This window comes from Caproiciproducens sp. CPB-2 (assembly GCF_036287215.1).
Classification (GTDB): domain Bacteria; phylum Bacillota; class Clostridia; order Oscillospirales; family Acutalibacteraceae; genus Caproiciproducens.
In genome coordinates this window covers 3,215,444-3,273,114 of sequence record NZ_CP142860.1, presented here as the reverse complement: position 1 = coordinate 3,273,114, position 57,671 = coordinate 3,215,444, and the positions used below count along the sequence as shown (strand labels likewise).

Here is a 57,671-nt window from a genome sequence, read left to right as displayed (position 1 = left end):
TTCCGGCATGACCTCCAGCTCCATCAACCTGCCGTTCATCACGGCGGACGCCTCCGGCCCGAAGCACCTTGACCTGACCCTGACCAGGGCGAAGTTCAACGAGCTGACCGCGGACCTTGTGGAAAAGACAATGGGCCCGGTCCGCCAGGCGCTTTCCGATTCCGGCTTGAAGATCGAGCAGATCAACAAGGTCCTGCTGGTCGGCGGTTCCTCCAGAATCCCCGCCGTGCAGGACGCTGTCAAGGGCTTTACGGGAAAAGACCCGTTCAAGGGCATCAATCCGGACGAGTGCGTCGCCATCGGCGCGGCGATTCAGGCCGGCGTGCTGGGCGGCGAGGTCGAAGGCCTGTTGCTTCTGGACGTTACTCCGCTGTCCCTCGGCGTAGAGACCATGGGCGGCGTCATGACGAAGATCATCGAGCGCAACACCACCATCCCGACCAAGAAGAGCCAGATCTTCTCCACCGCGGCGGACGGCCAGACCCAGGTTGAGGTCAACGTCCTGCAGGGCGAGCGCGAATTCGCCCGCGACAACAAGCAGCTCGGCCTGTTCAAGCTGGACGGCATTGCCCCGGCACCGCGCGGAATCCCCCAGATCGAGGTTACCTTTGATATAGACGCCAACGGTATCGTCAACGTATCCGCCAAGGATATGGGCACCGGCAAGGAGCAGAAGATCACGATTTCCTCCAGCTCCAACATGAGCAAGGACGACATCAACAAGGCTGTTCAGGAAGCCGAGAAATTCGCGGCGGAGGATAAGAAACACCGTGAGGAAGTCGACCAGAAGAACGAAGCCGAGAATATGTGCTACGCGGTTGAAAAGCTGATCAAGGATAACGGCGACAAGATCGACGAGTCCGACAAGACCGACCTGAACGCAAAGGTCGCTTCCCTGAAAGAGGCCATCTCCGCAGGCAATGTCGACGATATGAAGGCAAAGTCGGAAGAACTGCAGAAGGCGATGTACGCGGTCAGTGAAAAGCTCTACAAGAATGCGGCGCCGCAGCAGCCGGCAGACGGCCAGCCCGTACCGCCGCAGGACGCGAACGGCGGCAACGTGTACGACGCGGAGTACAAGGATGTAAACGACGACAACAAAAAGTAATCTCCGGCTTGCTTTTTACAATGAATAACGATTCATGAAAGATGAATGACTGTGGTGGCCAGCTCTTCGTTTGGGGGAGCTGGCAATCATGGGTTGAGCGGCAATTTCAGCAATAACAATAAAATGCATTTTGAAGGAACGCCAAGGGACTCTTCCTCCTTCATTTATTCATTTTTCATTATTTTAGGAGTGATTTGGTTTGGCTGATAAAAGGGATTATTATGAAGTAATGGGCGTGCCGAAAAATGCCACGGACGAAGAGATCAAAAAGGCTTACCGTAAGCTTGCGAAGCAGTATCACCCGGATTTAAACCCGGGGGACAAGACAGCCGAGGCAAAATTCAAAGAGGTAAACGAAGCATACGAGGTGCTTTCCGATAAGGATAAAAAAGCGCGCTACGACCAGTTCGGCCACGCGGGCGTCGATCCCAACTTCGGCGGCGGTACGGGCGGAGGAAGCCCCTTTACCGGCGACATTGATCTGGGCGACATATTCAACAGCTTTTTCGGCGGCGGTTTCGGCGGCGGCTTTGGAGGCCGTTCCGCCAGCCCAAACGCGCCGCGGCGCGGCAGCGACACCGAGGCGACGGTAAACATAAGCTTTGAGGAAGCGGCAAAGGGCTGCCGCAAAAATATATCCTACCAGAAGATAGATACCTGCAGCGACTGCGGCGGCACCGGCGCAAAGAAGGGGACCTCCGCCAAAACCTGCCCGAACTGCGGCGGAACGGGACAAGTGCGCATCAGCCAGCGCACACCGTTCGGCGTGGTACAGACCAGCAGAAGCTGCGACCGCTGCGGCGGGACCGGAAAGGTGATCGACAACCCCTGCGGAACCTGCGGCGGGACCGGACGGATACGCCGGCAGAAAACGATTGAGGTCAACGTCCCCGCCGGGATCGACAACGAGCAGATTCTCAGCGTAAGCGGACAGGGAAACGCCGGAACCAACGGCGGCCCGGGCGGAGATCTGCGCGTGTATGTCAATGTGCGGCCCCATCCCATTTTTGAGCGTCGCGGCAACGACATCTGGTGCGAGGTGCCGATTACCTATACCCAGGCGGCGCTCGGCGCGGAGGTCGTCGTGCCGACCATCGACGGCCGCGTCAGCTACCATGTGCGCGAGGGCACACAGCCCGGCGACGTATTTAAGCTGAAGGGCAAGGGCATCCCCCGGATCGGCGGGCACGGGCGCGGCGACCAGTTCGTGCGCATGACGATTGAGGTGCCGAAAAACCTGACCCAGCGGCAGAAGGAAATCCTGCAGGAGTTCGACAATGTCGCTGAGGAAAAGAACTATCAGAAGCGTAAGAATTTTATCGATAAGATCAAGGATATGTTCGGCGAATAAAATTATCAGGGGCCTGCCAGGCGGCGGGCCCTTTTTGTCGGCCTGCTTATTGCCTAACCCCCTGCCTCCCTCTTAGAGGGAGGCGGCGCGCCCGGCGCGACGGAGGGAGTTCCCCCAGGAATAACTGCCTGTGAACATCACCGTAGGCGCTTCCTGACCGGAAGGTCCGCTTCCCGACCGCATGGTCCCTCACCGGGAGTCAAAACTTTCGGACTCTGTATTGAACGGCGGATTTCCCGCATAGAATTGGAACAGGCAAAGGGAAATCGGGCTGCGGCGAAACACGCCGCGGCGGTCAGATGAGGAGGGCGGTCATATGGAGTATTTCGGCTTGTTTTTTCTGGCGGTCATTGTGGAAGGGGTCATTACCTATATCAACCAGTTCTTTGTCAAAGGGGTCCTGAAATGGGAAATGGTCTTTTCCATCCTGCTGGGCGTATTCGTTTCCGTCGCCTACGGGGTCGACATGCTGGCCATGGTGGGGATGAAAACCTCGGTTCCGCTTGTCGGCAGCATCCTGACGGGAATCCTCGTCAGCCGGGGCAGCAATTACGTGTTCGACCTGATCAAAACCCTCACTTCCGGACGTGGGGGAATGAAAACATCCAAATAGAAAACAGCATGGAGTTCAGCCGGACTCCATGCTGTTTCTATTTTGAGCGGGGCTGGATTATTCATCCCTGCCGCAGCATTTTTTATATTTTTTGCCGCTGCCGCACGGGCACGGGTCGTTGCGGCCCGGCTTCTTGCCTTTACGTATGGTGCGGTTCGTGTCGCTGCCGTCGCCGCCGCTGCTCATGGTCGGCGTGGCGACCTGCTCGCGCTTCGGTTCTTCCGCGGAACGGAGCTGGACGGTGAGCATCATGCGCGCGGTGTTTTCGCGGATGGTCGCGATCATCGCGTCGAACATGTCAAAGCCTTCCAGACGGTACTCGACCACCGGGTCGTGCTGGCCGTAAGCGCGCAGGCGGATGCCCTTCTGCAGCTCTTCCATGGCGTCGATATGATCCATCCACTCGGAGTCGACGTTTTTCAGAAGAATGACGCGCTCAAGCTCGCGGGCGATTTCCTCGCCGAACTGCTGCTCGCGTTTTTCGTACAGCGCTTTCGCCTTTTCGATCAGCTCGTTCTTGACATAATCGGGCTCCAGCTTTTCGATCTCTTCCTTGGTGTAAACAAGATCCTCCGGGGTGAGCAGCCAGCCCATGTAGTGGTCGCGCAGGCCCTGGAAATTCCAGTCGTCGTGCAGCGCGGTTTCGGGCATGTACTGGTGGACCTGGGACTCGATGGCCTGCTCGATCATCTTGATGATCTGGTCCTTGATATTTTCTCCGTTCAGCACCTGGTCGCGCTGGCCGTAGATGATTTCACGCTGGCGGCTCATAACGTCGTCGAACTGGAGGACGTTCTTGCGGATGCCGAAGTTGCGGCCTTCGATCTTGCGCTGGGCGCCCTCAATGGTATTGCTGAGCATTTTGTTTTCGATCGGGGTGTTCTCATCCACATTCAGGCGTTCCATCAGGTTATTGATGCGCTCGCCGCCGAACAGACGCATGAGATCGTCTTCCAGCGAAATGTAGAAACGGCTCATACCGGGGTCGCCCTGACGGCCGGAACGTCCGCGCAGCTGGTTGTCGATACGGCGGGATTCGTGGCGCTCCGTACCGATGATGTAAAGGCCGCCGGCGGCTTTGACCTCTTCCGCTTCCTGTTTGATCTGAGCCTTGTATTTTTCATCCAGCTCCGCAAAGGTCTTGCGGGCGTTTAAAATTTCTTCATCCGCTGTCTCGGAGTAGGCGGTGGATTCGCTGATGAGTTCTTCCGAGAACTGCAGGCGGCGCATTTCGGACTTCGCCATATATTCGCTGTTGCCGCCCAGCACAATGTCGGTGCCGCGTCCGGCCATATTGGTGGCGATGGTGACGGCGCCCTTGTGGCCGGCCTGCGCGACGATTTCCGCTTCCTTGTCGTGGTATTTCGCGTTCAGCACTTCGTGCCTGACGCCGCGGCGGCACAGCAGCGCGCTGAGCTCTTCCGACTTTTCAATGGAAATGGTGCCGACCAGAACCGGCTGCCCCTTTTCGTGATGCTCGATGATATCCTCGATGACCGCGTTGAATTTCGCTTTCTCCGTCTTATAGACAACATCCGGGAAGTCCTTGCGGACCATCGGCTTGTTGGTCGGGACCTCGACGACGTCCAGCTTGTAGATTTCACGGAATTCTTCCTCTTCCGTCATGGCGGTGCCGGTCATACCGGAAAGCTTGTCGTATAACCGGAAGAAATTCTGGAAGGTGATCGTGGCGAGCGTTTTGCTTTCATGCGCGACCTTTACGCCTTCCTTGGCCTCAATCGCCTGGTGCAGGCCCTCGTTGTAGCGGCGGCCGTACATCAGGCGGCCGGTGAACTCGTCGACGATGATGACCTCGCCGTCCTTGACGACGTAGTCGATATCCTTCTGCATGACGCCGCGCGCCTTGATCGCCTGGTTGATGTGGTGCTGGATCGTGATGTTGTCGGCGTCGGTCAGGTTGTCAAGCTTGAAATAGGCTTCGGCCTTCTTCACGCCGGACTGCGTCAGCGTGGCGGTCTTTGCCTTTTCGTCCACAATATAATCGGCGCCCTTGTACAGCTCGTCGTTGTCCTCTTTGTCGTTCAGCTCCGCGACCTTCACCATTTTCAGGGTCTGCGCGAAGTGGTCGGCCACATTGTAAAGCTCCGTGGACTTGTCGCCCTGGCCGGAAATGATCAGCGGGGTGCGGGCCTCGTCGATGAGGATGGAGTCCACTTCGTCGACGATGGCGAAGTTGTGGCCGCGCTGCACTTTGTTTTCCTTGTAAATGACCATGTTGTCGCGCAGGTAGTCGAAGCCGTACTCGTTGTTTGTGCCGTAGGTGATGTCGGCGTTGTACGCCTTCTTGCGCTCGTCGTTTTCCAGATCGTGTACGATCAGGCCGACGCTCAGGCCCAGAAAGCGGTAGATTTTGCCCATCCATTCGGAGTCGCGGCGGGCAAGGTAGTCGTTGACGGTTACAACATGAACGCCTTTTCCGGACAGGGCGTTCAGGTAGGCCGGAAGGGTGGCGACCAGCGTTTTTCCTTCGCCGGTCTTCATTTCGCTGATGCGGCCCTGGTGAAGCACGATCCCGCCGATGATCTGCACCGGGAAGTGGCGCATCCCCAGAACGCGGTCCGAGGCCTCGCGGCAGACCGCGAAGGCGTCCGGCAGGATGCCGTCGAGCGTTTCCCCGTTCGACAGGCGCTCCTTCAGCGCGGGGGTCTGGGCGATCAGCTCTTCGTTGGACATCCCTTTATACTTGTCCTCCAGTGCCAGAACGGCATCACAGACTGGCTGAATGCGCTTCAGCTCGCGTTTGCTGTAATTGCCGAAAAAGGCGGTCAGAATATTACTCATAAAGTCACCTCTGAAATATCGCAGAAAATCAATTATAGATTTTGCATATAAAATCAGTATATCATACGGCTTGATAAAAATAAAGAAGAATTCATGAATATTGGCCCCGCCGGGTCAGAAGAAAAAAAGACGGCGGAACCCCGTCCGCCGTCTGCGCTGAACCGATCAGTAACTTGCCGCCCCGATGGAAGAAAGGAGCGAAACGAAAGCCGCCCCGAAAATGATGCTGAGAACAACGCCGATCAACATCACGATCAGAAAGGCGCGGGCATAATTTTTGCGGTTGGTGTTGGCGCTGCCGCTGAACGCCCACACAAGCATCATGACGAGGCCCACCACGGGGATCGCCCCCACGAGCATCATGACCAGATAACTGCCGATGGAAAGAGGCGCGCTGTCTTCATAGACCGCAGGGTTTTGGTACGCGGAGTTCGGTTCTTGCATTTTTATCTCCCCAATATATTAGATTTGCCTTTATCGTAGCATTTTTCGACGGCTGATACAAGAATCCGACCTTTATTTTTTCATGGGAATTTATGGAAGAATTTCAGGGCGCGGGTTCCCCGGCTTCTATTTGTTAAATTATTAATTATTGGACATGTTTCTATTGATAAAAGGCAAAAAATCAACTATAATAAAACAGTATGTTTGGTTGTATGGAAATAAAACCAATACTGAAACCGAAAGGAGTACCGATATGAATTATTCCCCAGAAGTGGAAAAAATGTGTACTGTAACAAAGGGCCCAAAACACGGCCCCGCACCGATTCCTGAAGAAGGGAAATGGGTCAAGGCATATGAAATCAAGGATATTTCCGGTTTGAGCCACGGCGTGGGCTGGTGCGCTCCGCAGCAGGGCGCCTGCAAGCTGACTCTGAATGTGAAGGAAGGTATTGTACAGGAGGCTCTGGTGGAAACCATCGGCTGCTCCGGCATGACCCACTCCGCGGCGATGGCCGCCGAAATCCTGCCGGGCAAAACCCTGCTCGAGTGCCTGAACACGGACCTTGTCTGCGACGCGATCAACGTCGCTATGAGAGAAATCTTCAAGCAGCTCGCCTACGGCCGCAGCCAGACCGCGTTTTCCGAGGGCGGGCTTCCGATCGGCGCGGGCCTGGAGGACCTTGGCAAGGGGCTCCGTTCCCAGGTCGGCACCATGTACAGCACCGGCGCGAAGGGCGTCCGCTACATGGAAATGGCGGAAGGCTATGTTTTGAAAACCGCGCTGGATGAGAACAACGAGGTAATCGGTTATCAGTTTGTCAAGCTCGGCAAGATGATGGAGGACATCCGTCACGGCGTGAGCCCGGAAGAGGCTTATAAAAAGAATATCGGTCAGTACGGCCGCTTTGACAACGCGGCAAAGTATATTGACCCGCGTGAAGAATAATAAAGACCATAAAGGAGGACAAACTATATGGCTAACGATGTCATGTTTGAAGGAAAAGAAAGAAGAATGGCCAAAATAGAGAAGTGTCTTGCCGAGTATGGCCTTGCCAGCCTCGAAGACGCTCGCGACCTTTGCCTTTCCAAAGGGATCGATGTAGATAAAATTGTCAAGGGCGTACAGCCCATCGCGTTTGAGAACGCAAGCTGGGCCTATACCCTCGGCTGTGCAATCGGAGTCAAGACCGGCGTAAAGTCCGCCGCCGAGGCCGCCGAAAAGATCGGGGCCGGTCTGGAAGCGTTCTGCGTTCCCGGTTCCGTCGCCGAGCAGAGAAAAGTCGGCCTGGGCCACGGCAACCTGGGCGCCATGCTCCTGCGTGACGAGACGAAGTGCTTTGCTTTCCTGGCGGGCCACGAATCCTTTGCCGCCGCCGAAGGCGCCATCGGAATTGCCCGCACCGCGAACCGCGCCCGCAAGGAGCCGCTCCGGATTATCCTGAACGGCCTCGGCAAGGACGCCGCGTATATCATTTCAAGAGTCAACGGCTTTACCTATGTAAAGACCGATTTCGACTTCTTCAACGACGAGCTGAAGGTCGTTGAGACAAAGGCATTCTCCGACGGTGAGCGCGCGGCGGTCAAGTGCTACGGCGCGAACGACGTCCGCGAGGGCGTTGCGATCATGCAGGCGGAGGGCGTCGACGTTTCCATCACCGGCAACTCCACCAACCCGACCCGCTTCCAGCATCTGGTCGCCGGCACCTACAAGAAGTGGGCGCAGGAAAACGGCAGGAAGTATTTCTCCGTCGCCAGCGGCGGCGGCACCGGCCGCACCCTGCATCCGGACAACATGGGCGCCGGCCCCGCTTCCTACGGACTGACGGATTCCATGGGACGCATGCACGGCGACGCTCAGTTTGCCGGCTCCTCTTCCGTTCCCGCGCACGTGGAAATGATGGGGCTGATCGGCATGGGCAACAACCCGATGGTCGGCGCTACGGTGGCCTGTGCGGTTGCGGTTTTCGAAGCGCAGAAATAATCTTTCAGAAGAAGCAACGGTTACAGGTCTGTGACCATCCAAAGCAAATGATAACAATGATTACAAGGGCATGACAGTTTTGTCATACCCTTGTTTTGTACTTCCAAAAAAACAGGTTTTGAGGTATAATAGAACCCGTTGAAACGTTCCAAGATTAAGCACGACAGTGAGCGCAACAAATCGAGAGGGAGTATCGAATTACGGTTTTTCTGAATGGGAAATCAGAAAAATCGTTTGAAATATCGTCGCTTTATTTTGCAGATGGCTGTCAGTAAACGCGGGGTGCGGTTGGATGCAGGTTACAAGGTACAAACAATACAAAAGAAGGCGTTTTTTTCGAAGATTGGCCATTTGCATCTTTCTGGCGGGGGTCCTGTATCTGATCGGGCTGGGCGCCTTTGCCGCTTTCAGGGGAATCAGCCAGATGGTCCACGGCGCCGCGCGGCCGCAGAGCTCCGTTCCGGAGACGGTGAGCAGCGCGCCGCCGGACGGCGGTCCGTCAAAGGCGGAGCCGGCGGCCGGCCTTCCGCCCGAGGTGATTTCGTCGCCCGCCGTACCGCTCAGCAGCACCCCGCGGGACGCCGTCGCTCCGGCGGGATATTTTGACGACGCGCTGCTGATCGGGGACAGCCGGACGGAAGCGCTGCGAAATTACGACGGGCTGGACAACGCGGCCTACTACGCCGTGAAAGGGCTGATGGTCAGCACGATCTTCACGAAGCCGTCCATTGAGATCCGCGGAAAAAAATTGCCGGTGATGCAGGCGCTTAAAGAAAAGAAATACGGGAAAGTCTATATTATGCTGGGCGTAAACGAGCTTGGCTGGAGCAGCTTCAACACCTTTATCCAGGACTACCAGAAGGTCATTGACGGAATCAAAACCAGCCAGCCGGGCGCTGTGATTTACGTACAGTCCATCCTTCCGGTGACGGCGAAAAAATCCGGCGCGGATAAGGTGTACAACAATCGGAAAATCGAAGCGTACAATCAAGCGATCGAAGAGATGGCCGCGAAAAGCAAGGTGCGCTATCTCGCGGTCAATACGGCGGTTTCCGATTCGGAGGGGAACCTGCCCGAAGACGCTTCGGCCGACGGAGTGCATTTAAATAGGGAATACTGCAGAAAATGGTGCGAGTACCTGCGGGCGCACACGAATGGGGAAAGGGATTAGGAAGACAATGAGAAGAGCGGTCATGGTTATTCTGGCGTGCGCGCTGCTGTTTGCGGCGGGCTGTGCCGCGGACGCCCCGAAGCCGGTGGACACCGGGGAGGTCGCGGAAAAACTGATATCCTCGATCCGGTTTTCGGATCAAATGTCGAAGCTCGACGGCAAAACGGCGCTCAAGCTGTACGGGCTTGACGAAAGCGCCGTTTCCAAATCGGACGTTTATGAAAGCACCGGGGCCACGGCGGAGGAAGTGGCGGCTTTTGAGGCAAAGGACGAAGCTTCCGCCGGGAAGGTGGAAGAGGCCGCACAGAACAGAATAGAGGACCAGCGGGACGGTTTTACGGATTATCAGCCGCAGGAAATGGCGAAGCTGAAATCGCCCGTTCTGGTGAAAAGCGGAAAATATGTCATCCTGTGCGTGTCGGACGACAACGCCGGAGCGCAGAAAATCATCGACGGCTTTCTGAAATAGCCGATTCGCGGGAAGCGGCGTGCGCTGCCGCCGCGGATGAAAACAGAAAAAAGGCCCGGGCAGACGGAAAAAACGTCTTTTCGGGTCTTTTTTATTTGCTCATCAGGGGTTTCCTTTCCAGGGGAAACCATTTCGGCATCCGGTCGCCGAAAAATTTAATCAGCGGCCCCATGCAGAACGCGGTGATGACGGTGCCGATTCCCGCAACGCCGCCCAAAGAGGCGCCGAGAAGGACGGCCGTAACGTCGTAGCCGATGCGGCACCAGCGGTACTGCGCGTGAAGGAAGCGGACAAGGATGAAGCCGATGCTGTCGTAGGGCGAAACGCCCAGCTCGGGATACATGTAAAGCGCGGCGGTAAAAGCGAGAATGCCGACGCCCAGAAGCATGCAGGCGGCCCTGAGGAAGAGCGGCGGCTCCGGCGGCAGGAAAAAGGTGTAGAGCCAGCTGAAAAAGTCCACCAGGAAGCCGACGGCGACCATGTTGACGACCGTGCCGAAGCCGATCTTATCGCGGGCGAAGAAAAAGGTGAAAACCAGCACGATGCTGTTCATGATCAGCTGCCATACGCCGAAGCTCATGCCGAGCAGGCGCGCCAGCCCGGTGTTCATACAGGTGCAGGGGTCCGTACCCAGGCGGGCGTATACGGAAAGGGACACGGCAAAGCCCATGATCAGGGTGCCGGCGCACACCATCGCCATGCGCTTGCAAAGGTCTTTGTTCATATATTCTTTCTCACAATCCGTGTTAAAATCAAGGCTTGCGAAGCCTGGGCACGATCAGGATTGCCGCCGCCCAGAACAGCTCGTAAATCATCAGCGCGGTGACGGTCAGCTGGCCGAGCCCGGAGTAGCAGGTCAAAAACGCGACCAGCAGAAAGCCGAGGATCACCGCGACGTTCTGCAGGGCAAGCGCGATGGAAATGTTGCTGCGCTGGCGGACGCACGCCGTCAGCAGGCGCATCATGGCGGTCGGACGGCCCTTCGTGGCCATGACCGCTTCGGAACGCTCCTGCGGGGAAGCCGCCATTTCGGTATAGATGCTCCCCAGCCGCTCGGGCAGCACGCGCACGGAATGTTCGTCCAGCCCGAAGCATTCCGCGAGCAGAGCCGGGGTGATGTTCGGGTCGCAGGTGCGCACGATCAGGCTGATGCCGTTGTCCTCCATGCGCCTTAGCTCCATTGCGCGGCGGCGGTCGGAATTGTAGGAGACCACGAACATGGCGACCAGCTCCCCGCCGGAGGCCAGATAAACGATCCTCTTTCCGGTGCGGATGTATTTTTCCTCATAGTCGCGCGAGGGCGGCTCAATGCTGTGGGCTTCCATCAGCCTGCGGCTGCCCACCAGGATCCTTCGCCCGGAAACCCACCCGGTAACGCCCTTGTCGTCCTCGTAGACGGTATTGTCGATTTTCGGCAGCATGTCGCGGCGGCTCTTGATGATCTGGTCGAACAGGTCGCTTAACGGCCCGCCCACCGCGCACATCAGGGCGGTGGCGTCCACAATGGCGTCGTCGATGCGCTGCCCGCCGAAGGTCTTGATCGCGTTCAGCACGACGGTGCCCTTGGGAAACAGCTCTTTCGCGTCCACCAGCACGGCGTTGACCCCGCTGAACCGGTCGATCGCCGGATAGCCGACGATCATCGCGCCGCAGCGGGCGGCGATGCGGCTGACCCGGTTGACCGGAAGGTTGACGCTGAGCATATTGACAAAGGGGACGCAGATGCACGCGGCGGCCGCGAAAGCGGTCAGCGCGCAGAAAATATCCTTAAATAACAGGAGCGTAACGATGCACAGTATGAGAGAAGACACGAATCCGATAGGGGCCGTTATCTGTGAGGACTGCTCGCTTGGGTCCGGCTCATAGGAAAGGCTTAAAAATTGTTTTAAAAAATTCGTCTTTGCCTGATAGGCGATGACCGGCGCGTCCATCACGCAGCCGCTCGTCATCTGCAGCGCGATGTTGTGGTCGTCGAAAAGCTGTACGGCCTGTTTCTGGTCGGGAGAAGCGACAAAATGGAAATTGCGGTCGATCCGCCGGGCAAAGCTGAGCTTCCCCGCGGCGTTCAAAAACAGGGCCATGACCACGAGAATGGAGTACAGGTGCAGGTTCCCCGCCTGCAGGCTCTGCACGGAAAACAGCAGGGCAATATTCTGGATGAGCGCGGCGATATCCGCAACGGCGACGCCGCTGTCCGCGTTTGCCTGGAACGTGACCAGCCCCTTTAATCCGTTCAGGATGGGCGTGATGCTGAAAGCGGTGGCGGTCAGCAGGAATACAAGGTTCAGAATTATGTACGGCTGCGCTCCCGTCCAATCCCGGACCGCTTCCGGCAGCAGGAGGGAACCGTCCCGCAGGATACCGGAAAGAAGGAGGATCGCAAAGCTGATGCCCGTGACGGCCAGCCGGAGATACAGCGTCCGGATATTGGCGCTGAGGTCGTGGAAGATGGAGGGGGCGTCCGACGGGCTCTGGTAGTCGTCCAGTTCCTCCGGTTCGCCGGGCAGGTTGTCGGTGGAGTCGTTGTCCTCTTCTTCGTTTCCGAACACGCTGAAGCTTTTCTTTTTCGCCGGTTTGGCTTCGTCCGGTTCCTCCGGCCGGAAAGAGCTTTCGGGCGCTTCCCCTTCTTCGGGGTCCATGGCCAGGAAGGGAACGGGCTCGGGGAAGGGGATGGGCCGCAAAGCTTCCCCGGAAAATTCTTCCGCCTGCTCCGCGCCTTCCCCCGGCACGCCCGCGCCGCCGGACGGTTCGACGGGAATCCGGATCGGCGGCGGAGGCTGCTTCGGCTTGGCGGGCGGATAGCCCGCCGCCGCTTCAGACAAAACTTCCTCATAATTATTCAGCTGGATAAAATGAACGGGCTTTCTGAAATTCGCCCGGTAGCCGCGGACGTTTTCCGCCGACCGCGGCACCGGCTTCCCCGGTTCCCTGACGGGGGGCGGGGGCGGTACCTCTTCCTTTACCGCCGGCGCCGCCGCGGGCTCCTTGACCGGCTCTTCCGAAAGGCGGCAGCGGATGGAAGGAACGGCGTCGGGCTGGAACGGCGTCTGCGGGGTCATCGGCGGGGCCGAGGGCTGGAACACCGGTTCCGGGTGAGGCTCGCGTATTTCCGGCTGCGGCGCGGGGCCGGGCGCTATCTCCGGCTTTGGCTGGGGAGCCGGGCCGGGGGCGGGGTGCGGCGCGGGAGGAATCACGGTCGGAGCATACGGCTCCCGGGGTTCTTCCGGCTCCGGCGGTTCTTTCGACTTCGGGCCTTCGCCGGACGGCTGGTCCTCGTACAGGGAAAAGATATCGTCCTCATCCAGGCCGACCTGGCTCATGATTTTCTTCACGCGCTTTTTGCGCTCGCTGTGAAGACGCTCGAACCGTTCGGCAACCTCGTCGTCCACCACGTCGTCGCCGGTTTCACTGAAAAGATAGGAAAAGACCGGGTCTCCCTCTTTCTTTTCCGGATGGGGCACGGGGGCCTCTATTTTCCCATATTCTTCGCGGTAGTCCTCCAGCGACCGCAGCTGGAGGCCGTAGTAAATGTCCCCGTCCTCCTCCGGCTCCGGAAAGTCCCGCTTGCGGCGTTTGAAAAGTCCCCTGCCGCGGCCTTTTTTCTTTTCCGGTTCCGGCGCGGCGGGGTGCTCCGGAAGAGAGGACACTTTTGCGTCCAGAGCGATTTTTGCCTGCCGGGCAATTTCCTCCGGCGTGGCAACCGCTTTTTTTCGTCCCGGGTCAGCCTTTGCCTTTTGTTCGGTGGGCGCAGGCTCCTGTTTTCCTGTTTCCAAAGTGCGCGCTTCCGCTAAAATCTCGTCTAACGAAAATTTGTCGCGCGGAGCTTTTTGATTGTCGCCCATATTGATCGCTCCTGTATTATTTTGTCTTAATCCCACTGCGCTGGCGTGCAATTTCATAACAGATGATGCCGCAGGCGACCGAAGCATTAAGCGAATTTATTTTACCCTTCATCGGCAAAGATATGACAAAATCACATTTTTCTTTTACCAGCCGCCCGACGCCCGCGCCCTCGGAGCCGATCACAACGGCGGCCGGGCCGGAATAATCCACGCCGCACCATGGCTCTCCGTCCATATCGGCGGCGTAAATCCAGACGCCGCGTCTTTTCAGCTCGTCGATGGCGGCGGTGATGTTCGTCACCCTGGCCACCGGGACGTATTCCACCGCGCCCGCGCTGGCCTTTCCGACCGCGTAGGTCAGACCCGCCGCGCGCCGCTTGGGAATGATGACGCCGTGCGCGCCGGCGCACTCCGCCACCCGCAGAACCGCGCCCAGATTGTGCGGGTCCTCCAGCTCGTCCGCCACAATAATGAACGGAGGCTCGTTCCGCTCTTCGGCGAGCCGGAAAATATCGTCGACGGTCGCGTATTCCCTGACCGCCGCCACGGCGACCACGCCCTGATGATTGGCGTTGCCGCACAGGAAATCCAGCTTTTTGCCGTCCGCTTCCTTAATGGCGATCCCTTTCTCCTTTGCCTTGGCGATCAGCGCGCTCAGGCTGCCGGTGTGCGCCCCGCGGACGACGTAAAGGCTGTCGATGCTGCGCCCGCTGCGCATGGCTTCGCTCACGGCGTTCCTTCCCGCAATAATGTCGTCGCCGCGCTGCTTTTTTTCTTCGTTCATCTATTTTTACTCCCTGTTTTCATAAATATGGCACAATCTTCCAAAATTCGCCCGGAGTCCGGGAAAGGGCGGATTTTCCCCGCCTACTTTGAATTTCAAATTAACTATACATTTTCTATTTTAGCAGATATGGACATGCCCGTCAATGAGCGGAACTTCAAAACTTTTCCGGTGTGCTCATACTTTTCCCCGTCTGTGCATAGGAAAGATTCAGGAGGTACGGCAATCATGATCGTCATAAGACATAGTATTCCGCGAATTTTCATAAAAAAACGGTTTTGGGCAGCCGCCGGCATCCTGCTGCTGGTGCTTCTTCTGATTGTTTCCGCTGTAAAAAGCTGCGCCGGGCAGAAGGAAAGCCTGAGGGAATACGCGCTGGAAACAGTGTCGGAGGATTTCAAGCCTCTGGTTTCACAGGTGCTTCTGCGTACCCCGCAGGGGGAACAGATCAACACGAGGCTGCTGTACGCCGTCTACATCACCCTGTTCGACAACAGCCGGTATCCGGACAAAAGCGATGTGAGGGACCGCCTTGTAAAATGCTTCTATAGAGAGGAAAAGGATACGCCCATACCCCTTGAGGATACGGACGGGATTTTTGAGAGGATCGAGCTGGAATTCGGCCTTTCGGTCGACGGCGCGCAGAGAAAGTCCATTACCGGCATAAGTACGGAGCTGACGCCCGGGTATGTCGATTCCGTGTCCCTGCTGCAAAAAAACCTGAAGAGCGGGGACGGGCTGAAAAACAATATCGGCCTTGCCAATTTTGCCTGGAACGCGCTGGCCTGCAAAAGCGGCTACGTTTACGGGGCGGTCGGCCAGACGATCCGGATGCCCTTTCTGCAAAAACAGCAGCAGCGGTTCGACGGGGTGGACCGGGCGGACCTGACCGGGGAACAGATCAACGCCATCTACCTGAATTTTGGGGGAAGGCCGGGCTTCGACTGCAGCGGGCTGATCAAGGCGTACTGCTGGCTGGACGAATCGACGGGGGAAATCTCCGCAAAGCGGCAGGGCGCTCTGCCGGACTGTACGGCGGACGGCCTTTTCGAGTCGGCCGAAGTCAAGGGCGATATTTCCGCGATGCCGGACACCCCGGGGCTGGCGGTCCACAGGAGCGGCCATATCGGCGTTTATGTCGGCGGGGGAGAGGTGATCGAGGCCAGGGGGAACCGGTACGGCGTTGTAAAGACCAAGCTTGCGGGGCGCGGCTGGGAGCATTATCTGCAGGTACCCACCCTTACCTATGTCAGGGACGGAACCTACAGGATACAGGACCAGAAGGTCATTCTGTGCGGCGGGAAAATTGTGGGTACGAAGGAATAGAGCAAGAGACCGGCGCCAATGCGGAAGCATTGGCGCCGGTCTCTCCAGATGGAGGAAACTGTGCGTGAGTGAGATGGAGATGTATCATCATGAAATCTTGTAATCTTATAAATTTGCCTTAAAAAAGGCCTGCATGTTCCTGAATGCCTGTTCCTCGTCGGAACCTTCCACCGTAACCGTAACCTCTTCGCCCTTTTTGGCCGCAAGGCTCATAACGGAAAACAGTTTTTTTGCATTTCCCTTTTTCCCGCTTTTGCTGATGGTGACTTCCGAGGCGTGCTTCTGTGCTTCCAGAACCAAAAGGCCGGCGGGTCTGGCGTGGATCCCTTCCTTATCCTGAATGACATAGCGGAACTCTTTCATCTTTTTTCACCCCTTTATTGTTTTAAGCAGAGCGGAAACTTCTTTTCCGGTCGCAAGGTTTTCGGAAAATGCGCTGGCGCTTCCGGCGGCGATCCCGGTATGGAAGGCCTCGAGAAGGCTCCTGTTTTTCAGGTATCCCGCCAGGAAGCCGGCCACCATGGAATCCCCCGCGCCGACGGTGTTGACAACCCTGCCCTGCGGGGCCGCGCTCTGATAAACGCCGCCTGTTTCGCTGACAAGGATTGCGCCGTCGCCGCCCAGCGACACAAGAATGTTGCACGCGCCCAGCGCCTGAAGGTCCCTGCAGGCCAGGATGATTTCTTTTTCGCCTTTCAGCGCCCGTCCGCTCAGCTCTTCGAGTTCCTCCCGGTTGGGCTTGATCAGAAACGGCCGGAATTTCAGGACATTCAGGAGAAGCTGTCCGGTGGCGTCCACCACAATGCGGATCTTTTTTTCCTGCAGCCGTTCCATGATGGTCTCATAGGTGCCGGCCGGCAGGGAGGAGGGAATGCTGCCCGCGAGAACAAGGATATCTCCGTCGGAAAGGGAGCCGAGCTGCAAAAACAGTTCGCCGACTTTTTCCGGGGGAATGGGCGGGCCGCCGCCGTTTACCGCCGTTTCGCGTCTGGAGCGGATTTTCAGGTTGATACGGGACAGTCCGCCGTCCAGCCGGATGAAATCGGTGTTGCAGCCGAAGGACCGTACGCCCCGCTCGATTTCATCCCCGGTAAATCCGGCGATGAAGCCGAGCGCCGTGCTGTCGATCCCAAGGTTTTTCAGCACAATGGAAACGTTGATTCCCTTTCCGCCGCTCAGAATCTTTTCACCGCTGCTCCGGTTGATTTCGCCCTCGCGGAAATCCGGGACATCCGTGATGTAATCGAGCGCGGGATTAAATGTTACGGTATAAATCAATGGTGTGTACCCCCGCAGTCTCAGGCAGCCGATAAAATCGCGCAACCGCAAAATTGTTTTACAATTTTGCTTACTGCGTTGGCTGCGCTTGCACGATTTCTCGACGCCTGACATTCTAAGTTCTGTTGATCAGTTTTCAGCCGTTCAGCCCGTAATGCGCAAACAGAATCTGTTCCGCTTCGCTGTTCCACAGGCCGCTGTGCTTTTCGCAGCTGTCCGCCAGCTTTTTGAACAGCTCATCCTTTTCGCCCAAAGCGCGGAAATCGTCGATGGCTGTCAGAGGCAGATGGATATGGGTGTAAATCAGCTTTTTGCCGCCGGGGATGGAGGGCAGGTTTTCGGTTGCGTCGGCGACACAGTCCAGGCCGCCCACATGGGTGACCATCACCGACGGGTTGATGGTTCCGGCGGCGGACAGGTCGAGCGCTTCCACAAGGTCGTCGGTGTTGCCGCCGGTGGAGCCCATGATGTGGGTGCTTATGTAATGCGTGTTATACATATTGATATTGGCGGAAAACTTGTTGTCCGTCGGGCCGGCGAAGAAATTGAGGCAGCCGTCAAAGGCAAGCAGGCTGTCCGCCTGTTCTACCAGAGGACGGATGGGCGCCATGACGAGGATGTCGTCGTAGCCCTTGCCGCCGGTCAGCGCTTTCAGGCCTTCGTACTGGTCCTCAAGCTTGTTTGGATTGACGTATTTCAGCGTTACGCCCTGCGCCGCGGCCTTGGAAACCGGGACCACCGTTTCCGCGCGCGCGATGCGGTCCTCGCTGACGTCGGTCACAACGACCAGGCGGGGCTTTTTCTCAAGGCAGATGGCGTATTCCACTGCGCCGAGGCCCATGGGGCCCGCGCCGCCCATGATCAAAAGCGCGCCGTTTTCTTTGACGCCGGAGGCGTGGTCATAATTGCGCTTATTGGTGTGGTAGTTGGAATGGAAGCCGCCGATGATGCAGGACATCGGCTCGCCGAGCGAGGCCTCAAAGTAGCTGGGGCCGTGGTAGTGCAGCAGGCATCCCAGTTCCATCACCTCGTGCGGGATGATGCAGTAGGTGCAGTCCCCGCCGAAAAATTCGTAGGAATAGCCGGGGGAATTGAGGCTCCCCTTGTAGTTCAGGGCGGGCTGCTGGGCGAATTTTTCGCCCGGGGTGAATTCATGCTGCCACTTTGCTCCGACCTTTACAATGTCGCCGGCAAATTCATGCCCGACGATCACGGGATTCGTGTCGATATTCTGAGGGGCGCGCTTATGCTTTTTCCCCTGCTTTATTAGCTTATAGGTGGACATGCAGATACTGTCGCTGACAACCTTGACCAGTATTTCATCGTCCTTTATTTCCGGCAGCTCGAATTCCTCGAGCCGCAAATCGTCTGCTCCATACATTCTGACTGCTTTCGTCTTCATAGTGATTCCTTTCTCCGGCCCGTGCGGCCGGGAGCCAAAATTCAATCGCCGCTGAATAAACGGTAAATCTGATCGGCGTCCCCGCCTTTTACAAGGGTTTCCACCTTCTCCGGCGTATCCAGCTTCTCAACAATATTCCTTAAAATTTCCAGATGCTCGTCTCCGACCGCGGCGATGCCCACCACAAGGTAGACGGTTTCGCCGTCCCAGGGAATCCCGCCCGGATACACCAAGACCACCAGCCCGGAGGACGCGATTTCCTTTTTCACTTCGCTTTCTCCGTGGGGGATGGCAATGCTGTTGCCGATACAGGTGGAGAGCTTTTTCTCTCTCGCGAGCATGCCGTCGACGTAGGGCTTTGCGACATAGCCGCTTTCAACCAGCAACTCTCCCGCGCGCCGGATGGCTTCCTCTTTGTTTTCGGCGCTGCAGTTCAGGATAATGTTCCGCTTCATCAGAAGCTCCGGCTTTTTTGTGCTTTTCTTAAAAAACATAATGTGTGTACCACCTTCTTTGAATGGACGGTTTCATAGGTAGAGCTCTTTGATTTTCTGTGCAAAGTAGCCCTCCAGGATCTCCTGTATTTTTGCGTAGGAAACGTCCCGGTCCCCGGATTTGAGCGCGTTCAGAAAATCTTCGTCTTCAATCAGCGCGCTGCTGAGCTTTCCCATCATCTGGCTGTTCTCCTTACCGCCGGAGCCCGTGGGGATGAGCATGACGACCGCCAGTACGGCGCCCTTTAAATATTCGCTGCAGAAGGGAGGATGGTTGGGCAGGATCACGGAAAACACCGGCTTGCTTACGCCGCCGGTCCTTGCGTGAAGCAGGGCGAACTGATAGCTGGCAACCACCTGGGAACTGATTTTCTCCCTGGCGAGGAGATCGTTGAAAATCAGCCTGCGGTTTGTGTCGCTGTCGCCGAAGCGCTGGCTTGCCTGACTGACAAGCTCCGCGAAGCTGGTATTCTCATCCGTGTACGAAATCCCGAACTGGGAAAGCACGGACTGGATGTTTTCCGCCATATCCCAGGTTTTGTGCAGGTGGCCGGAGGAGCTCCCGCTCTTCGTTTCAGGCGGGAGCTGACCCGTTTCCACATAGGCACAGCGGTTGATCTCTTCGCGGATCTTTTCCAGATCCTCATCCGTAGGCAAGGGGCTGACCAGCAGATACGGGTACGGAACATCCCTGAGGGGGAAGGAGGAGACAAGGATATCGATATCCGGCGGGGTTCCTTCGGCCAGATCCTCCTGTGCGTATGTCTTTAGCAGAACATCCGCCTTGAACGTGTTTTTGATGCGGGAGGACATCAGATAGGAAATTCCGATCCCGCTTGCGCAGACAACGCCGATGGCGACGACCTTGCGCCGGAGCTTTCTTTCTTTCAGGCGGATGACCGCCGCCCCGAAATGGGTGGCAAGGTAGCCTGTTTCCGCGTCGGGCACGGCAAAGCCGTAGCTTTCCCAGATGACCTGCGCGGCATTTTTGCTTTTCTCAAAGATATCCGGATACATGGCGCGGATCTGGTCCAGCATATTGTTCTGGATGGCCATGTTGTGCTTGAGCCGGATCAGGGTGGGGTCCAGATGGACGATCAGCCCGCTCAGCAGGACCTCATCCGTTTTCAGCTCCTGAGCCATGTCCGGGTCGAACCGCTCGATCATCCGGTAAATCATGCGGATCAGGTCATAATGGTCGATAAAGAAATCGTCGTCCGGATTTTGGTCAATATATTTTTGTTTTGCGCTTTTGATATGAATACAGATATATGCCCTTTCCTCGTCGCAGATTTTGAACTGGAAAGAATCCTCCAGCATATCCGCGATGGTGTCGGCGAGCACATAGTCCTCAGTCGCTTTCAGTTTTTCGATGGTTTCCGGTTCCATGGAGATTGTTTTCTGCCTGATAATTCTTTCTACCGCGATGGAAAGATAGATGACCAGCCTGAAGCGGGAGGATTCCGTGAACCGTTCCAGCTTCCTGCTCGGAATCGTTTTCAGCGCGGAGATCACCTGATTGAAAATTTTGGCATCCAACAGGGGATAAACGTCTATTTGCTCAGCCGGTTTTCCGTTTGCACCGGAAGATGCCTCCCAGTATTCCTCCCGGCCGATATTTTCATAAATAAATTGGGAAAGCGCCCGGCGGTAGGCTTCCTCGGTGCCTTCCAGAGCAACACCGTACCCCTGCCGCCGGGACAGATCCAAATCGTTTTCCCGGAACCAGTCAGCAATGACGTCCATGTCATTGCTGATGGTCCCTTCGCTGACCTTGAACAGATTAGAGTAATAGTAAAGCTTCTGTACGCTTTGATTTTTCAGAATCTCCAGAATCAGGCGTTTCCTTCTGGATTCCTTGTCCATGGGTTCCGGTTCCTCTTCACTGAGAAGCGCCTGGGCAAGTTTTTCCCTGTCCTGTTCGCTTCCTTCCAGCCGGATTCCCACCCCTGACTTTGCGTTGATTTTCAGGTGAAAGGCGCGAAGCTGGGAGTCGACGTTTTCCATATCGCGGAAAAGCGTCCGCTTGCTGGTGTTCAGCAGGGAAGCAAGCTCGCTTACAGAAACGGGCTCCGTATTTTTCAGTAAAATACGGAACAAATGATTTAAACGCGGTGTAAAAGTCATTTGTAACCCCTCCTGATACCCAATGGTACTATTTTTTGCGCGCTTCGTATACCGTGTTTATGTACGGATTGAACCCGGTTTTCTTTGCTATATTGCCGAAGCGAGGCCGTTCAGCTGATTGACCAGCTCGTCATACTCCGGTGCCGCCATAAAGTTGGTGATGGTTACGAGCTGCGCGTTCGGAACGGCTTTCTTCACTCTTTCCATCAGCTCGTGATGGGTGACGACGATCTGAACGTCGCGCGGGATGTCTTCGATCGAGGAATGGAGAACCTGAATGTCCAGACCGGCTTCCCTCAGCTTTTTACTGAGAACGGTTGCGCCCATTGCGCTGGAGCCCATGCCTGCGTCACACGCGAAGACGATTTTGCTTACGTTGACTTTACGCAGAGCGGGCGCGGCTTTTCCGGATTTTCCGGCCTTCATTGCCTTTACCTTGTCTTTGGCTTCGTCAAGGTTGTCTTCGTCCTTCGCCGTTGCCTTCAAAAGTACGAACGAAAGCGCGAAGCTGACTGCCGCGGCGCATGCCACGCCGAGAATGGTTCCAAAGAAGCCGCCCTTCGGGGTCATCAGCAGGAAAGCGATGATGCTTCCGGGGGAAGCGGCCGCGACCAGGCCCGCGCCGAGGATTCCCTCAACAAAGGAACCGGTGATGCCGCCGGCGATGACCGCAAGGATCAGGATCGGGTTCATCATGACATAGGGGAAGTAGATTTCGTGGATACCGCCGAGGAAATGGATGATCACGGCGCCGGGAGCGGAGCTCTTCGCCGTGCCCTTTCCGGCGATGCAGTACGCAAGCAGCAGCCCAAGGCCGGGGCCCGGGTTTGCTTCGAGCATAAAGAAGATGGATTTGCCGACCTTGCCGGCTTCCTCAATTCCGAGCGGGGTCAGGATACCATGGTTGATCGCGTTGTTGAGGAACAGGACCTTCGCGGGCTCGATAAAGATCTGCGCCAGCGGCAGCAGGCCCGCCTTTACAAAGAAATCAACGCCGGCGGCCATGCCGTTGGTCAGAGCCACGCACAGCGGGTTGATCAGCAGGAACGCGATGATCGCGAGGATGCCGCCGATGATGCCGGCCGAGAAGTTGTCGACGAGCATTTCAAAGCCCGCTTTGACCTTGCCCTGGATCGCTTTGTCAAACTGCTTGATGCAATAGCCGCCCAGAGGACCCATAATCATGACGCCGAGGAACATCGGGATGTCCGCGCCGATGATCACGCCGATCGAGGCGATGGCACCGACAACGGCGCCTCTTTGTCCGCCGACCATACGGCCGCCCGTGTAGCCGATCAGGAGCGGGAGCAGATACTTCAGCATCGGGTCCACCATCGCCGCAAGCTTTTCATTCGGCGTCCAGCCGGTGGCGATAAACATTGCGGTGATAAGGCCCCAAGCAATGAAGGCCCCGATGTTCGGCATGACCATGCCGCTTAGGAATCTTCCGAAGCTTTGAACTTTTTCTTTCATTTTTACTCCGCCTTTCAACAAATAGTTCCGAAATATTTCTGCTATGATTATAAGCCGGAGCGCCATACTTTCTCAAGAGAAACAAAAACAGATTTGGCACACGGAAATGATGCCAAATTTTAATAACTGGAATTCCGTATTTTGTGCAATCTGCTGAATATGGTTTTTGCAGAGGCAAAAAATCCCCATGGAATCCCATTTTGAAGCGCCAAAGAATTCAGGACAAGCCGCCGCCTTTTCGGCTTTTATCCAGAGAGTAACTAAAATATGCGCCGCTTTTTTCCAGGCGTGGAGCCATTTATACACACAGTATTTGCAAAAGTTTACATAACGTCGTGGAATACTCGCGATTCTCTGTTGAAAACTCGGTTGAAAATGTTAATAAGTGTGGAGACCACCCCGCTTTCCCGATTGTGAATAGGAAAATGTATACATAATTATGTCAACCCACTATTGAAAACTTTAAAAACAATCAGTATTCTAACCTTTACCTAACTGTGCTATAATCATTTTACGACGCATGAAGACGATCAAGTGGATTTTCTTTTTCCGGACAAGTCTTTCGACACTCTCGCGATGAAAGGCTTTTCCGCGTAACGCTTTGGAAGGGAGGACGGACCTACGAGGAAGAAAACAGACAGCTTCGACCTGGAGCAGACGCTGGACTGCGGGCAGTGCTTCCGCTGGGAAAAGCAGAAGGACGGCTCCTACACGGGCGTCGCCTCCGGCAGGATTTTAAATATTTCTGAAGAAAACCGGGAACAGGCGCTGCGGGACCCCTTCTGGCGGAATTATTTTGATCTGCCGCTCGACTACGGGAAAATCCGGGAAGACCTGGCGGCAGGCGACGCCGCGCTGGCCCGGGCGGCCAAATTCGCGCCCGGCATGCGGATCCTGAATCAGGAGCCGTGGGAGGCGCTGTGCTCCTTCATCTTTTCCCAGAACAACAATATCCCGAGAATCAAGGGAATCGTGGCACGGTTCTGCGCCGGCTTCGGCGAAAAGATCGGGGATGGCTTTTTCGCCTTTCCGAAAGCCGAAAAAATCGCGTACCTGCGGGAGGAAGAGCTTGCGGAAATCCGCTGCGGGTTCCGCGCGAAATACATTCTGAGCGCCGCGCGCAAGGTGGCGCAGGGAGAAGTCGACCTGGAAGCGCTCAAAACCGCGCCGCTCCCCGAAGCCCGCGATCGCCTGATGACGATTCACGGCGTGGGGCCGAAGGTGGCGGACTGCACCCTGCTGTACGGGCTGCACCGGCTGGAGGCGTTTCCGATGGATGTGTGGATGAAGCGCGCGATGCGGGTGCTGTTTCCCGGCAGGGAGCCGGAAAGCTTCGGCCGCTACGCCGGGATCGCCCAGCAGTACATCTTTCATTACAGCCGCAGCAATCCGGCGCTGTTTGAAAAGGACGCCTGACGCCGGAACGTCCGGTTCGAAGGGATTTTGCGGGTTGTTAAAATTTAATCTTTCCCTTTCCCTTTTTTTGGGATATAATAGTCTTATCATACATTGGGAGGTAATTACCATGCCATTAGTCAATACAGTAGAAATGTTCAAAAAAGCATACGCCGGGGGATACGCCGTCGGCGCGTTCAACGTCAACAACATGGAAATTGTTCAGGGTATTACCGAGGCCTGCCAGGAACTGAAAGCACCGGTCATTCTTCAGGTTTCCGCGGGCGCGCGTAAATATGCGAACCACACCTATCTGACAAAGCTTGTCGAAGCAGCCGTGATCGAAAACCCCGATATCCCGATTGCCCTGCACCTTGACCACGGTTCTTCCTATGAGCTGTGCAAGGACTGCATTGACGGCGGATTTACCTCCGTGATGTACGACGGTTCCTCCAAGCCCTATGAGGAAAATGTGGAGGAAGCCCGCAAAGTAGCGGAATACGCGCACAAATACAACGTGACCGTCGAAGCCGAGCTGGGCAAGCTGGCCGGCGTGGAAGACGACGTAAAGGTGGAGGACGACAAGGCCCAGTTCACCGACCCGGACGAGGTGCAGGACTTTGTCAAGCGCACCGGAGTGGATTCCCTTGCGATCGCGATCGGGACAAGCCACGGCGCTTATAAGTTCAAGCCGGGCCAGAAGCCGAAGCTCCGCCTGGACATCCTGCAGGAGGTCGCCGACCGCCTGCCGGGCTTCCCGATTGTGCTGCACGGCGCTTCCTCCGTCATTCCCGAGTTCGTACAGCAGATCAACCGGTACGGCGGACAGATGCCGGACGCCATCGGCATTCCGGAGGAAATGCTCCGCGAGGCCGCGAAGATGGCGGTCTGCAAAATCAACGTGGACTCCGATCTGCGCCTTGCCATGACGGCGAGCATCCGCAAATATTTCGCGGAAAATCCGAGCCATTTTGACCCGAGACAATACCTTGCTCCCGCACGCACGGCAATCAAGGACATGGTAGCGCATAAGATCACTACCGTTCTGGGCTGCGCGGGCAAAGCATAAAATAGTTCGTTTCCATGTAAAAAGGTCCGTCCGGTTTCCGGGCGGGCTTTTTTACGTTTTCGGCCGAAAAACGCCCGTTTTGGCCGCGCGCGGCGGCAAAGGCGCTTTCCGGGGCAGATTCTTGCATGAAAAGCTGAAATTTTAGCAATTTGGGATTGTAATCATTGTAAAAACAAGCTATAATTATCGTAAATTTGGTTGCACAATTGTATGGTTGTAACAATCAATCCCTGAAAGGAGTATCTATAATGAAACAGTATCATGCAAAGAATATTCTCAACATTGCAATTGCGGGACACAGCGGCGCCGGGAAAACCAGCATCGCGGAGGCTATGCTGTATCTGTCCGGTGCTACCGACCGTTTTGGCAAGGTCGGCGAAGGAAGCACCGTCTGCGACTTTGACCCCGAAGAGATCAAGAGAAAAATCACCGTGACGACTGCGGTGGCCCCTTTGGAATGGAAGAATCATAAAATTAATCTGATAGATGCTCCTGGCCTTTTCGATTTTGAGGGCGGCATGTGCGAGGCGGTCCGCGCGGCGGATTCCGTCCTGATCGCCGTCTCCGGCAAAAGCGGCGTGTCCGTGGGTACGGAAAAGGCGGTGGAAGCGGCGAACAGGCGCGGCCTTGCGAAAATTTTCTTTGTCAACGGCCTGTGCGACGAAAGCGCGCGCTTCTACAAGGTGTTTGAGGATCTGAAGGCCGGCTTCGGCCCGTCCGTCTGCCCCGTTGTGGTTCCGTTTATTGAGGACGGCAAGGCGAACATCTACATCAACATGCTGGAATACAAGGCCTATGATTACCAGAACGGCAAACCGGTGGAAGTGAAGATGCCGGACATGGGAACCAGGCTGGAAGGGCTGCGCACCGCGATTTACGAGGCGGTTGCGGAGACCAGCGACGAAATGTTTGAAAAATATTTTTCCGGCGAGCAGTTTACGCCGGAGGAAGTGATCGTAGGCGTCAGCAAGGGCGTGAAATCCGGCGCGATCAGCCCGGTGTTCTGCGGGGACGCGCTGCTGATGAGGGGAATGGAGCAGTTCTTGGACGGCCTGACCTGGCTGGCGCCTTCCGCGGAGGAAAAAAGCGGGGAAATCGGCTCGGATGTGGACGGCAACCCGGTGGAGCTTTCGGTCAATGACGACGCTGCCGCCGCCGCGATTGTGTTCAAAACCATCGCCGACCCGTTTATCGGCAAGCTGTCCTATCTGAAGGTGATCTCCGGGAAAGTGGCGACGGATTCCCAGCTGCTCAATATGCGCACGGGAAATGTGGAGCGCATCGGCAAGACGGTCATGATGCGCGGCAAGAAGCAGGAGGACGCCCCCTGCATCGGCGCCGGCGATATCGGCGCGGTACTGAAGCTGCAGGGCGTCAGCACGGGCGACACGCTCTGTTCTCCGGCAAGAAAGGTCACGCTGGAAGGGATCACTTACCCGAACGCCACGCTTTCCATGGCGGTGGTCCCGAAGAATAAGGGCGAAGAGGATAAGGTCGCACAGGGCATTTTCCGCCTGGTGGACGAAGATCCCACCATAAAATTCACAACCAACGCGGAAACGCATCAGATGGTGCTGTCCGGTATGGGCGAGCAGCATCTCGATATTATCATTTCCAAGTTAAAGAATAAATTCGGCGTGGAGGTCACGCTGCAGAAGCCGCGCGTACCTTACCGCGAAACCATCCGCAAGAAGGTGCAGGTGCAGGGCCGGTACAAGAAGCAGACCGGCGGACACGGGCAGTTCGGCGATATCTGGGTCGAATTTGAGCCCTGTGACAGCGAGGGCCTTGAGTTCGGCGAACGCGTCGTGGGCGGCGCGGTGCCGAAAAACTTCTTCCCCGCGGTGGAAAAGGGGCTGCGCGAGTCCATTTCGAAAGGGCCGCTCGCCGGATACCCGGTGGTCGGGTTAAGGGCGACGCTGTACGACGGCTCGTACCATCCGGTGGATTCCTCCGAAATGTCCTTCAAAATGGCGGCGAACCTCGCTTACAAAGCGGGGATGCCGATTGCGAACCCCGTGCTGCTGGAGCCGATCGGCACGCTGAAATGCACGGTGCCGGACGCCAACATGGGCGATGTTATGGGCGAGGTCAACAAGCGCCGCGGCCGCGTGCTGGGGATGAACCCGGCGGAGAACGGCAGGCAGATCGTGGAAGCCGAGGTGCCGATGGCGGAGATGCACGATTTTACCACCTTCGTGCGTCAGTCCACCCAGGGCAGAGGGTCCTTCACCTTTGATTTCTGCCGTTATGAGGAGGCCCCGCCGCAGGTGGCCCAGAAGGTGATTGAGGAAGCGAAAGCCGCGGAAGCGCAAGAATAACAGACGAATGCAAACAGCCGCCGGAAACGGGGGCTGTTTTTGCATTTTTTCCCGTCTCCCCGCATATTTATCTTTATACAAGGGGGCGGGAATATGTTTATTTTTTCGATTAAGGCCGGCAGAAAAAAGATATTGATCGGGCTGGCGGCAATTTTACTGGTGGTGACCGCGGCGATTGTCGTGACGAAGCTGTTTCATTCCGGACCGGTTGCTTCGGCCGGCGGGAAGAAGTATACCCTTACCGCAGGCTCGAACGACCAGCGCGTTTCCTTTCTGGAACAGTTTGGCTGGCAGGTAAACACCGAACCGATTGAAGTGAAGGACGTGGCGATTCCGGCGCAGTTCGATGACGTCTATCTCCAATATAACAATATTCAGAAAGAACAGGGGCTTGACCTCACCCCCTACGCGGGGAAAACCTGTAAGCAGTGGATCTATGCGGTCACAAACTATCCGCAGGCGACCGATGTGCGGGCCACCCTTCTTGTTTACGACAACAGGGTGATCGGGGGCGACCTGAGCACCGTCCAGCTTGACGGCTTTATGACCGGTTTCTCCGGGGAGAAGAGCAGCAACGATTACGGGGAGCCGATCCAGGAGAATCCCAACGCGGCTTCCGCTGATCCGAACGCGGCCTCGGCGGACCCCAACGCGGCTTCCGCGGCGCCCAACACGGCTTCCGCCGGACCGAACGACGCTGCCGCCGCCGCTGCTTCTGAAATCCCGGCAAACGCCTGGCCCACGGACTGAACGGGCGGGGGCAAAGTCCGCATTGACCGGAGCGCCGCAATCGTTTAAACTAAAGGGACAGTGAAAACACGGAGGATGAGCAAATGAGCATGGAACGGCTCGACAAAATACTGGCTTCGCAGAACCTGGGCAGCCGCAGGGACGCCGGGGCGATGATTCGCCGCGGCGTTGTTGCGGTGAACGGCAGCGTGGTCAGAAAAGCCGACTATAAGGTGGACACGCAGTCCGACGAAGTGACGGTGAACGGGGAACCCCTGAATTTCCGGGAGTTCCTTTATCTGATGATGAACAAGCCCGCCGGCGTGCTCTCCGCCTCCCGGGATACGCGGGCGCGGACCGTGGTGGATCTGCTGCCGCCGGAGCAGAGGCGGCGCGGGCTTTTCCCCGCGGGGCGGCTGGACAGGGACACGGAGGGACTGCTCATCATTACCGACGACGGAGCGTTCGCCCACCGGATGCTCGCGCCGAAAAGCCATGTGTACAAGCTCTATGAGGCGGTTCTGGCCCGCCCGGTTGTCCCGGAGGACATCGCCGCGTTTGAAAACGGGGTGGAGCTGAAAGACAGGACGTGCCTGCCGGCGCGGCTGGAGGTCCTGGAGGACGGGGAACGCCCGCTTGTCCGCGTACAAATCCGCGAAGGGAAATTCCACCAGGTGAAGCGGATGTTTCTGGCGCGCGGCAACGAGGTGCTGAAGCTGAAGCGGGTACAGATCGGCGGGCTGAAGCTGGATGAAAAGCTGGCTCCGGGAGCCGCGCGGGAGCTGGACAAGTGTGAGAGATCCGCCATTTTCAGCCAATCTTCGCTATCCAATATACACTAAATTCGGGACCTGTTTTTGTGTTTTATCAGATTTCCATAATTCCAAAACGCAAAGTTTGGATAAAAAACGCCTGTTAATCCCCGGTCGCATCTGTTATCATGAATTCACGAAATGAGAAACGGTTTGATTTACAGCGGTCCATTATTCCCCCAAAGTGCCGATTGGGTTTCTTCCCTAATGGAAATGGAAACGCTGTGGGAACCGTTCAGACGAACAGTATGAGATTCAGGAGGATTATGATGGCAAACGTTACATTAAAGCATATTTACAAGGTCTACGAAGGAGGCGTGACCGCGGTTACGGATTTCAATCTGGAAATCGCGGACAAGGAATTCATTATTCTGGTCGGTCCGTCCGGCTGTGGAAAATCCACTACCCTGCGGATGATCGCGGGACTGGAAGAAATCAGCAAGGGCGAGCTGTATATCGGGGAGACGCTTGCGAATGATATTGCGCCGAAGGACCGCGACATCGCGATGGTGTTCCAGAACTACGCGCTCTATCCCCATATGACGGTTTTTGACAATATGGCTTTCGGCCTGAAGATCCGCAAGGTGGCGAAGGAAGAAATCAAGCGCCGCGTGGAAGAGGCCGCCAAAATTCTGGACATCTCCCATCTGCTCGACAGAAAGCCGAAGGCTCTGTCCGGCGGCCAGCGCCAGCGTGTCGCGCTTGGACGCGCCATTGTCCGCGACCCGAAGGTTTTCCTTCTGGACGAACCTCTTTCCAATCTGGACGCCAAACTGCGCGCGCAGATGAGGACGGAAATTTCCAAGCTGCACAAAAGGCTGGGCACCACCTTCATTTATGTAACGCACGATCAGACCGAGGCCATGACCATGGGCGACCGCATCGTGGTGATGAAGGACGGCTTTATCCAGCAGGTCGATACGCCGCAGAACCTGTACGATTACCCGGTAAACGAGTTTGTGGCCGGCTTTATGGGTTCCCCGCAGATGAACTTTATCGACGCGGAGGTCGAAAACAGGGACGGCCGCTTCTTCCTGAAATTCGGCAGGTACAGCGTTGCCGTTCCCGAAGGGAAGGACAAGGACGGCGTGCTGAAGGATTATGCGGGCAAAACGGTTGTGTTCGGCATCCGTCCCGAAGACGTGCACGACGAGCCGGACTTCCTCGCAAAGGCGACGGAAGGCATTGTAAAGGCCGGGGTGGAGGTAACCGAGCTGATGGGCGCGGAAACCTATCTGTACCTGAGCTGCGAGAACAGCGACATTACGGCCAGGGTGGAGCCGACCTCCACCGCCAAGACGGGCGACACCATTGAGATTGCCTTTAACCTTCAGAAAATGCATCTGTTTGATAAAGATACGGAAAAGACGATTCTGAATTGACGAGTCTCCCTCACGGAGGGAGGTTTTCCCCTGACCGTCTTCCTGCAATTTTTCGCCGCCTGACAGTTTTCCGACATTCCCGGGGCCGTGTGAACACGGCCCTTTATTTTTATACAGAAAAATAAAAATATTTTTCCGCCGGCAAAGAAATAAATTATGGTAAAAAAAGGGGATTTTATCCCCAGATTTCTCCTGAAAATGATATTTTTTTATTTTATGTTCAATACATAGTTGAAAAATGCATTGAATTTATGTAAAATGTATGTAGCATACTATAATATTTCAGCAGATTCCACAAGTTATATAAAGTGAGGGAGAGCTATGTCAAATAGATTATTTCAGGGAGTTATCCACCAAATGCGCGACGCAATCGACCGTACGATCGGTGTGATCGATGAGACCTCGGTTATCATAGCTTGCAGTGAGCTTGGCCGTATCGGCGAAGTGAACGACAGCATTACCGCCGAGGTTCTGGCGACGCCGGGAACTTTTGTGGTCAACGGCTATACTTTTAAGTCGTTCGGCAGCCGCCCAAGGCCGGAATACGCCGTTTTTGTTTCCGGCAGCGATCCGGAGGCCGGCCGCTACGCTTCCCTGCTGGCTGTTTCACTGAGCAGCATCAAGCAGTATTACGATGAAAAATACGACCGCAGCAACTTTATCAAGAATGTGATTCTGGATAATATCCTGCCCGGCGATATCTATTTGAAAGCCCGGGAGCTCCGCTTTAACGCTGATGTGAACCGCGTGTGTATGCTGATTAAAATTACGAGCAAATCCGACATTTCCGCTTACGATGTGGTACAGAACCTTTTCCCGGATAAAAACAAGGACTTTATTATCAATATTAACGAAAACGATATCGCGCTGGTCAAGGAAATCCGCGCCGGCATTGAGCCGAAGGATTTGGAAAAACTGGCGAGTTCCATTGTGGACACCCTTTCCAGCGAGTTCTACACCCACTGCGTGGTCGGGATCGGCACCACGGTGACCGGAATCAAGGATCTGGCCCGTTCCTTCAAGGAAGCCCAGGTCGCGCTGGAGGTCGGCAAGGTGTTCGACACCGAGAAGCCGATCGTCAGCTACGACAACCTCGGGATTGCCCGTCTGATTTACCAGCTGCCGACGACACTGTGCGACATGTTCCTGAAGGAGGTCTTCAAGCGCGGCTCGATCGAATCGCTGGACCACGAGACCCTGTTCACCATTCAGCGCTTTTTTGAAAACAACCTGAACGTTTCCGAAACTTCCCGCAAGCTGTTTGTCCACCGGAATACGCTGGTTTACAGGCTGGAAAAGATCAAGAAGATCACCGGTCTGGATCTGCGCGAGTTTGAAGACGCCATTGTTTTCAAGGTCGCTCTGATGGTCAAGAAGTATCTTTCTTCCAACCCAGTTAAATTCTGACAGGGAAATGAAAAAAGAAATCAGAAATATTACAGATTTATTACAATTTAATTCTATTAGAGAATAATAAATCCGTCGCCCATTGGTATTATGTAAACATGCCAATGGGTTTTGGTTTTTTTGGCTTTTTATGGTGAATTTTGTGGGAAATGAATCCTTGTCCTGACTTATCATTTACTCAATGAAAGATCAGTATGAATGAATTTGATGGAGCGATTACATTGATAGAATTTCAGAATGTAAGCAAAACATATTCCAATGGGACAAAAGCGCTCAAGGACGTGAACCTGAAAGTGGACAAGGGCGAGTTTGTCTTTATTGTCGGCTCTTCCGGCGCGGGGAAAAGCACCTTCCTCAAGCTGATTATGTGTGAGGAGAAAGCCAGCGAGGGCGAGATCATCGTCAACGGCAGAAGGCTTTCCACGCTGAGAAAGCGGGACGTGCCGTATATGCGCCGGACGATGGGGATCGTCTTTCAGGATTTCCGGCTGATCGACAATATGACGGTGTTCGACAATGTGGCGTTCGCCATGCATATCGTCGGCGCGACCAACAGGGAAATCCGCAAACGGGTCCCGTATATCCTGAGCCTTGTCGATCTTCAGAACAAGGCGATGTGCCATCCGGCGGAGCTTTCCGGCGGGGAGCAGCAGAGGGTCGGGCTTGCGCGGGCGCTGATCAACAACCCCAAGCTGATTATCGCGGACGAGCCTACGGGCAACATTGACCCCGCCCTTTCCTTTGAAATTGTGGACCTGCTCAACGAAATCAACCGCCGCGGCACCACCATCCTGATGGTGACGCACGAGCATTCGCTGGTCAAGCACTTCCACCGCAGAGTGGTGGAAATCCACGGCGGAAGCATCGTGGCGGACACCGCTTCGCAGAAGGAGGCGCGCCATGAGGATTAACGGACTGGGGTACCTGATGAAAGAGGGTATCAAGAATATCTGGAATAACCGCACCATGAGCTTTGCGTCTGTCGGCGTGCTGATCTCGTGCCTGCTGCTGACGGGCGCGGCGGTGCTTTTTTCCTATAATATCGATTCCGCTATGAAAACGCTGGAGGGCAGCAATTCCGTCAGGGTCTATATGACGCAGGACCTGCCCACGCTTTCCGCCATCAAGGTCGGGGAAGAAATCAAAAAGCTCGATAATATCGAAACCTGTGAATTCGTGCCGAAGGACGACGCCATCCAGCAGTATATGGATATTTTAGGCGATAAGGACGGCACCATGCTGCAGGGCATGACCGGGAAGGAAAACCCGCTGCCGGACGCTTTCAAGGTTTCGTTCAAGGACCTTTCCAAATATAAGGAAACCGCGGCGCAGATTCAGAAGATTTCCGGCGTCGCGAGCATCAACGATTATTCGGACGTGGCGCAGAAGCTGACGAATCTGGACCGGATGATCACCATGGTGGGCTTCTGGATCATCCTGCTGCTCAGTCTGGTTTCCCTGTTCATTATTTCCAATACCATCCGGGTCACCATGTTTTCGCGGCGGGTGGAGATCAGCATTATGAAGTCCGTCGGCGCGACGAACTGGTTTATACGCGTCCCGTTTATTGTGGAGGGCATGATCATCGGAGTCCTTTCGGGGCTGATTTCCAGCCTGATCCTGCTTTTGCTCTACAATAAAATGATTACCTCCATTACCTCCATTATGATGTTTTCTCCCGTTGACATACAGCCCCTCGCGTGGAGCATTACCCTGGCGTTTATTCTGGCCGGAATGCTGTTCGGCGCGGTAGGCGGAGTGATTTCCATCAGCAAATATCTGAAGAAGGAAGGAGGGGAGATCGTTGGCTGGTAGAAAATGGGTCAAAGGATTGCTCGCCGTCGTTCTGGCGCTGGCGATGATTTTTGCTCCTCAGGCCGCCATGCCGGCGTCCGCCGCCAAAAGCCTGAGCCAGCTGCAGAAGGAGCAGGCCGATCTGAAGAAAAAACAGGCGGAGGTTGCCGCCAGGCTGAAAACGCTGAAAGCGGACAAGGCCCAGAAGCAGCAGTATAAAGCGGCGCTGGACACGCAGGCAAGCACCGTGCAGAGCCAGATCGACGTTTTGAATCAGCAGATCAATACTCTGGACGCGGACATTTCCCAGAAGGAATCGCAGATCGCCGATAAGCAGAAAAATATCGACGCGAACTACGAACAGCTCAAGCAAAGGCTGCGCGCGCTCTATCTGACGGGCGAGGCGTCCAACCTTGAGGTTATCCTCAGCGCCAAAAACGTGGTGGATCTTGCGGATAAAACAGAGGCGATTCAGGCCATTACCACGCATGACACCAATTTGATCAATACGCTGAAGTCCGATATGGACAGTATTAAGGCGCAGAAATCGGAGATTGAGACCAACCGCAAAAGCGTTGCCGAAGCAAGGGTGGCGCTGGACACAAAGCAGGGCGAGCTCACTTCGCTGGTCAATGAAACAAAGGCGGTCATTGCGGAGATTTCCCAGAACGAATCGAGCGCCAATCAGGAAAACGCAAAGCTTGCCGAACAGCGCAAGAAGGCGGACGCCGCGATCGACCAGTGGTATAAGGATTATTACGCTTCCCAGAAGGGAACCGGCGGCAGCGGCGGGTACGTGAGCAAGGGCAACTTTGGCTGGCCTCTTCCGGGCGTTACCAATATTACCAGCGGCTACGGCTACCGGTGGGGCAGCCTGCACAAGGGAATCGACATTTCCTCCGCCGGCGTTTACGGCAAGCCGATTGTCGCGGCCGATTCGGGCAAGGTGATGATGGCGGGCTGGGGCAACTACGGCACCGGCTACGGCGGGTACGGCAACGTGGTGGCGATCGACCACGGCGGCGGGTACTCCACCCTGTACGGCCACTGCAGCAGCGTGGCGGTCAGCAAAGGACAGACGGTGAAAAAGGGACAGGTGATCGCCTACGTCGGCAACACCGGGGATTCGCAGGGGGCGCATCTTCATTTTGAAATCCGCGTGAACGGCGTGGCGAAGAATCCGCTGAACTGGTTCAGCAGATAGGCGGAAGGAAAATCCAGAATAAGGAATGATTGATTCGATATGAGCAGAAAGCTGACCTGGGGCGCGGCGGTTGCCCTTGTTGCCGTTACGGCCTCCATTACGGTTTCCCTCACCTACGTTTACGCGATGAGAAACTTCAACACCAAGGTCGCGGATGTCAACGCGCGCCAGGCGATGTATACCAAGCTGAGCGAGATCGACCAGAAGGCAAGGCAGGACTACATCGGAGCAGTGGATGAAACCGCTTTGAACGACGGCATCTGCGCCGGATACGTGGCCGGGTTGGGGGATTCCCAGGCAAAATATTTGTCGGCGGAGAAATATAAGGCGTATGTCAGCGGAAACAGCGGAAAGAATATCGGCGTGGGCATCAAGACCGCCCGCGACAACGACGGCAATATGGAAGTCATTGAGGTAATGCCGAATTCGCCCGCCGAAAAAAGCGGGATCAAAAAGGGCGACACCATTGTCAGCATGGATGATAAGGAGATCGTGCGCATCACCTACGGCGACGCGCTCAACAAGCTGGACGGTGTTTCCGGCTCCAGGGTGAAGTTCGGCATCCTGCGCAGGACGGAGGACGCCGGGGCTTCCGGCGGGATGGAGGCGAAAACCGAAAAGCTCAGCATTACCGTGACCCGCGCGGAGTATACCGAGCGGACGATCACTTCCTCCATGATCAACGGCAACGTGGCCTATCTGAAAATCAGCGAATTTACCGATAACAACGCGGAGCAGTTCAACACGCTGCTCGCCCAGCGCATCAAGGAAGGCGCGGCGGGCGTTGTCGTCGACCTCAGAAGCAATTCCGGCGGAAGCGTGGGCGGGATGGCAGCAATGCTGGACACCCTCCTGCCCGCGGGCAATACGGTCAGCTACAGGAACAAGGCCGGAAAGGTCACCGTGGAGCACACCTCCAATGCAAACGAGGTCAGCCTGCCCATTTCGGTGATTATCGACCGGAACACCTTTGGCGCGGCGGAAATTTTCGCGTCCGATATCAAGGACTATAAAAAAGGACTGCTGGTCGGGGAAAAGACGGCGGGCTTCGGCACAAAGGATGAAGTGATGCCGCTTTCCGACGGGTCGGCGATTATCCTTTCCGTGGCAAATTACCTGACCCTGAACGGCAATGTCTTTAACGGCAAGGGCATTGACGCGGATGTCAGCAAAGAGCTCACCGACGCCCAGCGCGAGCTGCTGGCGAAAAATCAGCTGGCGGGCGAGCAGGACGCGCAGCTGCAGGCCGCGGTTTCCGCGCTGATCCGGCAGGGAGCGAATGTTTCCCAGGCCCCCGGCGCCGCTGCGGAGGTACCGGTGGAAAGCGGAGCCGCGACGGACTGAAGCGGTCTTGGGGATATGCGTTTGCATATCCCTGTTTTTTCCGGAAAATCCGCCCGCCGGGGCGGATTTTATTGACAGAACGGTACGGTATCACTATAATGTATTTATTATAGAAAAAATCAGCAATTCTGTTTACAGTGACAGGTGAAAGTGTTCCTCCCCCGCCGAAAGCGGGGGAGGAACATGAAATTATTCTGCCATTGTGTGGGAAAACGCTGTGGAAAAACTGCAAGAAAATTGCATTGAAAAGGTGGTTATTATATATGGTTAAACAGGTAATCCTGACAAAAGAAGGCCTTGAAAAGCTTGAAAACGAGCTGGAAGAGCTGAAAAGCGTCAAACGCAAGGAAGTGGCGGAGAAAATCAAGATCGCCCTTTCCTTCGGCGACTTGTCTGAAAACAGCGAATATGACGAGGCGAAAAACGATCAGGCGATCGTGGAGGCCCGCATTGCGGATATTGAAGTCATGCTGAAAAACGTCAAGGTGATCGACGAAGACGAGCTCAGCAATGAGAATATCCATATCGGCTCCAAGGTGGAGGTAAGGGTAACGAACCCCTCGACCGGAAACAGCGGCGTCGCCAACTATAAAATTGTCGGCTCGAACGAGGTCGACCCGGTGAACGGAAACATTTCCGACGAATCGCTGGTCGGGAAATCCCTTCTGGGACACGGCATCGGGGATAAAATTGAAATTGAGGTTCCCGCCGGAACGATGGAATACGAGGTTCTCACCATCTCCAAATAACGTTTTTCAGCAGAAGTGAATCTATGATTTAGGAGAGTTACAAATGAGCGAAACGATCAATGAGACGAAGGAAACCTGCCAGCCGGAGCAGGATATCAGCGAACTGCTGCAGATCCGCAGGGATAAGCTGACCGCGCTTCAGCAGGCCGGCAGGGATCCGTTTGCCATTACGGTCTGCCCGCGGGATACGACCGCGCAGGAAATCCGCCAGTCCTTTGAAAAGCTGGAAAACAGCGACGTATGCATCGCCGGCCGCATGATGAGCTGGCGCGACATGGGCAAGGCGAGTTTTCTGGATATCCACGACCGCACCGGCAGGATACAGGTTTATCTGAAAATCGACCAGGTGGGCGAGGAAAGCTATAGCGACCTGAAAAGCTACTGGGACCTGGGCGACATTGTCAGCGTAAAGGGATATGTTTTCAAAACCCGCAGGGGAGAAATTTCCGTTCACGCCAAAGAAATCAGGCTGCTCTCCAAATCGCTGCTGCCCATGCCGGAAAAATTCCACGGGCTGAAGGACACCGATCTGCGCTACCGCCAGCGCTACCTTGACCTGATCGTCAACCCGGAGGTAAAGGATACCTTTATCAAGCGCAGTGAAATCATGAGGACCATCCGCAGCTTTCTGGATGAAAAAGCCTATATCGAGGTGGAGACGCCCGTGCTCAGCAACATTGCGGGCGGCGCCGCCGCACGGCCGTTTATTACGCATCACAATACGCTGGACATCGATATGTACTTAAGGATCGCGACGGAGCTGCATCTGAAAAGGCTGATCGTCGGCGGGATGGAGCGCGTCTACGAAATCGGCCGCATTTTCCGCAACGAGGGAATGGATGTCAAACACAACCCGGAATTCACCACCATCGAGCTTTACGAAGCGTACACGGATTACCGCGGGATGATGGAAATTACCGAGAATATGATCCACGAGTGCGCCGTGAAGGCGTGCGGGTCCGATCAGATCACCTATCAGGGCGAGGACGTCAGTCTGGCCCTGCCGTTCAAGCGCCTCTCCATGAACGACGCGATCAAGGAATACGCGGGAATTGATTTCCTCTCCTTCAAGGGCGACACCGAAAAGGCGAAAGCGGTCGCTAAGGAGCTGGGGCTTGTAACCAAGAGCACCGACAAATGGGGCGATATCATGTCGCTGGCGTTTGAGGAAAAGGTGGAGGAGCATCTCCTGCAGCCGACCTTCATCTATGATTATCCGGTGGAGGTCTCTCCGCTGACCAAGCGCAAGCAGGACTGCCCGGAGCTGGTGGAGCGGTTTGAGCTATTTATTACCCGCCGCGAGCTGGCGAACGCCTACTCCGAGCTGAACGACCCGATCGACCAGCGCGGCCGTTTTATGCGCCAGATGGAGCTGCGCGCCGCGGGCGACGAAGAAGCCAATATGATCGACGAAGACTTCCTGACCGCTCTGGAGTACGGTATGCCGCCGACCGGCGGGATGGGTATGGGCATCGACCGCCTGGTCATGCTCCTGACCGACAGCGCGTCCATCCGCGACGTGCTTCTGTTCCCGACGATGAAGCCGAAGGAATAAAATTACCCCATAAGGTGCCGGTTTTTGGGCTGCTGACCGGAAATTGTGCAAATCTGTATATTAAGGATTATATCCAAAAGTAATCCTTGTGTACGACGCAATTTTGCATAAATTTATGATGCTTTTTTGTGAAAAAACAGTATTGAAAAAGGAAAAAGCCTTTGCTATACTAACAATAAGTTATTCAGTTGGACATGTCACTGGTAATGCAGGCAGGATCCGGCGGAACAAATGAGACTTTTATGCGATGGCCGCAGTAAAGGTTGAGTGTTGTTCTGTTGGGTCTTTTTCTTTTGATGTTTTGGGCCAAAACAGAAAAGGAAGATGGATAAGTGTATGGAGGTTTTTAATGAAAAACTATAAGCAAACCGCAGCGGATGTTCTGCATCTGGTCGGCGGTAAAAAAAATGTGGTACAGTTGGAACACTGCTCTACCCGGCTGCGTTTTACTCTTGTGGACCCCGCAAAGGCAGATACCGCTGCGTTGAAAAAAACGCCCGGTGTTATGGGCGTGATTAGCAGTGGACCCCAGTGCCAGGTTGTCATTGGCAACGATGTGATTGAAGTATATAATGAGTTGATGAAGCTTGGTGACTTTGCTAATGGAAAAGTCGTTTCCGTTAGCAAAGGTGGAAAAAAGAACATCGGTGGTATCATTCTGGATTATATGGTCGGTATCTTCCAGCCGCTGGTTCCCGCAATTGCCGGTGCCGGCGTACTCAAGGCTATGTTGACCATCTTTACCACCTTTGGCTTGCTGACCACCGATATGGTGGCGTACAAGGTATTTGCCGGCGTGGCAGATGCCGCACTATACTATTTGCCTGTTCTGGTCGCCTTTACCACCGCAAACAAGTTCAACTGCAACAAGTTGGTGGCCGTTTCCTTGGCTGCCGCCATGATTCACCCTAACACTGCGGCGTTATTGGGCACGGAGGGCGGTGCTTATCTGTTCGGCTTCAAGCTACAAAGCATCGGCTATACCGGTCAAGTGTTCCCCTCCGTCCTGATCGTCATGTTTATGGCGTCTTTGGAGCACTGGTGCAATAAATGGTGCCCCAAGGTCATCCGCATCTTCTTTGTGCCCCTGTTGTGCCTTGCCGTCGGATTCCCGGTCGGCCTGCTGGTGCTCGGACCTTTGGGCTACAACATCGGCGCCTTGCTGACTGCCGCTATTCTGGCTTTGTATAACACTTTGGGCTGGTTGGCCGTTGCCATCGTAGCCGCAATTCTGCCCTTTATGGTCTCCTTGGGTATGCACAAGGCGCTGGTGCCCTACGCTGTCTCTTCCATCGCAAGCCCTGGCTTCGATATGCTGTACCTGCCTGCCTCTCTGGCACACAATATCGCTGAAGGCGGTGCCTGCCTGGCGGTTGCCCTGAAGACCAAGGATGAAAAACTGCGCTCCACCGCTATTTCCGCCGGTATCTCCGGTCTGTTTGGCATTACAGAGCCCGCTCTGTATGGTGTAACCTTGCAGCACAAAAAGGTGATGACTTCCGTGGTGGCCTCCAGCTTCGTCGGCGGCCTGTTCATCGGCCTGATGAAGGTCAAAGCTTTTGCTGCCGTGGGCCCCGGCATTGCCTCCATGGCAATGTACATCGATGCCGGTAACAGCATGAACTTTATCTGGGCAATTGTGGGCTTTGTTATTTCTGTTGTGGCCTCCTTCGTGCTCACCCTGATTCTGTATAGGGACGATGCAGGAGAGCCTTCTAAGGAAGCTGCACCCGGGGTTGTTACCGATTCTACCGTTTGTAGTCCTCTGCAGGGCAAGACGATTCCCCTGAGCGAAGTAAAGGACGAGGTGTTCTCCAAGGAAATTCTGGGTACCGGCATGGCGGTAGTGCCCGAAAGGGGTGAACTGTATGCCCCCGCTGATGGCACAGTTGAACAGGTGTTAGAGTCCAAGCACGCCATTTCCATGGTTACCTCCACTGGCGCCGAATTGCTGATTCATATTGGCGTAGATACTGTCAAGCTGGAAGGCAAGGGCTTTGCGCCTCAGGTAAAAAACGGTGATGCTGTGAAACAAGGCCAGCTTTTGATGAAATTTGATATTGATGCTATCAAGGCGGCGGGGTACGATGTAACTACACCCATTGTTGTGACAAACGGTGATTCCTTCATCATGACTCCGGCAGCCGAGGGTGTAGTGGCACCCGGTGTTGCCCTGATGAAACTGGAGGCTGTAAAATGAGTTTTCCCAAAGGCTTTTTCTGGGGTGGAGCCCTGGCTGCAAATCAGGTGGAAGGCGCCTGGAACGTAGACGGAAAAGGACCCAGCGTGGCGGATGTCGCCACCTATAAGCCCGGCACGGATGTGAAAGATTACAAGGCTCACGTAGCCATGAACGACGAGGTAATCGCAGTCGCTTTGGCGGACCCCAATGACACCTACTACCCCAAGCGCCGCGGTATCGATTTCTATCACCGCTATAAGGAAGACCTGACACTGTTCGCCGAGATGGGTTTTACCATGTTGCGTATTTCGATCGCATGGAGTCGCATCTTTCCAACGGGAGAAGAAACCAAGCCCAACGAAAAGGGCTTGCAGTTTTACAGCAGCCTGTTTGCGGAAATGCACCGCTTGCACATTGAACCTCTTGTGACTCTGAGCCATTACGAGATGCCCTTGGCCCTGGCCACCAAATACAACGGCTGGGCTGACCGCAGGGTGATCGAACGTTTTGTCCGCTTCTGCCACGTTTGTTTTGAGAGATACAAAAATGATGTGAAATATTGGTTGACCTTCAATGAGGTGGACAGCGTTATCCGTCATCCCTTCACGACGGCGGGCATTGTCCCCAGCCGCGTGCCTGAAGATAAGCTGCTGGAAACCTGCTATCAGGCGCTGCACCACCAGTTTGTGGCCAGCGCGCTGGTAGTCAGGGACTGCCATCAGATAATCCCCGGCAGCAAGGTAGGCTGTATGCTGACCAAGCTGACCACCTACGCCCGTACCTGCGCCCCGGAAGATGAGCTGGCGACTCAGGCGAAAAACCTGGAAAACCTGTTTTATGCCGATGTTCAAGTTTGGGGGGAATATCCGCGCCTGATCCTGAAAATGTTCGAGAGAAAGGGCATAAACCTGAAGACCGAACCGGGCGACGCCGAGATTCTAAAAACCGGCTGTGTGGATTTTGTCTCTTTCAGTTATTATATGTCGATGACGGAATCAGCAGATCCCAAAGCCGAGCGAACCCCGGGCAACACCGTGCTGGGCGTAAAGAATCCGTATCTGCCTACCAACGACTGGGGCTGGCAAGTGGATCCGAAGGGGCTGCGGTACAGCCTGATTGAGCTATATGACCGGTATCGCCTGCCGCTGATGGTCGTAGAAAACGGCATTGGCGCCAAGGATACAGTGGAAGAGGACGGCTCTATTCACGACTTTTACCGCATTGAATATTTTCGTCAGCATATCAGCGAAATGAGCAAAGCAATTGATGAAGGCGTGGAGATGCTGGGGTACACCAGTTGGGCACCCATCGACCTGATTTCTGCCTCTACCAATCAGATGAGTAAGCGGTATGGCTTCATTTATGTGGATCAGGACGATATGGGTCAGGGTTCCCTGACCCGCAGCCGCAAAGACAGCTTTGCATGGTACAAAAAGGTGATCGCAACCAACGGCGGAGATTTGACCTGACCTGTTCAGGATAAGAAAAGGAGGGGGAGACGAATGCAAATACGGAAGGTGCTGAACAGCAGCGTTGTGCTGGTGGCTGATAATGCCGGGGAAGAGTCTATTTTATTGGGCAAGGGTATTGGCTATGACCGTAAGGCCGGGGAGGAGATCGCCCGTCAGCCTTCCGACCGGGTATTTATCCCTTTGTCTAATCCGGATGCGCAGCCAATGCTAAAACTGTTTTCGACGATTCCTTCAGTGTATCTGGAACTGACGCAGGAAATTGTTGCCGATGCCGAGAAAACTTTGAACGAAAAGCTATCATCTCATATCTATCTGATGCTGACAGATCATATGCATTTTGCAGTAGAGCGGCAGCAAAAAGGATTGATTGTAACAAATCGTGTTTTTTGGGAGATTAAGCATTTCTACCGCAAGGAGTTTGATGTGGGGGTACGGGGACTCCAGCGGACGAAGGAACTTTTGAATGTTGAACTGCCGGAAGAGGAGGCGGGCAACATAGCGTTCCATATCGTGAATGCCCGCAAGGACATTGGCGCGGGTTTTGATGCCATGCAGGCTGCCAGGCTGATTAGAGATTTGGCCAACATCGTTACTTATAGCATACATTATCAGGGAGACACGGATAGTATCAATTATTCCCGCTTTATCAGCCACCTGCAATTTTTTGCGGAACGCTTTTTTTCGGCTAAGTTGATGGACAGCAAAGACGATTTCCTGTATCAACAGATGCAAAAGGCCTATCCTGAGGCTATGGCTTGTGCCGAAAAAACCAGGACCTATGTTTTGCGGAATTATAATGTGTTTCTGCCCAACGAAGAGGTTGCGTATTTGGCGCTGCATGTGGCCCGTTTGGTTGATACATCCGAAAAACACGAGCTGACAGAGCAGCCGGGCGAAGGATGAACCGATTTCCTTCGGTACGCAGTGGGACCGATGCGGCTTTATTCTTCGATAAAGCCTTTCAGCCCCGCTTCATCTAAAATTTCCACCTCCCGGTAGCGGGCGGCGGTCCAGCCCCTTTGTGCGAACCGGGTCAGGATGCGGCTGACGGTCACGCGCGACACGCCCGCGAGCCCGGCCAGATCGTCGTGGGTGGCGGACACGGTTCCGTTTTTTTCCAGGCTGAGCAGCAGCCGCGCAAGCCGCTGGTCGGCCTGCAGAAAGGTCATGGAATTGACCTGGGCGGAAAGCATGCGGATGGTCTGCGACAGATAGGTGAGCAGATACATGGCGAGCTGCGGCTCCCGGCGGATACAGTCCATCAGGCTTTGCCGGGTGACCGTGATGATCTCGGATTTTACCAGCGTTTTGGCGCTGGAAACTCTCGGCATCCCGTCGAAAAAGGCCGCTTCGCCGAAGATGCTTCCCGGCTCCAGAACGGTGAGGGTTTTTTCCATGCCGCTTTCCGAGCTGAGGAAAATTTTTACCTTTCCGCGCTTTAAATAATAAAATTCACCGGCGGGGGCCTCCTGCCAGTAAATCATACGGTCTTTTCCGTAGCTGCGGGGCGTGTGGGATCTTTCCAACACGCCCCCTATGTTTTTTTGCGGAAAAAGCTCCATTTTCCATCCCTCCGGTTCGTTCTTTGTGCCAATCTGCGGCTGCAAAACCAAATCGGCGGTTCTCCCTGTTCCGAACGGGGGAGAAACGGTCATTTTGGGTTGATATCCAATTGATCGGCACGATAATATTTGCATAATTGTATCACATGTTACATTCTTTTTTCAAGTTTCCTGCCATAATACGATTAATGACACGGACGCAGTCCGCCGCCCGATGCGGGAACGGTGCGAAGGCGGACGGATGATAGGAGGATATCGCGATGGGAATGACGATGACGCAGAAGATTCTGGCCGCGCACGCCGGGCTGGAGCATGTGGAGGCCGGGCAGCTGATCGAGGCGAAGCTGGACCTGGTGCTTGGCAACGACATCACCTCGCCGGTGGCTATCAACGAGTTTGAAAAATGCGGGGCTTCGTCGGTTTTTGATCAGGATAAGATCGCTTTAGTGCTGGACCATTTTACGCCGAACAAGGACATCAAAGCGGCGGAGCAGTGCCGTCAGGTGCGCGGCTTCGCGGAGAAATACAGCATTACCAATTTCTTCGACGTGGGGCAGATGGGCATTGAGCACGCGCTGCTGCCGGAGCAGGGACTGGTCGGCCCGGGCGACTGCGTCATCGGCGCGGATTCCCACACCTGTACCTACGGCGCGCTCGGCGCGTTTTCCACAGGCGTCGGTTCCACCGACATGGCGGCGGGCATGATTTCCGGAAAGACATGGTTCAAGGTCCCTTCCGCCATCCGGATTGTGCTGAAAAACAAACCCGCCAAATGGGTCAGCGGCAAGGACGTGATCCTGCACCTGATCGGAACGATCGGGGTGGACGGCGCGCTGTACCGCTCGCTGGAATTCACCGGCGAAGGGGTGAGGGCGCTTTCGATGGACGACCGTCTCAGCATTGCGAACATGGCGATCGAGGCCGGGGCCAAGAACGGCATCTTCCCGGTGGACGAAGTGACGCTTGCCTACGAAAAGGACCGCTTCCAGCGGGAGCCGGTGGTCTACGCGGCGGACGAAGACGCCGTTTACGACGAGACCTATGAAATCGACCTGTCGCAACTCAGGCCGACGGTTGCGTTTCCGCATCTGCCGGAGAACACCAGAGTCATTGACGACGTGGGGGAAATCAGGATCGACCAGAGCGTCATCGGCTCCTGCACCAACGGGCGGATCGAGGACCTGCGCATCGCGGCTTCCATCCTGAAGGGCAGGAAGGTGGCCAGGCACGTGCGGTGCATCGTCCTGCCGGGCACACAGGCCATTTATCTGCAGGCCCTGCGCGAAGGGCTGGCGGAAATCTTTGTGGAGGCCGGCGCCGTGTTCAGCACGCCGACCTGCGGCCCATGCCTCGGCGGGCATATGGGGATTCTGGGCAAAGGGGAACGCGCGGTTTCCACGACGAACCGCAATTTTGTGGGCCGCATGGGACATGTGGAATCGGAGGTATATCTTGCCAGCCCGGCCGTTGCCGCGGCGAGCGCCGTGGCGGGCTGTATTGCCGACCCGGATAAACTGGACTGAGGAGGGCTTGAAATGAACGCACACGGATTTGTACACAAATACGGGGACAACGTCGACACGGACGTGATTATTCCCGCGAGATACCTGAACACCGCCTCTCACGCGGAGCTGGCGTCGCACTGCATGGAGGATATCGACAGGGATTTTGTAAAGAATGTAAAAAAAGGCGACATCATTGTCGCGGCGAAAAATTTTGGCTGCGGCTCCTCGCGCGAACACGCGCCGATCGCGATTCAGGCCAGCGGGGTGTCCTGCGTGATCGCGTCCACCTTTGCCCGCATTTTTTACCGCAACGCCATCAACATCGGGCTGCCGATTCTGGAATGCGCACAGGCCGCCGAGGATATCCGGGCGGGCGACGAGGTGGAGGTCGATTTCGACACCGGCGTGATTAAAAACCTGTCCAGCGGGAAAAGCTATAAGGCTCAGCCGTTTCCGCCTTTTATTCAGAATATCATCGCAAAGGGCGGATTGTTAAACAGCATCATGAAATAACGGGGCCATACGAATGGAATTTCGATGGGAGCGCTGCGGCGCTCCCTTTTTTCATGGTGGAAAGCCGTGCGCTGCGAAACTGTGCTGATATGCTACCCCCAGATAGGACAGTGAAATAAAAAAGCACTGTTCTTCAGTCTGGGGGTAAAATTATGCCGAATAGGAAGAAGACAACAGCCGAAGAAAAGATCCGTATTGTAGAATTGTATTTGTCAGGCAAAATTGGATACAGCGAAGCAGGAAAACAGGCGGGAGTAGATTGCAAGACGATTGCGCGTTGGGTCAGTCGGTACAAGACGGAAGGGCCTGCGGGGTTTCTGACCCACGGACACGACCGGGCATACGGCAAGGAAACGAAACTATCGGCAGTTTTGGATTATCTTGCTGGGAAAGGTTCTCTTCAGGAAATCTGCGAAAAGTACGGAATCCGTGATACCCGGCAGCTCAGGGATTGGCTGAGGGTATATAATTGTCATGAAGACTTCAGGATACATACGGGAGGGAGTCGCATGACGAAGGGCCGGGATACAACCGCGAAAGAACGGATGGAGATCGTAAAAGCGTGTATCGTCAACGGGAATGATTACGGCGGTACAGCGCTTAAGTATCGAGTTTCTTACCAGCAGGTTTACACCTGGACGAGGAAATACCGAAATATGGGCAGGGCGGGGCTGGAGGACCGGCGGGGACACCGGGCCGGGACGCTTCCGAGCCGGACGCCGGAAGAAGAACTCAGAGACAAGGTTGCTCAGCTTGAACGGAAAAACTATGATCTGGAAATGGAGAACGCTCTGTTAAAAAAAGTGAAGGAATTGGAGAGGAGGCGACGTTGAGCTTCATCAGGCATCCGGCGGCTTACGGCGCGGTAAGCACGCTGTCTGCGGAACGGGTATTCCCTGTTTGGAAACTCTGCGGCTTTCTGCACATCACGCGCTCGGCGTATTACAGATGGCTGAAGCACCCGAAAAGCAGCCGCGAGTTGGAAAACGAACTCATCGCAGGCGAGGTCGAGAAAATCCATAGCCTGCATACGGATATGGGATACCGCAGAATACGGGATGAGTTGGACAGGCATCATGGCATTCATGTCAACGACAAGCGAGTACTCCGCATCGACCGTGCACTTCATATTCAGTCCAGCGTCAAATACCGTCGGCACGGGTGCACAAAAAGTGCGGCATCGCCGGAATACATTGCCAAAAACTATTTGAACCGCAAATTTTATGCGGACGCTCCGAACCGAAAATGGTTGACCGATGTAACGGAATTCAAGTATTTCATCGGCCCGGAAATCCGCAAGGTTTATCTGAGCGCTATTCTGGACTTGTACGACCGGCGCATCGTTGCCTATGCCGTAGGCGATCATAATGACAACAGGTTGGTATTCAATACGCTGGATGCTGCCGTGGCCGCTAATCCGGACGCACACCCGCTATTTCACAGTGACCGGGGGTACCAGTATACCAGCCGTTCTTTTCACTCGAAATTGCATGCCGCCAAGATGAAGCAAAGCATGTCCAGAGTGGCGCACTGTATTGACAATGGGCCGATGGAAGGCTTTTGGGGTATCCTCAAACGGGAAATGTACTATGGACGCAAATTCACCGACCGGAAACAGATCACGCAAGCCATTTCAGAGTATATTTACTTTTACAACTACCGGCGACTGCAGCGCCGATTGTCTGTTATGACACCCATGGAGTTCCATGCACAGTACGCAAAAGCTGCGTAAAAATTGCTGCCCGCCGGTTCCGGCGGACAGCAGTCCTAAAAATCTTTTTATTTTTTCATTGTCCTCTTGACGGGGTGCACACCATGCGGCGGGCCGGCAATTCATATATTATTTAAAAACTTTTATAAAAAATTCATGACTTTTCGGGGGAATTCCCTTATAATCAGATATATACATTCAGATTGGAGGCAGTTCCGTTCGGAATGAAAAATCAGGCGTATTTCCTGATGCCGTCCAATTCAAAACGCTGCGGCTGCGGGGTATGAAGGAGGAAGTTAAAAATGCCGGCTGGAAAAATTTTAGTGGTTGATGACGACCAGAATATATGTGAGCTGCTGAGGCTTTATATCGAAAAGGAAGGCTTTGAGGTTGCGATCGCCAACGACGGACGCAAGGCGCTGGAGGCTTTTGACGCGGAAGCCCCCGACCTGATTATGCTCGACATCATGCTGCCCGAGCTGGACGGCTGGCAGGTCTGCCGGGAAATCCGCAAGAAATCGCAGTGCCCGATCATCATGCTTACCGCAAAAGGCGAGGTCTTTGACAAGGTGCTCGGACTGGAGCTGGGCGCGGACGACTACGTGGTGAAGCCGTTTGAGGCAAAGGAGGTCGTGGCCAGAATTAAGGCCGTGCTGCGCCGCCTGGGCAAAAACAGCGAGGAGCTGGTGAAAGAGGTCAAATACGACAAGCTTTCCATCAACCTTACGAACTACGAGCTGCGGGTCAACGGCGTTCAGGTCGACACGCCGCCGAAGGAAATGGAACTGATTTACCACCTTGCGAGCAACCCGAACCGCGTTTTTACGCGCGACCAGCTGCTCGACGAGGTGTGGGGCTTCGATTATTACGGCGACAGCCGGACCGTGGACGTGCACGTCAAGCGCCTGCGTGAGAAACTGGAAGGCGTCTCCGACAAGTGGGCGCTCAAAACGGTCTGGGGCGTCGGTTATAAATTTGAAGTTAAGGAATAAAAAATGCAGAAAACACTGTTTAAAAAGTATCTGCGGATTACCTCCTCGATTATTTTCATCAGCTTTCTGTTCCTGAGCTTCGTCATGCTGATTTTCTTTTCGAACTACTGGCAGACGGAAAAAAGGAACCTGCTGAGGAAGAACGCCGAGAGCGTGGCGGCAATCGCGGCGGACAGCGTTACTTCGGTGGAGGACAACGTCTATACGATCCACACCGACCGGATGAAGGCGTTTATCGCGGCCTTTTCCGACAACATCGACGCGGATATCTTTGTGACAAAGCTGAACGGCCAGATCGTGATCGCCTCCTACGACAGCACCAGCGGGATCAATGACGGCCGGAATGTCAGCGAGGAAATCATGAAAAAGGCGATCTCCGGCGGGTACAACAATCAGGGAACCATGGGCGGAATTTACAGCCAGCCTTATTACATTGTCGGGGTGCCGATCAACGTGGTGAATATCGACGGCAGCAAGACCGCCATTGGCGCCGTGTTCACGGCTTACAATGTGCGGTCGTTCAATTCTTTCCGCGGGGAAATCCTGCGGATGTTCCTGCTGGCCGCTATCGCCGCGTTTATGGTATCCTTCTGCGCGGTGTGGCTGTTCTCCTATAAGCTGGTCCAGCCGCTGCGCAATATGGCCGCGGCGGCGCGCTCCTTCGGGGACGGAAACTTTTCCGTGCGCGTGCCGGTCACCAGCCAGGACGAAATCGGCCAGCTGGCGATCGCCTTCAACAACATGGCGAGTTCCCTCTCCACGGGCGAAAACGTAAGGCGCAATTTTATCGCAAACGTATCGCACGAGCTGAAAACGCCGATGACGACGATCGCGGGCTTTATCGACGGGATCCTGGACGGCACGATTCCCGAGGAGAAGCAGAGCCATTATCTGAATATCGTCTCGCAGGAGGTCAAAAGGCTGTCCCGGCTGGTGCGCACCATGCTGGACCTTTCCAGAATCGACAGCGGCGAGCTGAAGCTCCGCCCGGGAAGGTTTGACCTGACCAATACGATTCTGATCGCGCTTCTGTCCTTTGAAAAGGCGATTGAAGACAAGAAGCTGGAAATCCGCGGGCTGGAGGATGCGGAAAGCCTGTTTGTGGACGGCGATCCGGACATGATTCATCAGGTCGTGTATAATCTGATAGAAAACGCGGTCAAGTTTACCAATGTGGGCGGGTATATCGAGATCAGGATCCTTGACCAGCCCGACAGGACCAGCGTCGTGATCAAAAACAGCGGTCCGGGTATTGCTCCGGAGGAGCTTTCGCTGATTTTCGACCGTTTCTACAAGACCGACAAGTCCCGCAGCCAGGATAAAAACGGGATGGGCCTGGGATTGTATATCGTCCGTACGATTATTAAGCTGCACGGTGGGGAAATTAATGTCAGCAGCGTGCAGAATGAATATTGTCAGTTTGAATTCTGGCTGCCCAAAATCAACGAGCCGCACCTGTTAAAGGACGGATCATCCGAGCAGGCCAAAGAATAAATCATTTTCAGAAAGGGTATTTCTTATGAGTGACAGCGAGTTCGATCACAATCATAACGGGGAAAAAGACCCGTGGGATACCGGAGACATCAACCAGCCCGCGGACGAACAGCCCGCGGCAGCGGAACAGGGGGGCGACCCGGAGCAGGAGCAGCCGGAGGAACAACAGGGACAGGACGCGCCGTCTTCTGCTGGGCAGGAGGGAACGCCCGCTCCGCCAGACCCGGAGCCGGACAGCCGGAATACGGAACAGGCGCCTCCTCCTTACGGCCAGCCGCCGTATCAGGATCCGCAGAATCCGTATTCGCCCTACGGCCAGTACAACAACAACCCGTACGGCCAGTATCACCAGCCCTACGGGAACTATAACGGCCCCTACGGCGGCTATCGCCAGGATCAGTACGGTCAGCAGCCGTACTGGTCGTATCAGCCGTACGGCGGGCAGCACCCTGATCAGAACCCGCAGGAGCCGAAACCGCCCAAACGGAAAAACACCGGCCTGCGCGTGTTCCTCTGGATTCTGGGAGGGCTGACGGCGGCGTTCGTGCTGGGCTTCTGCATTTACGGCGTTCAGACGGCCATCGGTCAGCAGAGCGGCTGGCCGCAGGGCACAGCTTCGCAGCCGGAATATGACGACGGGGAAAAATCCGCCGATTCCGGGAGCACATCCAGCCAGGCGCAGATTCAGGGCGGAATCAAGGGAGACGGAACCAATCCGAACTCCTCCGGCATTACGATCGTGCCGGAGCCGGGCACCGGCCAGCTGAGCGCCAAGGACGTCTACAAGAAAGTGGCGGACAGCGTGGTCGGAGTGGAAACCACCGTGGCCGGCACAACGGGCAGCCAGGGCGGCGTGATCCAGGGCACCGGCATTGTGGCAAGCAAGGACGGATATATCCTGACGAACGCGCATGTGGTCAATTATTCCCGCGCGAACAAGGTAAAGGTCATCCTTCACGATAAAAAAGAATACGAGGCGACGGTCGTCGGCTACGACAAAACCTCCGACCTCGCCGTGCTGCGCATCAACGCGAGCAGCCTGAGCGCCGCGGTGTTCGGCAACGCGGACCAGCTTGAAATCGGGGACGAGGTGATCGCCATCGGCAATCCGGGCGGCATGGAGTATTCCAGCTCCCTGACGGGCGGTTATGTGTCCGCGCTGAACCGCACCATCGAAAGCCACAGCGACAACGGCATGACCTACATCCAGACTGACGCGGCCATCAATCCGGGCAACTCCGGCGGTCCGCTGGTCAATATGTACGGGCAGGTCGTCGGCATCAATTCCAATAAGATTGTCGCCACCGGCTACGAGGGAATGGGCTTTGCCATTCCCGTCAGCAAGGCGAAAACCATCATCGACGACCTGGTCGCGCGCGGATATGTCAGCGGGCGCAGCCGTCTGGGCATTACGGCGACCACCATCACCGATATCCAGTCGCAGCTTTCCGGCTATCCGACCGGCGTGATGATCCGTGAGATCAGCTCGGAAAGCGACCTGACGAAATCCGGCGTCGCCGTGGGCGACGTGATTACCAAGGCGGACGGCCAGACGGTCGCCAGCCTGGACGATCTGTACGCGGTGCTGAACAAGCATAAGGCGGGCGACACCATCTCGCTGACCATTTTCAGAATAAGTACCGGACAGAGTACCACCGGCAGCACCCGGACGGTGAAAACCAGGCTGCTGGAAGACAAGGGCGAAACACAGGCAAAATAATGCATAACAATGCGCCTCGACAGGGCTTTTAAAAGCCGTGCCGGGGCGCCTGCTTTTTCCGGGATTGCGACGGATTCCAATAGAGAGAGGGAACGAACTCCTTTCGCCGCGACGGGCGCGGCACCTCCCTCACGGAGGGAGGCGGGGATGGGTCGTCCCGTCCTTTCGTTCCGGCGGTTTAACGGTGTGTGCCGAGGAAAAACAGCGCGATGGTTCCCGGGCCGGAGTGCGCTCCGATCACCGGGCCGACGTAGTTGGTCACGACGGTCTTGACGCCGAATCTGTTTTTCACCTGTTCCGCCACATAGTCGGCGTCCTCCTGGGAATCGCCGTGGCTGATGAACACGACCTGCGACGCGGGGTCGATTGCCGTTTCCTCCATATGGTCGATTAGCGCGGTGAGCGACGCACGGCGGCCTCTGGCCTTTCCGACGTTGACCAGGTGGCCTTCGTCGTCCACATGCAGGACGGGCTTGATGTTCAGCATGGTGCCGATCAGGGCGGTCGTCGCGGAGATTCTGCCGCCGCGTTTCAGGTGGTTCAGGTCCTCCACGGTAAACCAGTGGCAGAGGTGCAGCTTGTTCTCTTCCAGCCAGGCACGCACCTCGTCGATATTTTTGCCGCCGCGCTTTTGCTGGACGGCATGGTAGATCAGCAGCCCCTGCCCCAGAGAGGCGCAGAGCGTGTCCACTGCGTATACCCGGCGCTCCGGATATTTTACCGCCAGTTCCTTACAGGCCATCTGCGCGGCGTTGCAGGTGTTGCTCAGCCCGCTGGAAAACGCGATGCAGAGGACGTCTTTTCCGGACTGGAGAATCGGCTCCATCGCGCCGGCAAAGGCCTCCACATTCACCGCGGAGGTCGTACAGCTTTCTCCCGCGCGGATACACCGGTAAAATTCCTGAAAGGAGAGCTCGCGCCCGTCCAGATAATTGCGGTATTCCTTTTCCGCCAGATTAAAGGAGAGTGGGAGCACGGTAAGCTCCAAATCCCGGGCCATTTCCGCGGTCAGATCACAGGAGGAATCCGTTACTATGACAAAATCGTTCATACGCTTCTCCTTACCTTCTGTAATAAAATTTACTGATTAAAAATAACCGATTTCAAGAATATCCACAGCATTTCCAGTTGATTCTGAAACAAGGTTGTGTTCCTCCCCCACCGAAGGGGAGAGGAATGTGCTTTGTTTCTCAAACTGAAATATCATTGCTATAAAATTCTCTTATCATAAAATATATTCTATCATTTTCCAACTGAAATATAAGTCGAATCCGGAATTAATCCGGGAATATAATATAAAAAATAAGATTATGTAATATGGAATATTAGGTTCGGCTAATAAAAAAGGAACGGATTTCCGTTCCTTTTTTTAATGCTTTATTATGCCCTAATTTTCCTTGTTCTCCAGTATCTTGCAGGAGAGATAATAGGAAACCACGGAAAAGACCACCAGAAAAACGGGCGAAATTTTCAGCAAGAAGAGGATCTGTGCGTCGCTCGGCGCGGCAAATCGCGCCTGTTTCAAGAGGAAAGCGCCGAGTGTGGGAATCAGAACAATCACCAGCAGCGCAAGCCGCGCTTTCTGCGTTCCGAACCGGTAAAACAGCGGGATCAGAATTTCACAGAGCAGCAGAGCCGCCCCGACGGCGGCGTAGACAGCGGCGCCGGTTTCTTCCGACAGGCTGCCGGACAGCAGGTTCATCAAGAACGGAATCAAAGCCATTCCGCAGGTCAGCAGAAGAGTGAGAAGATATCTGGCAAAAACAAGTTTTCCCCTGGTAATCGGAAGAGTAAGCGCGTAGGTATTCCATTTTGACATTTCATCATAGGCAAAGGCGTTTGTGAGAACAATCATCGGCAGCATCGGTATCAAGGTGAGCAGCATAGAAGTGATCTGATCGGTTCCGCTCCCCGTTGCGGCAAAAAAGATGATATAGAAAGCCAGCAGGAACAGGAAAATCCGCCCCTGCCTTTTCAGGTACAAAAAATCTTTCAGCAATAATCCCGTCATGATCTGCCCCCCTTTACATAAATCAGCATGATATCGTCTATGGTGGCCGGGTCGACGACCAGGCCGGAATATTTCCGCCGGGTGGCGTCCCGGTCCGTTACCAGCGCTTCATAGCCGAAATCGGTTTTGCGCCAGCGGACAAGATCGTCCGGATCGATCCGCTGGAAATCCTTCGGGCCGCATTTCACGATCCCATACTGATAAATCAGGTCGTCCTTGGAGCGGTCGAAAATGATCTTTCCCTCGTGGATGAAAACGACATAATCCGCTACCTTCTCAAGGTCGCCGGTAATGTGGGAGGAAAACAGGACGGCATGGGATTCATCCTGAATGAAGTCGAGAAAGATATCGAGGATTTCGCTGCGCACGACCGGGTCAAGACCGCTGGTCGCCTCGTCGAGGATTAAGAGGCGCGGGCGGTGCGCCAGCGCGCTGGCAATGCTCAGCTTCATCTTCATTCCCTTGGAATATTCTTTGATCATTTTGTTTTTCGGCAGCTTGAACTGGCTCAGATACCGGCCGAACAGATCGTCGTCCCATGTCTGAAAGACCGACCGCAGGATGGAAGCGATGTCCCCGGCTTTAAACTCGCCGTGAAAGTAGCTTTCGTCGAACACCACGCCGATCTGTTCCTTGATTTTCTGTTCGTCCTTTCTGTTGTCCAATCCGAAAATCTGGACGGAGCCGCCGTCCCGCTTCATTTCATTTAAGATCAGCTTGATGGTGGTTGTTTTCCCCGCGCCGTTTTCGCCGACAAAACCGACGATGCTGCCGGACGGGACCGTAAAGCTCACGTTCTGCAGATGAAACGACGGGTAATCCTTACAAAGATTGCTGACTTTGAGAATGTTGTCCATAGTTACCTCCATGGCGCTGTGCCGGATTTTTTAATCGCCGTTGTACAGCAGGGTGAGCGTTTCGCTGAGCTCCTCCAGCGTAATTCCGCCCGACCTTGCCACATCCACGGCGCTTTGCAGAAGATTTTCCGCTTTGCGCAGCTGCTCCTCGCGGATAAACTCCATGTTTTTCTGCGCGACAAAGCTTCCCTTGCCGGCGACCGTTTCAATAAACCCCTCCCGCTCCAGATCCTCGTAGGCGCGCTTGGTGGTAATGACGCTGATGTGCAGCTCCTTTGCCAGCAGCCGCATGGATGGCAGGGCCTCGCCCGCCTGCAGCGCGCCGGTAATGACGCTGTTTTTGATCTGCTCGGTAATCTGCTCGTAAATCGGTTTCCCGCTTGCATTGCTGATGATGATGTCCAAATGATCACCTCAAAGCGAATCAGGCCGTCGATCAAGCCGCGCACACTTTTCCGACGCCCGACAGTTTTTCGATATGCTAATATTGTATATATTGTATATATACAATAACTCGTATATCCTCCTTTGTCAAGAAATAATTTTTGGTTTCTTTTCCTCTTCTGGGAAATTTACAGGGGCATGCGCCGGAGGGTTGAAAGGAGGCTGAAGGTTTGGAAAGCAATTCGGAAACAGGGGAAAGAACCCGCAAACGGGTGCGCAGGGGATACGAAAGGCTGGCCTACGGCGGGATCGCGGACGCGGTGCGGCTGCTGTTTACGGAGGAGCCCGATCTGGCGGCGCTGGACAAAATGGACCTGTACAACATTGCGGAAATCAAGCGGCCGAAGGGCGGCGGGATGGAGATCAAGTTTTTTGACCGCATCAAAGCCCTGCAGAGTCTGGAAGAGCTGAGCGGGACGGGCGGAGATTCCCTGCCGCTGTACCGCACCCTGCAGGAGTGCGCAAGGTCCCTCGGCGGGGGCGAAGATGGAGTTTAAGACCTTTTCGAGAAAGCAGCTTCAGGCGCTTTCCTGGTGGTGCCCGGGCAGCCCGTATGAAAGCCGGGACGCGGTGATCTGCGACGGGGCGGTGCGCAGCGGAAAAACGCTCTGCCTCGGGATTTCGTTCGTCGCGTGGGCGCTCTGCCGTTTTCAGGACCGCTCGTTCGCCATCTGCGGCAAGACCATCCGCTCCCTGAAACGGAACCTGATTACCACGCTGCTGCCGGCCCTGCAGGAATCGGGCTTCCGGTGCGAGCTGAAGGCTGCGGAAAACCGGCTGGACATTTCCTGCGGAAAGTACTGTGACCGGTTCTATCTGTTCGGCGGGCGGGACGAAGGGTCCTCCGCACTGATTCAGGGAATTACCCTTTCCGGCGTCCTGTTCGACGAGGTGGCGCTGATGCCCCGTTCGTTTGTGGAACAGGCGCTCGCGCGCTGTTCGGTGGAAGGCTCCAAATTCTGGTTCAACTGCAACCCGGAAAACCCGCAGCACTGGTTTTACCGCGAATGGATCCAAAAGGCGGAGCGGAAAAACGCGCTGTACCTGCATTTCACCATGGAGGACAACCCGTCGCTCAGCCCGCAGATCCGCGCGCGGTACCGCGGGCTTTATGCGGGGACGTTTTACGAACGCTTCGTGCTTGGGAAATGGGTGGCGGCGCAGGGGCTTGTCTACCCGTTCATGACGGACGGGATGCTCTGCGCCGCGCCGAAGGACTGCGAAAGCTACGCCGTTTCCTGCGACTACGGCACCGTGAACCCGTCCTCGTTCGGGCTGTGGGGAAAAAAGGAAGGCGTCTGGTACCGGGTGGACGAATATTATTACGATTCGCGCGCCGCGGGCGCTTCCCGCACGGACGAGGAGCATTACGCCGGGCTGGCACAGCTTTGCGGGGAACGCGAAATTGAAAGCGTCGCCGTCGACCCTTCCGCCGCCAGCTTTATTGAGACGGTCCGGCGGCACGGAAAATACCGCGTCCTGCCCGCGCAGAACGAGGTGCTCGACGGCATCCGGCAGGTCAGCGTCGCTTTGAAGCAGGGGGACGTGAAAATCTGCCGCAACTGCGCGGATGCGGTGCGAGAATTCGGCTTGTACCGCTGGAACGATGACAAAAGCCGGGACGCGCCGGTAAAAGAAAACGATCACGCGATGGACGATATCCGGTATTTTGTAACGACGCTTCTCCGCAGGGAGGACGCCTTCTTTGCAATTGCCACGCCGCGCGGGAAAGGAGAGCAATGATAGGAAAAAGACAGAAACCGCAGCCGGTCGCCCGGGCGGTGCAGACCGCGGCGTCCGCTTCGCCCTTTCCCGCGCTGGACGGCTACGTGCCGCTGCAGACGGGTGAAAACAGGCTTTACGCCGCGCTGCGCGAGGCGGTGCCGATCATCGACGCGGGCATCGATAAAATCGTCCGGCTGATCGGCGGCTTTACCGTTCGCTGCGGCGGCGGGAATACGGAAGCCCGCCTGAATTCCTTTTTACAGAACATAAAAGTGAATTCCATGGAGGCGGGCGTACAGAGCTTTTTAAATGACTATTTGTCGCAGCTTCTGACCTACGGCAACGCGGTGGGGGAAATGGTGGTAAGCGGCGGGACCGTCGCCGCGCTGTACAACGCGGGGTTGGAGGACGTGGAGCTGAAGGCCGTCAGCCCGCTGCACACCGAGGTTTACCGCCGCGAGCCGGGCGGAAGCGTAAAGGTGAAATACCCGGAGCTGGTGTTCTGCTCCGCGCTGAATCCCCCGCCCGGAAGCGCACGGGGGGTATCCCTGCTGCACGGGCTGCCGTTCGTCAGCGGAATCCTGATCCGGATTTACAATACCATCGGCGTGAACTGGGAACGGCTGGGAAACGTGCGCTTCGCCGTGACCTATAAGCCCACGAACGACGCGGCGGACAGGGCCTACGCCAAGGAGCGCGCCCAGCAGATCGCCGGGGAGTGGAGCCGCGCGATGCGTAAGGACAGCGTGAGCGATTTTGTGGCTGTCGGGGACGTGAGCATCAAGGCGATCGGCGCGGACAACCAGATCCTGGACAGCGCTGTGCCCGTGCGCGAAATGCTGGAGCAGATCGTGGCGAAGCTGGGTCTGCCGCCGTTTCTGCTGGGACTTTCGTGGTCCTCCACCGAGAGGATGTCGAGCCAGCAGGCGGATATCCTGACCAGCGAGCTGGAAGCGTACCGCCGTATTTTGAATCCGGTCATTTCCCGTATCTGTTCCCTGTGGCTGCGGCTGAACGGACACGAACCGGATTTTACCGTCGAATGGGAGGACATCAC

General features: G+C 55.5%; 50 protein-coding genes and 1 pseudogene (2 of these 51 running past the window's edge). 35 read left to right on the top strand and 16 right to left on the bottom strand.

Features of this window, described 5'->3' with window-relative positions:
- The 3 genes from dnaK to VXK30_RS16280 form a co-directional block, all read left to right on the top strand.
- Window positions 1–1,108 carry the 3' portion of a molecular chaperone DnaK gene (gene dnaK / locus VXK30_RS16290; RefSeq protein WP_275714405.1) on the top strand. It extends 731 nt beyond the left edge of the window, so only the last 1,108 of its 1,839 coding nucleotides appear in the window; its start codon lies off the left edge, out of view; its stop codon occupies window positions 1,106–1,108.
- Between the two features lie 199 nt (window positions 1,109–1,307).
- Window positions 1,308–2,459 carry a molecular chaperone DnaJ gene (dnaJ, locus tag VXK30_RS16285; protein ID WP_275714403.1) on the top strand — a complete coding sequence of 384 codons (1,152 nt, stop codon included), beginning with the start codon at window positions 1,308–1,310 and terminating at the stop codon, window positions 2,457–2,459.
- A gap of 316 nt (window positions 2,460–2,775) precedes the next feature.
- The gene (locus VXK30_RS16280; RefSeq protein ID WP_275714401.1) at window positions 2,776–3,072 is read left to right on the top strand and encodes a hypothetical protein; all 297 of its coding nucleotides are present in this window, start codon (window positions 2,776–2,778) and stop codon (window positions 3,070–3,072) included.
- Between the two features lie 57 nt (window positions 3,073–3,129).
- Here the strand turns inward: VXK30_RS16280 and secA are convergent, their stop codons facing one another.
- Together secA and VXK30_RS16270 are read right to left on the bottom strand one after the other, a co-directional pair.
- Complete coding sequence (secA, locus tag VXK30_RS16275; RefSeq protein ID WP_275714399.1) at window positions 3,130–5,874, bottom strand: preprotein translocase subunit SecA; 2,745 nt, start codon at window positions 5,872–5,874, stop codon at window positions 3,130–3,132.
- Window positions 5,875–6,039: 165 nt separating this feature from the next.
- Window positions 6,040–6,318 carry a hypothetical protein gene (locus VXK30_RS16270; protein WP_275714397.1) on the bottom strand — a complete coding sequence of 93 codons (279 nt, stop codon included), beginning with the start codon at window positions 6,316–6,318 and terminating at the stop codon, window positions 6,040–6,042.
- Window positions 6,319–6,571: 253 nt separating this feature from the next.
- On the opposite strand from VXK30_RS16270, the gene VXK30_RS16265 reads away from it, so the two are divergent.
- The 4 genes from VXK30_RS16265 (at window position 6,572) to VXK30_RS16250 (ending at window position 9,939) form a co-directional block, all read left to right on the top strand.
- Window positions 6,572–7,264 carry an iron-sulfur cluster assembly scaffold protein gene (locus tag VXK30_RS16265; RefSeq protein ID WP_275714395.1) on the top strand — a complete coding sequence of 231 codons (693 nt, stop codon included), beginning with the start codon at window positions 6,572–6,574 and terminating at the stop codon, window positions 7,262–7,264.
- A 27-nt stretch (window positions 7,265–7,291) separates the two neighbouring features.
- Window positions 7,292–8,299 carry a GGGtGRT protein gene (locus VXK30_RS16260; protein WP_038326093.1) on the top strand — a complete coding sequence of 336 codons (1,008 nt, stop codon included), beginning with the start codon at window positions 7,292–7,294 and terminating at the stop codon, window positions 8,297–8,299.
- A gap of 343 nt (window positions 8,300–8,642) precedes the next feature.
- Entirely contained in the window at window positions 8,643–9,470 is an 828-nt protein-coding gene (locus tag VXK30_RS16255) for a GDSL-type esterase/lipase family protein (protein WP_275714391.1), read from the top strand.
- A gap of 7 nt (window positions 9,471–9,477) precedes the next feature.
- The gene (locus VXK30_RS16250) at window positions 9,478–9,939 is read left to right on the top strand and encodes a DUF4358 domain-containing protein (RefSeq protein ID WP_275714389.1); all 462 of its coding nucleotides are present in this window, start codon (window positions 9,478–9,480) and stop codon (window positions 9,937–9,939) included.
- Window positions 9,940–10,030: 91 nt separating this feature from the next.
- On the opposite strand, the gene VXK30_RS16245 is transcribed toward VXK30_RS16250, so the two are convergent.
- From VXK30_RS16245 to rlmB, 3 genes are read right to left on the bottom strand one after another with little or no spacing between them, the layout of a single operon-like run.
- Window positions 10,031–10,663: a YczE/YyaS/YitT family protein gene (locus tag VXK30_RS16245; protein WP_275714387.1), complete on the bottom strand. Its 633-nt coding sequence runs from the start codon at window positions 10,661–10,663 to the stop codon at window positions 10,031–10,033.
- 28 nt (window positions 10,664–10,691) lie between these two features.
- Window positions 10,692–13,781: a hypothetical protein gene (locus VXK30_RS16240; RefSeq protein ID WP_275714385.1), complete on the bottom strand. Its 3,090-nt coding sequence runs from the start codon at window positions 13,779–13,781 to the stop codon at window positions 10,692–10,694.
- Between the two features lie 16 nt (window positions 13,782–13,797).
- Window positions 13,798–14,565, bottom strand: a complete 768-nt coding sequence (gene rlmB, locus VXK30_RS16235; protein WP_275714383.1) for a 23S rRNA (guanosine(2251)-2'-O)-methyltransferase RlmB — start codon at window positions 14,563–14,565, stop codon at window positions 13,798–13,800.
- A gap of 228 nt (window positions 14,566–14,793) precedes the next feature.
- Between rlmB and VXK30_RS16230 the strand changes: the two genes are divergently transcribed.
- Window positions 14,794–15,891: an NlpC/P60 family protein gene (locus VXK30_RS16230; RefSeq protein ID WP_275714381.1), complete on the top strand. Its 1,098-nt coding sequence runs from the start codon at window positions 14,794–14,796 to the stop codon at window positions 15,889–15,891.
- A 105-nt stretch (window positions 15,892–15,996) separates the two neighbouring features.
- Here VXK30_RS16230 and VXK30_RS16225 read toward each other — a convergent pair whose 3' ends face one another.
- From VXK30_RS16225 to VXK30_RS16200, 6 genes are all read right to left on the bottom strand, one after another.
- Window positions 15,997–16,254, bottom strand: coding sequence for an HPr family phosphocarrier protein (locus VXK30_RS16225; RefSeq protein WP_275714379.1), 258 nt, complete (start codon window positions 16,252–16,254; stop codon window positions 15,997–15,999).
- Between the two features lie 6 nt (window positions 16,255–16,260).
- Complete coding sequence (gene pfkB / locus VXK30_RS16220; protein WP_275714377.1) at window positions 16,261–17,169, bottom strand: 1-phosphofructokinase; 909 nt, start codon at window positions 17,167–17,169, stop codon at window positions 16,261–16,263.
- A 136-nt stretch (window positions 17,170–17,305) separates the two neighbouring features.
- Complete coding sequence (locus tag VXK30_RS16215; RefSeq protein WP_275714375.1) at window positions 17,306–18,571, bottom strand: zinc-binding dehydrogenase; 1,266 nt, start codon at window positions 18,569–18,571, stop codon at window positions 17,306–17,308.
- A 41-nt stretch (window positions 18,572–18,612) separates the two neighbouring features.
- Window positions 18,613–19,065: a PTS sugar transporter subunit IIA gene (locus VXK30_RS16210; RefSeq protein ID WP_275714373.1), complete on the bottom strand. Its 453-nt coding sequence runs from the start codon at window positions 19,063–19,065 to the stop codon at window positions 18,613–18,615.
- A gap of 33 nt (window positions 19,066–19,098) precedes the next feature.
- On the bottom strand, window positions 19,099–21,192 hold the full coding sequence (locus VXK30_RS16205) for a BglG family transcription antiterminator (protein WP_275714371.1): 2,094 nt from the start codon (window positions 21,190–21,192) through the stop codon (window positions 19,099–19,101).
- Between the two features lie 87 nt (window positions 21,193–21,279).
- Entirely contained in the window at window positions 21,280–22,665 is a 1,386-nt protein-coding gene (locus VXK30_RS16200) for a PTS mannitol transporter subunit IICB (RefSeq protein WP_275714369.1), read from the bottom strand.
- A 642-nt stretch (window positions 22,666–23,307) separates the two neighbouring features.
- Here VXK30_RS16200 and VXK30_RS16195 point away from each other — a divergent pair.
- From VXK30_RS16195 to VXK30_RS16115, 17 genes and pseudogenes are all read left to right on the top strand, one after another.
- Window positions 23,308–23,574: pseudogene (locus VXK30_RS16195) on the top strand (DNA glycosylase); the annotation flags it as partial.
- Window positions 23,551–24,081 (top strand): DNA-3-methyladenine glycosylase family protein, encoded by a 531-nt coding sequence (locus tag VXK30_RS16190; protein WP_275714367.1) that lies wholly within the window; start codon window positions 23,551–23,553, stop codon window positions 24,079–24,081. The pseudogene VXK30_RS16195 and the gene VXK30_RS16190, both read left to right, overlap by 24 nt.
- A 109-nt stretch (window positions 24,082–24,190) precedes the next feature.
- On the top strand, window positions 24,191–25,129 hold the full coding sequence (fba, locus tag VXK30_RS16185) for a class II fructose-1,6-bisphosphate aldolase (RefSeq protein ID WP_275714365.1): 939 nt from the start codon (window positions 24,191–24,193) through the stop codon (window positions 25,127–25,129).
- Between the two features lie 248 nt (window positions 25,130–25,377).
- On the top strand, window positions 25,378–27,450 hold the full coding sequence (locus VXK30_RS16180; protein ID WP_275714363.1) for an elongation factor G: 2,073 nt from the start codon (window positions 25,378–25,380) through the stop codon (window positions 27,448–27,450).
- 93 nt (window positions 27,451–27,543) lie between these two features.
- On the top strand, window positions 27,544–28,200 hold the full coding sequence (locus VXK30_RS16175) for a DUF4830 domain-containing protein (RefSeq protein ID WP_275714361.1): 657 nt from the start codon (window positions 27,544–27,546) through the stop codon (window positions 28,198–28,200).
- Between the two features lie 83 nt (window positions 28,201–28,283).
- Entirely contained in the window at window positions 28,284–29,021 is a 738-nt protein-coding gene (locus tag VXK30_RS16170; RefSeq protein ID WP_275714359.1) for a pseudouridine synthase, read from the top strand.
- Window positions 29,022–29,260: 239 nt separating this feature from the next.
- Window positions 29,261–30,373, top strand: a complete 1,113-nt coding sequence (locus tag VXK30_RS16165) for an ABC transporter ATP-binding protein (RefSeq protein WP_275714357.1) — start codon at window positions 29,261–29,263, stop codon at window positions 30,371–30,373.
- Between the two features lie 321 nt (window positions 30,374–30,694).
- Complete coding sequence (locus tag VXK30_RS16160) at window positions 30,695–31,780, top strand: PucR family transcriptional regulator (RefSeq protein WP_275714356.1); 1,086 nt, start codon at window positions 30,695–30,697, stop codon at window positions 31,778–31,780.
- 221 nt (window positions 31,781–32,001) lie between these two features.
- Window positions 32,002–32,691 carry a cell division ATP-binding protein FtsE gene (gene ftsE / locus VXK30_RS16155; RefSeq protein WP_275714727.1) on the top strand — a complete coding sequence of 230 codons (690 nt, stop codon included), beginning with the start codon at window positions 32,002–32,004 and terminating at the stop codon, window positions 32,689–32,691.
- Window positions 32,681–33,595, top strand: a complete 915-nt coding sequence (gene ftsX, locus VXK30_RS16150) for a permease-like cell division protein FtsX (protein WP_275714355.1) — start codon at window positions 32,681–32,683, stop codon at window positions 33,593–33,595. Before ftsE ends, ftsX begins: the two co-directional genes overlap by 11 nt.
- Window positions 33,585–34,778, top strand: a complete 1,194-nt coding sequence (locus VXK30_RS16145; protein ID WP_275714354.1) for a murein hydrolase activator EnvC family protein — start codon at window positions 33,585–33,587, stop codon at window positions 34,776–34,778. The genes ftsX and VXK30_RS16145 overlap by 11 nt, the downstream gene beginning before the upstream one ends.
- A 39-nt stretch (window positions 34,779–34,817) precedes the next feature.
- A complete protein-coding gene (locus VXK30_RS16140; RefSeq protein WP_275714353.1) occupies window positions 34,818–36,122 on the top strand; it encodes a S41 family peptidase in 1,305 nt (434 codons plus the stop codon).
- 263 nt (window positions 36,123–36,385) lie between these two features.
- Window positions 36,386–36,871, top strand: coding sequence for a transcription elongation factor GreA (gene greA / locus VXK30_RS16135; protein WP_275714351.1), 486 nt, complete (start codon window positions 36,386–36,388; stop codon window positions 36,869–36,871).
- A 43-nt stretch (window positions 36,872–36,914) separates the two neighbouring features.
- Window positions 36,915–38,426 carry a lysine--tRNA ligase gene (lysS, locus tag VXK30_RS16130; protein WP_275714349.1) on the top strand — a complete coding sequence of 504 codons (1,512 nt, stop codon included), beginning with the start codon at window positions 36,915–36,917 and terminating at the stop codon, window positions 38,424–38,426.
- 349 nt (window positions 38,427–38,775) lie between these two features.
- Window positions 38,776–40,626 (top strand): beta-glucoside-specific PTS transporter subunit IIABC, encoded by a 1,851-nt coding sequence (locus VXK30_RS16125; RefSeq protein ID WP_275714347.1) that lies wholly within the window; start codon window positions 38,776–38,778, stop codon window positions 40,624–40,626.
- Window positions 40,623–42,077 carry a glycoside hydrolase family 1 protein gene (locus VXK30_RS16120; RefSeq protein ID WP_275714345.1) on the top strand — a complete coding sequence of 485 codons (1,455 nt, stop codon included), beginning with the start codon at window positions 40,623–40,625 and terminating at the stop codon, window positions 42,075–42,077. The genes VXK30_RS16125 and VXK30_RS16120 overlap by 4 nt, the downstream gene beginning before the upstream one ends.
- A 33-nt stretch (window positions 42,078–42,110) precedes the next feature.
- The gene (locus VXK30_RS16115; protein WP_275714342.1) at window positions 42,111–42,983 is read left to right on the top strand and encodes a PRD domain-containing protein; all 873 of its coding nucleotides are present in this window, start codon (window positions 42,111–42,113) and stop codon (window positions 42,981–42,983) included.
- A 38-nt stretch (window positions 42,984–43,021) separates the two neighbouring features.
- On the opposite strand, the gene VXK30_RS16110 is transcribed toward VXK30_RS16115, so the two are convergent.
- A complete protein-coding gene (locus VXK30_RS16110) occupies window positions 43,022–43,642 on the bottom strand; it encodes a Crp/Fnr family transcriptional regulator (RefSeq protein WP_275714340.1) in 621 nt (206 codons plus the stop codon).
- Window positions 43,643–43,902: 260 nt separating this feature from the next.
- On the opposite strand from VXK30_RS16110, the gene leuC reads away from it, so the two are divergent.
- The 7 genes from leuC to VXK30_RS16075 all read left to right on the top strand — a co-directional run bounded on the left by leuC (window position 43,903) and on the right by VXK30_RS16075 (window position 51,577).
- Window positions 43,903–45,165: a 3-isopropylmalate dehydratase large subunit gene (gene leuC, locus VXK30_RS16105; protein WP_275714338.1), complete on the top strand. Its 1,263-nt coding sequence runs from the start codon at window positions 43,903–43,905 to the stop codon at window positions 45,163–45,165.
- 12 nt (window positions 45,166–45,177) lie between these two features.
- Window positions 45,178–45,660 carry a 3-isopropylmalate dehydratase small subunit gene (gene leuD / locus VXK30_RS16100; protein ID WP_275714336.1) on the top strand — a complete coding sequence of 161 codons (483 nt, stop codon included), beginning with the start codon at window positions 45,178–45,180 and terminating at the stop codon, window positions 45,658–45,660.
- 152 nt (window positions 45,661–45,812) lie between these two features.
- Window positions 45,813–46,493 (top strand): helix-turn-helix domain-containing protein, encoded by a 681-nt coding sequence (locus tag VXK30_RS16095; RefSeq protein WP_329493119.1) that lies wholly within the window; start codon window positions 45,813–45,815, stop codon window positions 46,491–46,493.
- Window positions 46,490–47,392, top strand: a complete 903-nt coding sequence (locus VXK30_RS16090) for an IS3 family transposase (RefSeq protein ID WP_329493117.1) — start codon at window positions 46,490–46,492, stop codon at window positions 47,390–47,392. The genes VXK30_RS16095 and VXK30_RS16090 overlap by 4 nt, the downstream gene beginning before the upstream one ends.
- Before the next feature lie 281 nt (window positions 47,393–47,673).
- On the top strand, window positions 47,674–48,363 hold the full coding sequence (locus tag VXK30_RS16085; RefSeq protein WP_275717637.1) for a response regulator transcription factor: 690 nt from the start codon (window positions 47,674–47,676) through the stop codon (window positions 48,361–48,363).
- A gap of 3 nt (window positions 48,364–48,366) precedes the next feature.
- Entirely contained in the window at window positions 48,367–49,857 is a 1,491-nt protein-coding gene (locus VXK30_RS16080; RefSeq protein ID WP_275717638.1) for a HAMP domain-containing sensor histidine kinase, read from the top strand.
- Window positions 49,858–49,882: 25 nt separating this feature from the next.
- Window positions 49,883–51,577: a S1C family serine protease gene (locus VXK30_RS16075; RefSeq protein ID WP_275717639.1), complete on the top strand. Its 1,695-nt coding sequence runs from the start codon at window positions 49,883–49,885 to the stop codon at window positions 51,575–51,577.
- 178 nt (window positions 51,578–51,755) lie between these two features.
- On the opposite strand, the gene VXK30_RS16070 is transcribed toward VXK30_RS16075, so the two are convergent.
- The 4 genes from VXK30_RS16070 to VXK30_RS16055 all read right to left on the bottom strand — a co-directional run bounded on the left by VXK30_RS16070 (window position 51,756) and on the right by VXK30_RS16055 (window position 54,850).
- Window positions 51,756–52,628 (bottom strand): DegV family protein, encoded by an 873-nt coding sequence (locus tag VXK30_RS16070; RefSeq protein ID WP_275717640.1) that lies wholly within the window; start codon window positions 52,626–52,628, stop codon window positions 51,756–51,758.
- Between the two features lie 336 nt (window positions 52,629–52,964).
- Window positions 52,965–53,588 (bottom strand): ABC-2 transporter permease, encoded by a 624-nt coding sequence (locus tag VXK30_RS16065; protein ID WP_275717641.1) that lies wholly within the window; start codon window positions 53,586–53,588, stop codon window positions 52,965–52,967.
- A complete protein-coding gene (locus VXK30_RS16060; protein WP_275717642.1) occupies window positions 53,585–54,445 on the bottom strand; it encodes an ABC transporter ATP-binding protein in 861 nt (286 codons plus the stop codon). The genes VXK30_RS16065 and VXK30_RS16060 overlap by 4 nt, the downstream gene beginning before the upstream one ends.
- Window positions 54,446–54,475: 30 nt before the next feature.
- Complete coding sequence (locus tag VXK30_RS16055; protein WP_275717643.1) at window positions 54,476–54,850, bottom strand: GntR family transcriptional regulator; 375 nt, start codon at window positions 54,848–54,850, stop codon at window positions 54,476–54,478.
- 209 nt (window positions 54,851–55,059) lie between these two features.
- Between VXK30_RS16055 and VXK30_RS16050 the strand changes: the two genes are divergently transcribed.
- The 3 genes in view from VXK30_RS16050 to VXK30_RS16040 are tightly spaced (each overlapping or abutting the next) and all read left to right on the top strand, a layout consistent with a single transcriptional unit that may run on beyond the window.
- On the top strand, window positions 55,060–55,386 hold the full coding sequence (locus VXK30_RS16050) for a hypothetical protein (RefSeq protein ID WP_275717644.1): 327 nt from the start codon (window positions 55,060–55,062) through the stop codon (window positions 55,384–55,386).
- Complete coding sequence (locus VXK30_RS16045; protein WP_275717645.1) at window positions 55,376–56,632, top strand: PBSX family phage terminase large subunit; 1,257 nt, start codon at window positions 55,376–55,378, stop codon at window positions 56,630–56,632. Before VXK30_RS16050 ends, VXK30_RS16045 begins: the two co-directional genes overlap by 11 nt.
- Window positions 56,629–57,671, top strand: partial view of a serine/threonine protein phosphatase gene (locus VXK30_RS16040; protein WP_275717646.1) — the 5' portion only. The gene runs 82 nt beyond the window's last position; 1,043 of the gene's 1,125 nt are visible here — the first part of the coding sequence; it begins with the start codon at window positions 56,629–56,631; its stop codon lies beyond the right edge, outside the window. Before VXK30_RS16045 ends, VXK30_RS16040 begins: the two co-directional genes overlap by 4 nt.

What these genes read in the sequence shown, in the direction of transcription:
- VXK30_RS16280 (WP_275714401.1), top strand. Translation starts at nt 2,776, where the DNA reads ATGGAGTATTTCGGCTTGTTTTTTCTGGCGGTCATTGTGGAAGGGGTC.
- secA (WP_275714399.1), bottom strand. Translation starts at nt 5,874, where the DNA reads ATGAGTAATATTCTGACCGCCTTTTTCGGCAATTACAGCAAACGCGAG.
- VXK30_RS16270 (WP_275714397.1), bottom strand. Translation starts at nt 6,318, where the DNA reads ATGCAAGAACCGAACTCCGCGTACCAAAACCCTGCGGTCTATGAAGAC.
- VXK30_RS16265 (WP_275714395.1), top strand. Translation starts at nt 6,572, where the DNA reads ATGAATTATTCCCCAGAAGTGGAAAAAATGTGTACTGTAACAAAGGGC.
- VXK30_RS16260 (WP_038326093.1), top strand. Translation starts at nt 7,292, where the DNA reads ATGGCTAACGATGTCATGTTTGAAGGAAAAGAAAGAAGAATGGCCAAA.
- VXK30_RS16250 (WP_275714389.1), top strand. Translation starts at nt 9,478, where the DNA reads ATGAGAAGAGCGGTCATGGTTATTCTGGCGTGCGCGCTGCTGTTTGCG.
- VXK30_RS16245 (WP_275714387.1), bottom strand. Translation starts at nt 10,663, where the DNA reads ATGAACAAAGACCTTTGCAAGCGCATGGCGATGGTGTGCGCCGGCACC.
- VXK30_RS16240 (WP_275714385.1), bottom strand. Translation starts at nt 13,781, where the DNA reads ATGGGCGACAATCAAAAAGCTCCGCGCGACAAATTTTCGTTAGACGAG.
- rlmB (WP_275714383.1), bottom strand. Translation starts at nt 14,565, where the DNA reads ATGAACGAAGAAAAAAAGCAGCGCGGCGACGACATTATTGCGGGAAGG.
- VXK30_RS16230 (WP_275714381.1), top strand. Translation starts at nt 14,794, where the DNA reads ATGATCGTCATAAGACATAGTATTCCGCGAATTTTCATAAAAAAACGG.
- VXK30_RS16225 (WP_275714379.1), bottom strand. Translation starts at nt 16,254, where the DNA reads ATGAAAGAGTTCCGCTATGTCATTCAGGATAAGGAAGGGATCCACGCC.
- VXK30_RS16215 (WP_275714375.1), bottom strand. Translation starts at nt 18,571, where the DNA reads ATGAAGACGAAAGCAGTCAGAATGTATGGAGCAGACGATTTGCGGCTC.
- VXK30_RS16210 (WP_275714373.1), bottom strand. Translation starts at nt 19,065, where the DNA reads ATGTTTTTTAAGAAAAGCACAAAAAAGCCGGAGCTTCTGATGAAGCGG.
- VXK30_RS16205 (WP_275714371.1), bottom strand. Translation starts at nt 21,192, where the DNA reads ATGACTTTTACACCGCGTTTAAATCATTTGTTCCGTATTTTACTGAAA.
- VXK30_RS16200 (WP_275714369.1), bottom strand. Translation starts at nt 22,665, where the DNA reads ATGAAAGAAAAAGTTCAAAGCTTCGGAAGATTCCTAAGCGGCATGGTC.
- VXK30_RS16190 (WP_275714367.1), top strand. Translation starts at nt 23,551, where the DNA reads ATGCGGATCCTGAATCAGGAGCCGTGGGAGGCGCTGTGCTCCTTCATC.
- fba (WP_275714365.1), top strand. Translation starts at nt 24,191, where the DNA reads ATGCCATTAGTCAATACAGTAGAAATGTTCAAAAAAGCATACGCCGGG.
- VXK30_RS16180 (WP_275714363.1), top strand. Translation starts at nt 25,378, where the DNA reads ATGAAACAGTATCATGCAAAGAATATTCTCAACATTGCAATTGCGGGA.
- VXK30_RS16175 (WP_275714361.1), top strand. Translation starts at nt 27,544, where the DNA reads ATGTTTATTTTTTCGATTAAGGCCGGCAGAAAAAAGATATTGATCGGG.
- VXK30_RS16170 (WP_275714359.1), top strand. Translation starts at nt 28,284, where the DNA reads ATGAGCATGGAACGGCTCGACAAAATACTGGCTTCGCAGAACCTGGGC.
- VXK30_RS16165 (WP_275714357.1), top strand. Translation starts at nt 29,261, where the DNA reads ATGGCAAACGTTACATTAAAGCATATTTACAAGGTCTACGAAGGAGGC.
- VXK30_RS16160 (WP_275714356.1), top strand. Translation starts at nt 30,695, where the DNA reads ATGTCAAATAGATTATTTCAGGGAGTTATCCACCAAATGCGCGACGCA.
- ftsX (WP_275714355.1), top strand. Translation starts at nt 32,681, where the DNA reads ATGAGGATTAACGGACTGGGGTACCTGATGAAAGAGGGTATCAAGAAT.
- VXK30_RS16140 (WP_275714353.1), top strand. Translation starts at nt 34,818, where the DNA reads ATGAGCAGAAAGCTGACCTGGGGCGCGGCGGTTGCCCTTGTTGCCGTT.
- greA (WP_275714351.1), top strand. Translation starts at nt 36,386, where the DNA reads ATGGTTAAACAGGTAATCCTGACAAAAGAAGGCCTTGAAAAGCTTGAA.
- lysS (WP_275714349.1), top strand. Translation starts at nt 36,915, where the DNA reads ATGAGCGAAACGATCAATGAGACGAAGGAAACCTGCCAGCCGGAGCAG.
- VXK30_RS16125 (WP_275714347.1), top strand. Translation starts at nt 38,776, where the DNA reads ATGAAAAACTATAAGCAAACCGCAGCGGATGTTCTGCATCTGGTCGGC.
- VXK30_RS16120 (WP_275714345.1), top strand. Translation starts at nt 40,623, where the DNA reads ATGAGTTTTCCCAAAGGCTTTTTCTGGGGTGGAGCCCTGGCTGCAAAT.
- VXK30_RS16115 (WP_275714342.1), top strand. Translation starts at nt 42,111, where the DNA reads ATGCAAATACGGAAGGTGCTGAACAGCAGCGTTGTGCTGGTGGCTGAT.
- VXK30_RS16110 (WP_275714340.1), bottom strand. Translation starts at nt 43,642, where the DNA reads ATGGAGCTTTTTCCGCAAAAAAACATAGGGGGCGTGTTGGAAAGATCC.
- leuC (WP_275714338.1), top strand. Translation starts at nt 43,903, where the DNA reads ATGGGAATGACGATGACGCAGAAGATTCTGGCCGCGCACGCCGGGCTG.
- leuD (WP_275714336.1), top strand. Translation starts at nt 45,178, where the DNA reads ATGAACGCACACGGATTTGTACACAAATACGGGGACAACGTCGACACG.
- VXK30_RS16095 (WP_329493119.1), top strand. Translation starts at nt 45,813, where the DNA reads ATGCCGAATAGGAAGAAGACAACAGCCGAAGAAAAGATCCGTATTGTA.
- VXK30_RS16085 (WP_275717637.1), top strand. Translation starts at nt 47,674, where the DNA reads ATGCCGGCTGGAAAAATTTTAGTGGTTGATGACGACCAGAATATATGT.
- VXK30_RS16080 (WP_275717638.1), top strand. Translation starts at nt 48,367, where the DNA reads ATGCAGAAAACACTGTTTAAAAAGTATCTGCGGATTACCTCCTCGATT.
- VXK30_RS16075 (WP_275717639.1), top strand. Translation starts at nt 49,883, where the DNA reads ATGAGTGACAGCGAGTTCGATCACAATCATAACGGGGAAAAAGACCCG.
- VXK30_RS16070 (WP_275717640.1), bottom strand. Translation starts at nt 52,628, where the DNA reads ATGAACGATTTTGTCATAGTAACGGATTCCTCCTGTGATCTGACCGCG.
- VXK30_RS16065 (WP_275717641.1), bottom strand. Translation starts at nt 53,588, where the DNA reads ATGACGGGATTATTGCTGAAAGATTTTTTGTACCTGAAAAGGCAGGGG.
- VXK30_RS16060 (WP_275717642.1), bottom strand. Translation starts at nt 54,445, where the DNA reads ATGGACAACATTCTCAAAGTCAGCAATCTTTGTAAGGATTACCCGTCG.
- VXK30_RS16045 (WP_275717645.1), top strand. Translation starts at nt 55,376, where the DNA reads ATGGAGTTTAAGACCTTTTCGAGAAAGCAGCTTCAGGCGCTTTCCTGG.